59 protein-coding genes and 1 tRNA gene (1 of these 60 running past the window's edge) are annotated in these 54,455 nt (G+C 56.8%); 20 read left to right on the top strand and 40 right to left on the bottom strand.

The window, feature by feature from the left end; genetic code table 11:
- The 7 genes in view from ACAM27_RS11630 to ACAM27_RS11600 are tightly spaced (at most 23 nt apart) and all read right to left on the bottom strand, a layout consistent with a single transcriptional unit that may run on beyond the window.
- Positions 1-215, bottom strand: partial view of a biotin-dependent carboxyltransferase family protein gene (locus tag ACAM27_RS11630; RefSeq protein WP_369611986.1) — the 5' end (the start) only. The gene continues 739 nt to the left of window position 1, outside the view; the window shows 215 of its 954 coding nt (coding positions 1-215); its start codon is at positions 213-215; its stop codon lies beyond the left edge, outside the window.
- The gene (gene pxpB, locus ACAM27_RS11625) at positions 212-895 is read right to left on the bottom strand and encodes a 5-oxoprolinase subunit PxpB (protein ID WP_022991211.1); all 684 of its coding nucleotides are present in this window, start codon (positions 893-895) and stop codon (positions 212-214) included. Before pxpB ends, ACAM27_RS11630 begins: the two co-directional genes overlap by 4 nt.
- The gene (locus ACAM27_RS11620; protein ID WP_022991212.1) at positions 892-1,632 is read right to left on the bottom strand and encodes a 5-oxoprolinase subunit PxpA; all 741 of its coding nucleotides are present in this window, start codon (positions 1,630-1,632) and stop codon (positions 892-894) included. The genes pxpB and ACAM27_RS11620 overlap by 4 nt, the downstream gene beginning before the upstream one ends.
- Before the next feature lie 19 nt (positions 1,633-1,651).
- Positions 1,652-2,764 carry a ferrochelatase gene (gene hemH, locus ACAM27_RS11615; RefSeq protein WP_121206541.1) on the bottom strand — a complete coding sequence of 371 codons (1,113 nt, stop codon included), beginning with the start codon at positions 2,762-2,764 and terminating at the stop codon, positions 1,652-1,654.
- Positions 2,765-2,787: 23 nt separating this feature from the next.
- A complete protein-coding gene (locus ACAM27_RS11610; RefSeq protein WP_022991214.1) occupies positions 2,788-3,216 on the bottom strand; it encodes a TIGR01244 family sulfur transferase in 429 nt (142 codons plus the stop codon).
- Positions 3,197-3,652, bottom strand: a complete 456-nt coding sequence (locus ACAM27_RS11605) for a YeeE/YedE family protein (protein WP_031210549.1) — start codon at positions 3,650-3,652, stop codon at positions 3,197-3,199. The genes ACAM27_RS11610 and ACAM27_RS11605 overlap by 20 nt, the downstream gene beginning before the upstream one ends.
- A 3-nt stretch (positions 3,653-3,655) precedes the next feature.
- Positions 3,656-4,093: a YeeE/YedE family protein gene (locus tag ACAM27_RS11600; protein ID WP_023010302.1), complete on the bottom strand. Its 438-nt coding sequence runs from the start codon at positions 4,091-4,093 to the stop codon at positions 3,656-3,658.
- A 343-nt stretch (positions 4,094-4,436) separates the two neighbouring features.
- Between ACAM27_RS11600 and ACAM27_RS11595 the strand changes: the two genes are divergently transcribed.
- Positions 4,437-4,856 carry a phasin family protein gene (locus tag ACAM27_RS11595; protein WP_011784979.1) on the top strand — a complete coding sequence of 140 codons (420 nt, stop codon included), beginning with the start codon at positions 4,437-4,439 and terminating at the stop codon, positions 4,854-4,856.
- A gap of 3 nt (positions 4,857-4,859) precedes the next feature.
- Here the strand turns inward: ACAM27_RS11595 and ACAM27_RS11590 are convergent, their stop codons facing one another.
- The 10 genes from ACAM27_RS11590 to ACAM27_RS11545 all read right to left on the bottom strand — a co-directional run bounded on the left by ACAM27_RS11590 (position 4,860) and on the right by ACAM27_RS11545 (position 13,317).
- The gene (locus tag ACAM27_RS11590) at positions 4,860-5,489 is read right to left on the bottom strand and encodes a TetR/AcrR family transcriptional regulator (RefSeq protein WP_023010301.1); all 630 of its coding nucleotides are present in this window, start codon (positions 5,487-5,489) and stop codon (positions 4,860-4,862) included.
- An 18-nt stretch (positions 5,490-5,507) separates the two neighbouring features.
- A complete protein-coding gene (xthA, locus tag ACAM27_RS11585) occupies positions 5,508-6,320 on the bottom strand; it encodes an exodeoxyribonuclease III (protein WP_023010300.1) in 813 nt (270 codons plus the stop codon).
- A 78-nt stretch (positions 6,321-6,398) separates the two neighbouring features.
- Positions 6,399-7,139, bottom strand: coding sequence for a hypothetical protein (locus ACAM27_RS11580; RefSeq protein WP_023010299.1), 741 nt, complete (start codon positions 7,137-7,139; stop codon positions 6,399-6,401).
- A complete protein-coding gene (locus ACAM27_RS11575; protein ID WP_023010298.1) occupies positions 7,136-7,660 on the bottom strand; it encodes a DUF2878 domain-containing protein in 525 nt (174 codons plus the stop codon). The genes ACAM27_RS11580 and ACAM27_RS11575 overlap by 4 nt, the downstream gene beginning before the upstream one ends.
- Positions 7,657-8,931 carry a cyclopropane-fatty-acyl-phospholipid synthase family protein gene (locus tag ACAM27_RS11570; RefSeq protein ID WP_222533727.1) on the bottom strand — a complete coding sequence of 425 codons (1,275 nt, stop codon included), beginning with the start codon at positions 8,929-8,931 and terminating at the stop codon, positions 7,657-7,659. The genes ACAM27_RS11575 and ACAM27_RS11570 overlap by 4 nt, the downstream gene beginning before the upstream one ends.
- Complete coding sequence (locus ACAM27_RS11565) at positions 8,919-9,821, bottom strand: DUF1365 domain-containing protein (protein ID WP_222533726.1); 903 nt, start codon at positions 9,819-9,821, stop codon at positions 8,919-8,921. Before ACAM27_RS11565 ends, ACAM27_RS11570 begins: the two co-directional genes overlap by 13 nt.
- A gap of 2 nt (positions 9,822-9,823) precedes the next feature.
- Positions 9,824-11,089 carry an NAD(P)/FAD-dependent oxidoreductase gene (locus ACAM27_RS11560; RefSeq protein WP_222533725.1) on the bottom strand — a complete coding sequence of 422 codons (1,266 nt, stop codon included), beginning with the start codon at positions 11,087-11,089 and terminating at the stop codon, positions 9,824-9,826.
- A 25-nt stretch (positions 11,090-11,114) separates the two neighbouring features.
- Positions 11,115-11,897, bottom strand: coding sequence for an SDR family NAD(P)-dependent oxidoreductase (locus tag ACAM27_RS11555; protein WP_369611985.1), 783 nt, complete (start codon positions 11,895-11,897; stop codon positions 11,115-11,117).
- Positions 11,894-12,364: a nuclear transport factor 2 family protein gene (locus ACAM27_RS11550; protein ID WP_023010293.1), complete on the bottom strand. Its 471-nt coding sequence runs from the start codon at positions 12,362-12,364 to the stop codon at positions 11,894-11,896. The genes ACAM27_RS11555 and ACAM27_RS11550 overlap by 4 nt, the downstream gene beginning before the upstream one ends.
- The gene (locus ACAM27_RS11545) at positions 12,361-13,317 is read right to left on the bottom strand and encodes an acyl-CoA desaturase (protein WP_222448070.1); all 957 of its coding nucleotides are present in this window, start codon (positions 13,315-13,317) and stop codon (positions 12,361-12,363) included. The genes ACAM27_RS11550 and ACAM27_RS11545 overlap by 4 nt, the downstream gene beginning before the upstream one ends.
- A gap of 8 nt (positions 13,318-13,325) precedes the next feature.
- On the opposite strand from ACAM27_RS11545, the gene ACAM27_RS11540 reads away from it, so the two are divergent.
- Positions 13,326-14,351 (top strand): NAD(P)/FAD-dependent oxidoreductase, encoded by a 1,026-nt coding sequence (locus tag ACAM27_RS11540; protein WP_369611984.1) that lies wholly within the window; start codon positions 13,326-13,328, stop codon positions 14,349-14,351.
- 6 nt (positions 14,352-14,357) lie between these two features.
- Here ACAM27_RS11540 and ACAM27_RS11535 read toward each other — a convergent pair whose 3' ends face one another.
- Complete coding sequence (locus ACAM27_RS11535; RefSeq protein WP_222448072.1) at positions 14,358-15,842, bottom strand: HD domain-containing protein; 1,485 nt, start codon at positions 15,840-15,842, stop codon at positions 14,358-14,360.
- A 112-nt stretch (positions 15,843-15,954) separates the two neighbouring features.
- Here ACAM27_RS11535 and ACAM27_RS11530 point away from each other — a divergent pair, with 112 nt between their 5' ends.
- The 7 genes from ACAM27_RS11530 (at position 15,955) to ACAM27_RS11500 (ending at position 21,445) form a co-directional block, all read left to right on the top strand.
- A complete protein-coding gene (locus tag ACAM27_RS11530) occupies positions 15,955-17,163 on the top strand; it encodes a PP2C family protein-serine/threonine phosphatase (RefSeq protein WP_113880090.1) in 1,209 nt (402 codons plus the stop codon).
- A 14-nt stretch (positions 17,164-17,177) separates the two neighbouring features.
- On the top strand, positions 17,178-17,669 hold the full coding sequence (locus tag ACAM27_RS11525; RefSeq protein ID WP_011784965.1) for an STAS domain-containing protein: 492 nt from the start codon (positions 17,178-17,180) through the stop codon (positions 17,667-17,669).
- Positions 17,670-17,721: 52 nt separating this feature from the next.
- Entirely contained in the window at positions 17,722-18,783 is a 1,062-nt protein-coding gene (locus tag ACAM27_RS11520; protein ID WP_222448074.1) for an NAD(P)H-dependent glycerol-3-phosphate dehydrogenase, read from the top strand.
- 30 nt (positions 18,784-18,813) lie between these two features.
- Positions 18,814-19,263 (top strand): histidine phosphatase family protein, encoded by a 450-nt coding sequence (locus ACAM27_RS11515; RefSeq protein ID WP_022991229.1) that lies wholly within the window; start codon positions 18,814-18,816, stop codon positions 19,261-19,263.
- 41 nt (positions 19,264-19,304) lie between these two features.
- Positions 19,305-20,201 (top strand): radical SAM protein, encoded by an 897-nt coding sequence (locus ACAM27_RS11510; protein WP_113880087.1) that lies wholly within the window; start codon positions 19,305-19,307, stop codon positions 20,199-20,201.
- Between the two features lie 14 nt (positions 20,202-20,215).
- Positions 20,216-20,782 (top strand): DUF1285 domain-containing protein, encoded by a 567-nt coding sequence (locus ACAM27_RS11505; RefSeq protein ID WP_113880218.1) that lies wholly within the window; start codon positions 20,216-20,218, stop codon positions 20,780-20,782.
- A gap of 201 nt (positions 20,783-20,983) precedes the next feature.
- Positions 20,984-21,445, top strand: a complete 462-nt coding sequence (locus tag ACAM27_RS11500; RefSeq protein ID WP_011784960.1) for a peptidylprolyl isomerase — start codon at positions 20,984-20,986, stop codon at positions 21,443-21,445.
- A 121-nt stretch (positions 21,446-21,566) separates the two neighbouring features.
- On the opposite strand, the gene ACAM27_RS11495 is transcribed toward ACAM27_RS11500, so the two are convergent.
- Complete coding sequence (locus ACAM27_RS11495) at positions 21,567-23,219, bottom strand: electron transfer flavoprotein-ubiquinone oxidoreductase (RefSeq protein ID WP_023010284.1); 1,653 nt, start codon at positions 23,217-23,219, stop codon at positions 21,567-21,569.
- Positions 23,220-23,537: 318 nt separating this feature from the next.
- Between ACAM27_RS11495 and ACAM27_RS11490 the strand changes: the two genes are divergently transcribed.
- On the top strand, positions 23,538-24,287 hold the full coding sequence (locus tag ACAM27_RS11490; RefSeq protein WP_011784958.1) for an electron transfer flavoprotein subunit beta/FixA family protein: 750 nt from the start codon (positions 23,538-23,540) through the stop codon (positions 24,285-24,287).
- A complete protein-coding gene (locus ACAM27_RS11485; protein WP_014421441.1) occupies positions 24,288-25,229 on the top strand; it encodes an electron transfer flavoprotein subunit alpha/FixB family protein in 942 nt (313 codons plus the stop codon).
- Between the two features lie 30 nt (positions 25,230-25,259).
- Here ACAM27_RS11485 and ACAM27_RS11480 read toward each other — a convergent pair whose 3' ends face one another.
- Positions 25,260-25,715, bottom strand: coding sequence for a hypothetical protein (locus ACAM27_RS11480; protein ID WP_022991234.1), 456 nt, complete (start codon positions 25,713-25,715; stop codon positions 25,260-25,262).
- Positions 25,716-25,739: 24 nt separating this feature from the next.
- On the bottom strand, positions 25,740-26,069 hold the full coding sequence (locus ACAM27_RS11475) for a hypothetical protein (RefSeq protein WP_369611983.1): 330 nt from the start codon (positions 26,067-26,069) through the stop codon (positions 25,740-25,742).
- 158 nt (positions 26,070-26,227) lie between these two features.
- On the opposite strand from ACAM27_RS11475, the gene ACAM27_RS11470 reads away from it, so the two are divergent.
- Entirely contained in the window at positions 26,228-27,469 is a 1,242-nt protein-coding gene (locus ACAM27_RS11470) for a trans-acting enoyl reductase family protein (RefSeq protein WP_369611982.1), read from the top strand.
- Here ACAM27_RS11470 and cydC read toward each other — a convergent pair whose 3' ends face one another.
- From cydC to ACAM27_RS11450, 4 genes are read right to left on the bottom strand one after another with little or no spacing between them, the layout of a single operon-like run.
- Complete coding sequence (gene cydC, locus ACAM27_RS11465) at positions 27,470-29,089, bottom strand: thiol reductant ABC exporter subunit CydC (RefSeq protein ID WP_369611981.1); 1,620 nt, start codon at positions 29,087-29,089, stop codon at positions 27,470-27,472.
- A complete protein-coding gene (gene cydD, locus ACAM27_RS11460; RefSeq protein ID WP_369611980.1) occupies positions 29,082-30,755 on the bottom strand; it encodes a thiol reductant ABC exporter subunit CydD in 1,674 nt (557 codons plus the stop codon). Before cydD ends, cydC begins: the two co-directional genes overlap by 8 nt.
- Positions 30,756-31,757, bottom strand: coding sequence for a cytochrome d ubiquinol oxidase subunit II (gene cydB, locus ACAM27_RS11455; RefSeq protein WP_222197554.1), 1,002 nt, complete (start codon positions 31,755-31,757; stop codon positions 30,756-30,758). It abuts the gene before it with no gap.
- Positions 31,758-31,759: 2 nt separating this feature from the next.
- Positions 31,760-33,199 carry a cytochrome ubiquinol oxidase subunit I gene (locus ACAM27_RS11450; protein ID WP_222197555.1) on the bottom strand — a complete coding sequence of 480 codons (1,440 nt, stop codon included), beginning with the start codon at positions 33,197-33,199 and terminating at the stop codon, positions 31,760-31,762.
- Positions 33,200-33,383: 184 nt separating this feature from the next.
- On the opposite strand from ACAM27_RS11450, the gene ACAM27_RS11445 reads away from it, so the two are divergent.
- Positions 33,384-34,013 (top strand): class I SAM-dependent methyltransferase, encoded by a 630-nt coding sequence (locus tag ACAM27_RS11445; RefSeq protein ID WP_369611979.1) that lies wholly within the window; start codon positions 33,384-33,386, stop codon positions 34,011-34,013.
- A gap of 89 nt (positions 34,014-34,102) precedes the next feature.
- Positions 34,103-34,189: transfer RNA gene (locus ACAM27_RS11440), tRNA-Leu, on the top strand.
- Between the two features lies 1 nt (position 34,190).
- Here the strand turns inward: ACAM27_RS11440 and ACAM27_RS11435 are convergent.
- The 3 genes from ACAM27_RS11435 to ACAM27_RS11425 all read right to left on the bottom strand — a co-directional run bounded on the left by ACAM27_RS11435 (position 34,191) and on the right by ACAM27_RS11425 (position 37,035).
- Entirely contained in the window at positions 34,191-35,783 is a 1,593-nt protein-coding gene (locus ACAM27_RS11435; protein WP_222197557.1) for a diguanylate cyclase domain-containing protein, read from the bottom strand.
- Between the two features lie 180 nt (positions 35,784-35,963).
- Entirely contained in the window at positions 35,964-36,689 is a 726-nt protein-coding gene (locus ACAM27_RS11430; RefSeq protein ID WP_014421451.1) for a THxN family PEP-CTERM protein, read from the bottom strand.
- Between the two features lie 196 nt (positions 36,690-36,885).
- On the bottom strand, positions 36,886-37,035 hold the full coding sequence (locus ACAM27_RS11425) for a hypothetical protein (protein ID WP_014421453.1): 150 nt from the start codon (positions 37,033-37,035) through the stop codon (positions 36,886-36,888).
- A 148-nt stretch (positions 37,036-37,183) separates the two neighbouring features.
- Between ACAM27_RS11425 and ACAM27_RS11420 the strand changes: the two genes are divergently transcribed.
- Positions 37,184-37,975, top strand: a complete 792-nt coding sequence (locus ACAM27_RS11420; RefSeq protein ID WP_369611978.1) for an enoyl-CoA hydratase — start codon at positions 37,184-37,186, stop codon at positions 37,973-37,975.
- Here the strand turns inward: ACAM27_RS11420 and ACAM27_RS11415 are convergent, their stop codons facing one another.
- From ACAM27_RS11415 to ACAM27_RS11405, 3 genes are read right to left on the bottom strand one after another with little or no spacing between them, the layout of a single operon-like run.
- Positions 37,976-38,470, bottom strand: coding sequence for a DUF192 domain-containing protein (locus ACAM27_RS11415; protein ID WP_286894327.1), 495 nt, complete (start codon positions 38,468-38,470; stop codon positions 37,976-37,978).
- Complete coding sequence (locus ACAM27_RS11410; protein WP_011784940.1) at positions 38,467-39,228, bottom strand: ABC transporter permease; 762 nt, start codon at positions 39,226-39,228, stop codon at positions 38,467-38,469. Before ACAM27_RS11410 ends, ACAM27_RS11415 begins: the two co-directional genes overlap by 4 nt.
- Before the next feature lie 33 nt (positions 39,229-39,261).
- Complete coding sequence (locus tag ACAM27_RS11405) at positions 39,262-40,182, bottom strand: ABC transporter ATP-binding protein (RefSeq protein ID WP_011784939.1); 921 nt, start codon at positions 40,180-40,182, stop codon at positions 39,262-39,264.
- A 100-nt stretch (positions 40,183-40,282) separates the two neighbouring features.
- On the opposite strand from ACAM27_RS11405, the gene ACAM27_RS11400 reads away from it, so the two are divergent.
- Both ACAM27_RS11400 and ACAM27_RS11395 read left to right on the top strand, forming a co-directional pair.
- Complete coding sequence (locus ACAM27_RS11400) at positions 40,283-40,765, top strand: hypothetical protein (protein WP_023010273.1); 483 nt, start codon at positions 40,283-40,285, stop codon at positions 40,763-40,765.
- A gap of 40 nt (positions 40,766-40,805) precedes the next feature.
- On the top strand, positions 40,806-41,102 hold the full coding sequence (locus ACAM27_RS11395; protein WP_022991245.1) for a hypothetical protein: 297 nt from the start codon (positions 40,806-40,808) through the stop codon (positions 41,100-41,102).
- Here the strand turns inward: ACAM27_RS11395 and ACAM27_RS11390 are convergent.
- The 4 genes from ACAM27_RS11390 to ACAM27_RS11375 all read right to left on the bottom strand — a co-directional run bounded on the left by ACAM27_RS11390 (position 41,095) and on the right by ACAM27_RS11375 (position 44,855).
- A complete protein-coding gene (locus tag ACAM27_RS11390) occupies positions 41,095-41,673 on the bottom strand; it encodes a hypothetical protein (RefSeq protein WP_369611977.1) in 579 nt (192 codons plus the stop codon). The genes ACAM27_RS11395 and ACAM27_RS11390 overlap by 8 nt on opposite strands.
- A 165-nt stretch (positions 41,674-41,838) precedes the next feature.
- A complete protein-coding gene (locus ACAM27_RS11385; protein ID WP_222197562.1) occupies positions 41,839-43,305 on the bottom strand; it encodes an ABC transporter permease in 1,467 nt (488 codons plus the stop codon).
- An 18-nt stretch (positions 43,306-43,323) separates the two neighbouring features.
- Positions 43,324-43,974, bottom strand: coding sequence for an ATP-binding cassette domain-containing protein (locus ACAM27_RS11380; RefSeq protein ID WP_014421459.1), 651 nt, complete (start codon positions 43,972-43,974; stop codon positions 43,324-43,326).
- A complete protein-coding gene (locus ACAM27_RS11375; protein ID WP_222197563.1) occupies positions 43,974-44,855 on the bottom strand; it encodes a putative selenate ABC transporter substrate-binding protein in 882 nt (293 codons plus the stop codon). Before ACAM27_RS11375 ends, ACAM27_RS11380 begins: the two co-directional genes overlap by 1 nt.
- Positions 44,856-45,022: 167 nt before the next feature.
- Between ACAM27_RS11375 and senB the strand changes: the two genes are divergently transcribed.
- On the top strand, positions 45,023-45,988 hold the full coding sequence (gene senB, locus ACAM27_RS11370) for a selenoneine biosynthesis selenosugar synthase SenB (RefSeq protein WP_222197564.1): 966 nt from the start codon (positions 45,023-45,025) through the stop codon (positions 45,986-45,988).
- 49 nt (positions 45,989-46,037) lie between these two features.
- Here the strand turns inward: senB and ACAM27_RS11365 are convergent, their stop codons facing one another.
- The 3 genes from ACAM27_RS11365 to ACAM27_RS11355 form a co-directional block, all read right to left on the bottom strand.
- The gene (locus ACAM27_RS11365; RefSeq protein WP_023010270.1) at positions 46,038-46,670 is read right to left on the bottom strand and encodes a helix-hairpin-helix domain-containing protein; all 633 of its coding nucleotides are present in this window, start codon (positions 46,668-46,670) and stop codon (positions 46,038-46,040) included.
- Positions 46,671-46,716: 46 nt separating this feature from the next.
- A complete protein-coding gene (locus tag ACAM27_RS11360) occupies positions 46,717-47,115 on the bottom strand; it encodes a hypothetical protein (RefSeq protein ID WP_014421463.1) in 399 nt (132 codons plus the stop codon).
- Between the two features lie 160 nt (positions 47,116-47,275).
- On the bottom strand, positions 47,276-48,796 hold the full coding sequence (locus ACAM27_RS11355) for a bifunctional GNAT family N-acetyltransferase/carbon-nitrogen hydrolase family protein (protein WP_011784929.1): 1,521 nt from the start codon (positions 48,794-48,796) through the stop codon (positions 47,276-47,278).
- A gap of 156 nt (positions 48,797-48,952) precedes the next feature.
- Between ACAM27_RS11355 and ACAM27_RS11350 the strand changes: the two genes are divergently transcribed.
- Positions 48,953-50,839 (top strand): methyl-accepting chemotaxis protein, encoded by a 1,887-nt coding sequence (locus tag ACAM27_RS11350; RefSeq protein WP_031210916.1) that lies wholly within the window; start codon positions 48,953-48,955, stop codon positions 50,837-50,839.
- Between the two features lie 24 nt (positions 50,840-50,863).
- Here the strand turns inward: ACAM27_RS11350 and ACAM27_RS11345 are convergent, their stop codons facing one another.
- A complete protein-coding gene (locus tag ACAM27_RS11345) occupies positions 50,864-51,772 on the bottom strand; it encodes a transporter substrate-binding domain-containing protein (RefSeq protein WP_222197566.1) in 909 nt (302 codons plus the stop codon).
- Between the two features lie 198 nt (positions 51,773-51,970).
- Here ACAM27_RS11345 and ACAM27_RS11340 point away from each other — a divergent pair, with 198 nt between their 5' ends.
- On the top strand, positions 51,971-52,525 hold the full coding sequence (locus ACAM27_RS11340) for a YiiD C-terminal domain-containing protein (RefSeq protein ID WP_023010197.1): 555 nt from the start codon (positions 51,971-51,973) through the stop codon (positions 52,523-52,525).
- On the opposite strand, the gene recQ is transcribed toward ACAM27_RS11340, so the two are convergent.
- On the bottom strand, positions 52,509-54,380 hold the full coding sequence (recQ, locus tag ACAM27_RS11335) for a DNA helicase RecQ (protein WP_023010269.1): 1,872 nt from the start codon (positions 54,378-54,380) through the stop codon (positions 52,509-52,511). The two genes, ACAM27_RS11340 and recQ, sit on opposite strands and share 17 nt — an antisense overlap.
- Positions 54,381-54,455 lie beyond the last annotated feature (75 nt).

The raw sequence follows: 54,455 nt of genomic DNA, 5'->3' as shown, positions 1-54,455 counted from the left end.
ATCTGACGCGAGCCGTGGGCAATGGCGCGGAATCCCCCTAGCATGATTTCCAGGCAGGCAGCATGGCGAGGGTTGTCCAGCAGTTTGTTGGCCCAGGTAAAGCTGATCAGATCAAGGGCGCCGCCTGCGGCCAGCCCGTGGTGGCGATAACCTCGGCGACCACTGTCCTGCACAGAACTTTGCACGCCGGGATGAATGACCTCCAGCCAGCTCATGAAATGAGCTCCCCACCGGCGGCCAGAAACGCCTCCCGGCTGATGGGGGTAAAGCGCACCCGATCGCCCACCTTGAGGAGCGACAGGTTCGTTGGATCAAAAAGGCGTGTCGGGCAGCGCCCAATCAGCTGCCAGCCGCCCGGAGAAACCTGCGGGTAAACTGCTGTCTGCCGATTGGCAATGCCAACGCTTCCGGCGGGTACCTGTTTGCGAGGAGTGGTTTTCCGGGGTGCGGCGATGCTGGGGTCAACCTGCCCCATAAAGGCGAAGCCGGGGGCAAATCCAAGCGCATGCACCCGGTATTCAACCGAGCTGTGTCGACGAATCACTTCCTCGCAATCCAGGCCGCTTTCCGAGGCCAGCCACTGCAGGTCAGGCCCGGTCTCGGCACTGTAATACACCGGCAGTTCCACCAGGCGGCTTTTCAATTCCGCCGTGTGCGCCTGTGTGCTTAGCCTGTGAATGATGAGCCTGAGTTCGGCGGTTACCTGCCGGAAATCGATGAGCATGGGGTCGTACACCACCATCAATGTGGTGTATGAGGGCACCATATCCACCAGCCAGTGAAAACCGGCACGACGGATGCTGTCGACGAGGCTGGCAATGCGAGCGGGCAGGGTATCGTCAATGGCCGGGGCCAGGGTAATCAGGATGGTGTCTTCGGAAACCGGTTCAATCATTGGCCGGATTTGCCGAGCGCCTTGCGGATGGCTTTGATCGCCTCCAGTGCGGCATCATTGTCGCCATGCACGCACAGGCTGTTGGCCGGAAGCTCAAGCCAGTGGCCGGTGGTACTGAACACACCACCTTTGTCAGCAAACGACTTTGCCTGGCGAACGATGATGTCCGGATCCTCGTGTACGGCGCCGGCCTGGCGCCGGGAAACCAGCTGGCCTTCGTCATCGTAGGCGCGGTCTGCAAAGGCTTCCAGCAGTAGGGGCAGGCCAACATCGGCCGCCATCTGCTGATGTTTGCGGTAATTGCAGGTGACCGGAATCATCAGTGGCAGATCGGTCCGGAAGGTGCGTACGGCCTCCATCACGGCACGAAGCAGTCTATTGTCCCGCATCATGTCGTTATTCAGGGCGCCATGGGGTTTGACGTAGCTTAGCGTCAGGCCTTCACTCCGGCACATGCCTTCGAGCGCCCCGAGCTGATACAGCATCAGGGCTTCGATCTCTTCCGGCGTGTGGTGAATCGAGCGCCGGCCGAAGCCGGGCAGGTCGTGATAGGACGGGTGAGCGCCAATAGCCACGTGGTGAACGGCTGCCAGTGCCAGTGTTTTGCGAATTACCATAGGGTCTGCGGCATGAAAGCCACAGGCCACGTTGGCCATGTCGATCAGGGGCATAACCAGGTCATCCTGGCCCATTTGCCAGGCGCCGTAGCTTTCCCCCAGATCGCAATTCAGTTTCATGGCACTGTCCTGTCTTTCCTTAGATGTCGCTGCGGCCCGGGAAGGTGGCCTGTTTGCGCTCTTCCGCCAGTCTGGCCCGCTGTTCCAGGGATTCCGGCGAATTCTCGGGAATACCCCATCCCTGCAGATTTTCCTCAACCAGTGTCACCAGGGCATCGATGTGCCCCGGAGTGGCGTTCAGGCAGGGAATATAGCTAAAGCCTTCGCCGCCGGACTCCATAAAGTATTCGCGGTTTTCCTCGTTAATCTCCTCGATCGTTTCCAGACAATCGGCGGAGAAACCAGGGCAAAATACATCAATGGATTTTACCCCTTTTTCGGGCAAGGCTTTAAGGGTTTCATCGGTATAGGGTTGCAGCCATTCCTCCCGCCCGAACCGGGACTGGAAAGTGGTCATGTACTGGTCTTTACCGAGGCCAAGGCGCTCCGCCAGCAGCCGCGATGTCTTGTGGCATTCGCAGTGGTAGGGGTCGCCCTTCAGCAGGTATTTCAGCGGTACGCCGTGGTAGGAGAGAATCAGTTTTTCCTTGCGGCCATGTTCAGCCCAGTGCGATTCAATATGGCGCGCCATGGCTTCGATGTACGGCGGGAAATCGTGGTAATGGGAAACAAACCGGAAATCGGGCAGCCAACGCCGCCGGGTAAAGTCTTTTGCAATGGCATCGAAGGTTGAGGCTGTGGTTGAGGCCGAATACTGGGGATACAGCGGAAGTACCAGCAGCTTGCGCACGCCCTGTTGTTGCATCTCTTCCAGTACCCGGGGGATGGAAGGGTTGCCATAACGCATAGCGAACCCAACCACCACATTGGTACCGAAACGCCGTTTCATGGCCTCACGGATACCCTCAGCCTGTTTCGCCGTGTGAATCAGCAGGGGAGAACCCTCCTTTTCCCACACACTGGCATAGGCTTCCGCACTTTTCCGGGGGCGGATGCGGAGAATGACGCCGTGCAGAATCAGCCACCACAGGGGGCGCGGTACCTCGACAACCCGCGGATCCCAGAGGAATTCCGCGAGGTATTTCCTCAGGGCGGGAGTAGTAGGTGCGTCGGGGGTTCCAAGGTTGGTGATCAGCACACCGAGCCGGTCCGGCTCATTGTGGCGGTAGTTATCGATCCCGTTGTAAGGCATTGAGACGTTCCGTGAGGTGAAAATTAACGCTTGCCGGCCTGCTGCATCAGGCGGGGAATAAGCCCGGTAATGTCGTAACCTGCATTCCGTGCCCGGGACAGGATTTCCTCTGGCTGGTGGTCGCGGGCACTGCTCAGGGCCCATAGTACCGTACAGCGGGTGCCGGAACGACAGAAGGCTAGTACGGGTTTCTCGGCATCACGGATCATGGGCGCGAAACGTTCTACGTCCTGGTCGGTAATATTGCCAGACTCAACCGGCATGTAGACCCATTCAAGGCCCTCTGCTTTCGCTGCGGCCTCAATGTCGGCCATGGCCGGTTGGCCGTATTCTTCATGGTCGGGCCGATTGGCGACCAGGGTCCGAAACCCCAGCCGCGCAATTTCGGCAACGTCATCAATAGCGATTTGTGGCGCTACGGAAATACTGTCATCAATTTTTCTGATATCCACGCGTGTCTCCCAACGACGGTCGTTTAATCCGCTCGATCACTTCGAATGCCATCATACCGGCCACCATGGACGCAACAAAGACCACGGCCTTGATTTCTCCGGCACCAAGAGCCACCAGGGCGGGCCCTGGACAAAAACCGGCAATGCCCCAGCCAATACCGAACATCATGCTGCCAATAACAAGTCTGGGCTCAATACGGTTGTTCGCCGGCATTTTCATGGTGAATCCGAGGAACGACAGGGTACGCCTGCGCGCCACGGCGAAAGCGACCAGTCCGACGATGATTGCGCCTCCCATCACGAAAGCCAGTGAAGGGTCCCAAAGCCCGGCGATATCGAGAAAACCAAGCACTTTTTCCGGATTGGCCATACCCGATACCATGAGCCCCAACCCGAAAATCAGTCCTGCCAGAAGTGAGGTGACAGAGTACTTCATCATTCAGACTCCCATCAGGTGGCGAATTACGAACACCGTTAAAAATCCTGTTGCCATAAAACTCAGGGTTGCGACCAGTGAGCGAGGCGACAGACGAGACAATCCACAGACACCATGCCCGCTGGTGCAGCCTGAGCCGTAGCGAGTGCCTATACCCACCAGCAATCCGGCAACGATCAGGGCTGGATAACCTGCGTCAACCTGAATGGGTGGAAGTTCAGAAAACAGCAGCCACAGGCTTGGGGTGCCTACAAGCCCGGCGAGAAAAGCCACCCGCCAGAGTATATCGCGGCGAGCAGGCACCAACAGGCCACCCAGTATTCCACTTATTCCTGCAATGCGGCCGTTCAAAAGCAGGAAGCTTGCAGCGGCGAGGCCGATCAGCAGGCCGCCGGTCAGTGCAGCGCCAGGGGTAAACTGGCTCCAGGCAATATCAATCATTCATAGACTCCCGCGAGATATCGGTTTTGGAATAAACATATAATGGGGAGAAATAATAACAAAAAAAGCCCGGCAGGGAATGCCGGGCAGAGGCGTGCGAGTAGTATCCATGAAAGACTTCCAGACAAACCGACATCAACAGGGATGCCGGTATTGGGAAGTATTGACCATAATTTGAACAGTTCAAGTGAGAGGCGCTTTCGTTTGAAAACATTTTTTCATATTGCATCAGTGGTTATACTGCGGCCTTTCGTTATGCGGTTCTCAGGGCCACCACTGCAATCCGGCCCCGGCTGTAATACAATGACACCTACCGCTAATGCCCGACTCCCATGAGGTATGCATGTCTGAGCACGACGACAAAAATCCTGAAAATGATCCGCAGCTGGCGGGCAAGATCAAGGATTCCGCCCGGCAAATCTGGCTGGCTGGGCTTGGCGCCTACACCAAAGCGGAAGAGGACGCCGGCAAGTTCTTTGATCGTCTGGTTCAGGAAGGCGAACAGCTGGAGAGCAAAACCCGGGGTGTGGTCGAGAAACAGATCCGGACCGTGGAAGATCGGGTAGGCGAGGTTCGTGAGCGGGCCACCGGGACCTGGGACAAACTCGAGCATATGTTCGACCAGCGGGTTTCGGGCGCGCTCCGTCGCCTCGGCATCCATCGTCGGGAAGAAATCGAAGCTATGGAGCGCCGTATCGAGGCATTGGAAAGTGAGCTGTCCAGGCTGCGCGGTCAGAACACTGCGCGCGACGAGGAAGAATAAGCTCTAGAGATAGGTCCGGCTGGTGAGCCGGATCTGTTCCTGTTCTTCTTCGTTCAGGTAGGGAAGCAACAGGTGCAACATCTGATAGACACCGCGGCCCGGGTCCACTGACTCCCGGTCATCCAGATGCGAAAGCGTGTCGAAGCTACTCCAGTAACACACCGTCAGGGTAAGCTGCTCACACACCGAAGCCAGTTCATCCGAACCGATGTTCATGATGCCTTGCCGGCGAAAACTCTCACACAGCGTGTTGAACGCCAATTCCTTCTTTTTGAGAATCCTGCGAAATCGAACCTGAAGCTGATCGTAACGGGACAGGACATTGACCAGATCCTGGTACAGGAAACGGTAGCGGGCCACGGCTTCAAACAGCAGATGCAGGAAGAAGCTGAACTGGTCCATGGACACGTCTGCTTCCTCGGGCACCGCCAGAAGATCCAGCATCTCTGCCTCATAGGCCCGGAACAATTCCTCAACGATATCGCCTTTGCTTTTGAAGTGGTAATACAGGTTGCCAGGGCTGATCTCCAGCTCATCAGAGATCAGCAGAGTGGTGACGTTGGGCTCCCCAAGGCTGTTGAACAGCAGCAGGCTGGTGTCGAGGATCCGATCCCTGGTTTTGACTTTCTTCATCCGTAATGGCCTGGTCAATCAGAGGTCGAATGAGGCCCACACCGGGCAGTGATCGGATGGTCGCTCCATGGCCCGGATATCGTAGGACACTCCTGCTGCTTTTGCCTTGGGCAGGAGGCTGTCACTGGCCATGATCAGGTCAATGCGCAGGCCTCGCCTCGGGTCACGCTCAAAGCCTTTGCTGCGATAGTCAAACCAGCTGAAGGTGTTGGCTTCGTCCGGGTGCAGATGGCGGAATACATCGGTAAAGCCCCGTTGTTCAACCTGCCCAAGCCATTCCCGCTCTTCCGGCAGGAAACTGCATTTTCCCGAACGCAACCAGCGTTTTGCATTGTCGGCGCCAATGCCGATGTCGCGGTCTGTGGGCGATATGTTCATGTCGCCCATTACCATAATATGGCCGGGTTTCTTGGCCAATTCGTCCAGGTAGGCCATCAGGTCGGCGTAGAACTTTTCCTTGGCAGGAAACTTTACAGGGTGGTCCCGGCTTTCCCCCTGGGGGAAATAACCGTTGATGACGGTCAGGGGCTCGCCGTTAACGGTGAAATGGCCGGTAATCAGGCGCCGCTGGGAGTCTTCACCATCGGAGGGGTAGCCTTTGAGAACCTCTTCCGGCTCCGCGCGGGATAACAGGGCAACACCGTAGTGGGTTTTCTGGCCATGAAAGTGAACGTGATAACCGAGCTCGCGAATGGCCCCGACCGGGAATTCCTCATCAGTGACCTTGGTTTCCTGAAGACCGATGACATCCGGATTAAGCTGCTGAATCACGGCTTTGAGCTGATGCAGGCGGGTGCGGATACTGTTCACATTGAACGACACAAACATCATGGGCGCAGAATCTCCGGAAAAATTTTTTCGGAGTTTAACACACCCCAGGGCGGGTGCCGTCTGGCAGCTGCGACCAGATTACCGTGTCAGTTCACAATCCGGTAAGCGGGCAACCTGATAGCGAATGTGGGCGATGTGGTTGGATTCGGCATCTTGCCGGATGTTGGTTAACCCCAGATAGTCGGTCAATGCACCGTCTGAGTTGTACCCCAGCACGATAGGGTCAACGAGAACCCGTAACAACAGGCTGGTGGGGCGGATCTGCACGGTCAGGTCTGCGTCCACCTTGACGGAGGTGGCTGGCTCGAGAACAAAACCGTAGTGCTCCCCCCGGGTGGGCGCCAGAAACCGGAACTCCACTGATTCGCCTTGCCGGATACGTTCCCAGTTGGCCCGGACAAAGTAGTCAAACCCTGAATCCACCACCAGCTGCTGGTCGAACGGCACCGTGAATTCTCGAGTCTCGCCCGTTGGCTCCTGCCAGGCAATACTGAGAGCCTGCTCCTGCGGGTAGGTGATGGTTAACGCTTCACCGAATGCTGGCTGGCGGAACTCTACCCGGGGCCGAAACGCGGAGTTATTGTAAGACAGCGATTTACTGGCGAATGCGTCTCCGCTTTCCGGATTCCGGTAGGAAACCTGGTGGTCAACCGGGTCAAAGACGCCTTCGGAACACGTGCCTTCGATTCGATGATCCTCCTGGTAAAGCACCTTCCCATCCTGTTTGGCCGTACCTGAAAATTCAAATACCTGGCCAGACACGGGGGATGCGGCTGCTGTCAGGAGTAGGGTAAGGAACGTCGAACCAGCGAGTTTCATGTTTCCAGCTCCGCGTACAGGGCCTTGCGAATGAACAGCAGCAAAGGAAACAGGACGAACCAGCCGACGGCCATGGCGACCAGGGAAAGTGTCAGGTCCGGCAGCGCCACTATACCGAGCTGGCTGGCGGACCAATAGGCAAAGGGGCCGGCAATGGGGGCCAGAGCCCACGGCAGCCACTGGCGCTGGCTGATCCAGCCCAGGGAATGGCACAGGGTGGTCATGAAGATGGTCCAGATCGCGATGAGCCAGGGCGGGGCAGCCAGCACCTCTTTTCCGGAATCCAGGGCCAGCACCCCGGTTCGGAACCAGAGTGTATCCATCAATCCGCCGAGCACCACGCCAAAGCCAATAAACTGCAGTTCGGAAAACCGCCGTTGACTGACCAGAGCAAGATGCAGGCCCAGGAACACCAGGATCAGCCCCACCGTAGCTAGCCCGGGGTACAGCACGCAGGCCAGCCAGCCTGCCTGGAACAGTATAAAGTTCAGCAGGTTACGGGCTGTTTTTGAAGTGATCATACACTCAGAATGTTCGCGCGTTTGTTGGCCGGCTTGGCCATGACCAGATGGGCAACGCCAATTGCCCGCTCGCTGAAGCCAGCTTCGCAGTACGCGAAATAGAAATGCCACAGGCGCTGGAAGGCCTGGTCGTAACCCAACTGTTCCAGTTCCTGACGGCGCGCCATAAACCGTTCACACCAATCCCTCAGGGTTCGGGCGTAGTGAAAGCCGAAGTCTTCGGCATGGGTCAGTACCAGGTCCGAGCCCCGGTTCATAGAGCCCAGAATAGCGCCGAATGATGGGATAAAGCTGCCGGGGAAAATGTAACGCTGGATAAAATCCACATTCTTCAATGCCCGGTGGTAACGCTGTTCCGGCATGTTAATGGCCTGAATCAGCGCCAGGCCATCCGGCTTCAGCAGGTGGCTGATCTGGGACAGGTAGCTGTCCAGGAACTGGGGGCCAACGGCTTCGATCATCTCGATGGACACCAGTTTGTCGAACTGTCCCTGCAGATCGCGGTAGTCGTCGAACAGCAGCGTAATCTTGTCTTCCAGGCCTTCCGCTTTCACTCGCGCCTTGGCCAGCTCCAGCTGCTCCCTGGAAATGGTAGTGGTGGTGACATGGCAGCCATAGTGTTTGGCGGCGTGAATGGCGAAGCCACCCCAGCCAGTACCGATTTCCACCACCCGGTCCTCCGGACCTAAATCCAGTTTGCGGCAGATGGTATCCAGCTTGTGAACGGCCGCTTCGTCCAGGGTTGAATCCTCGCGGGGGTAAATGGCGGAGGAATACATCATGGTTGGGTCCAGGAACAGGCGGAACAGGTCATTGCCCAGATCGTAGTGGGCGCTGATATTCTTGCGGGAGCCTTCCGGGGTGTTTCGGTTCAGCCAGTGCAGTGCCTTGAGTGCGGGCTTGCTGATCCAGGCAAACCGGTCTTCAAACCGGTTCATGGTGTCGATATTGCGGGTAAAGAACCGAAGCAGGGCGGTCAGATCTGGCGAACTCCAGTCACCTGCCACAAACGATTCGGCAGCACCGATGCTGCCACCGGTCACCAGATCCCGCCAGGTGCTGTGGTTGTGGATCACCAACTCGGCCTGCGGATAGCGGTCATCGCCATCACCGAATACGAGGTCCTCAGCTCCTGCCTCTCTGATCAACAGCCTGCCATGACCAAGCTGCGCCAGTTGCTGGCAAGCCAGCTGCTTTGCGACACGGCTGATCAACGAAAGCCCCGTGTTTCCAGTGCGCTGGTGTTCAACCGAGGTGTTCAGGTTCTCCATGAGCTTACCCTTCCTGCCGAATCAAATGCGTTGTCTTGTTGTGCCGATGGTTTTTCCGTTACATCCAGCCCCAGATCCTCGGTACCGCGCTGGTAGGCGCTGTCGGTTGCATCGAGCTTGTTCGGGTGGGTGTAAAAGGGGGCCCCTTTGAATTTCAGCTTCAGGGCATTCCAGTAAATACCGGCAATGCCTTTGATGGTTTCCAGGGGAAACCGTCTCAGGCTCCTGTGCAGGGTTTTACGATCAAGAGGGGTGCGTTGGACTACCAGCGTGGCATCAAAATGCTTGCGGCCTTCCTCTTCCAAATTCATGTGAACGCGCATGTCCTTGCCGCGAAAACTGAACAGCCACTGGTAGTGCTGATTCATGCCATTAAACGGTGAAACGTGGAAGCGTTTGCTGAAAGCAAAACGCTCGGTGTGCCAGGCGTTATCGGAGCCTGGCCCCGGCTGGGTGCATTCCATGCAGTACACATGGCGCTGTTTCCAGGGGGTGTTGGTAATCTGGGCGACAATCACACGGGGGGTGGCGCCGGCTTCTGGCCTGCAGCCCCTTTCATAGCACAGGTAAAAACTGACCGGATTGAAAATGTAGCCCAGGTAGCGCGGGTGGGTAACCAGCTCTATTGGCCCATCCGGAGCCCAGCCGGTGGCGCTTTTAACCCGGTTGAATACCGCCTGGCGCAGACTGGGCACTTCCGGGTCCAGGTAATCCCGCCGGTAGAGCCCCAGCCAGTTAAAACGTTCGAGGGAAAAAAACGGGCTGGTTCTGGTTACCGTGGACCAGTCGTCAAGGTCGAGGGCGAGCATTCCGATGCTGTAGCTGAATTCATGCTGGACCGGTAGCTTGCGCCGATGCCTTATGGTGCCTTCCAGCCATTCACTGGCCATAATCAGAGCTCCACCCCGAATGCCCGGGTAACCCTCAGTGCGCTGCGCACACCGTCTTCGTGGAAGCCATTGAACCAGTAGGCACCGCAAAAGTGGGTGCGGTTCCGGTTACCGATGTCATCGTAGCGCTCCTGCGCGGCAACGGCGTCCAGAGTGAAGACCGGGTGATCGTATTCAAACCGTTTGATCACCTTTTCCGGATTAATATCCCGGCTGCGGTTCAGGGTGACGCAGAAGGTTTCCGGCGCATCGTCGAAGTTCTGAAGAACATTCATGTTGTAGGTTACAGATACCGGTTGGGTACTGTGTTCCGGGATCATGTAATTCCAGGCGGCCCAGGCTAACCGGTTGGATGGCAGCACGCTGGCGTCGGTGTGTAATACCACATCGTTCTTCTGGTACGCGATGGCTCCGAGAATGCTTCTCTCGTCGTCGGTGGCGTCGTCCAGCATGGCCAGGGCCTGGTCACTGTGGCAGCCGAAAATGACCTGGTCAAAACGATGTTCCTGTCCGTTGGCCACCAGGGTAACGCCCTCGTCATCCCGTTTTACGGAAGTTACCGGGCTGTTCAGATGGGTGCGTTCGCCCAGCTTGTCCATCATCCGGTTTACGTAGGTAGCCGAACCTCCGGAAATCACTCGCCAGGTGGGCCGGTCATCCACAGATAACATGCCGTGGTTGTTAAAAAATTGCAGGAAAAACCGGATTGGGAACTGTTCCAGCACAATCTCCGGCGCAGACCAGATAGCCGCGCCCATGGGGACAATGTAGTAGTTTCGGAAGTACCGGCTGTAGCCGTTGCGGTTCAGGTATTCCCCGAGTGTTTCGCCGTCCGGAATCGTGCCGGCGGCCAGGTCGGCACGGGTTTCCTTGTTGAACCGGAGAATCTCCCGGATCATTTTCAGGAAATTCAGATTAAACAGATTCCGGCGCTGGGCGAACAGGGTGTTCAGACTGGTGCCGTTGTACTGCAGTCCACTGGCATGGCAGTCCACGCTGAAACTCATGTTGCTCACTTCAGAAGCCACCCCGAGCCGATCCATCAACTTGATGAAGTTGGGGTAGGTCCAGTCGTTGAACACAATAAAACCGGTATTCACCGGCCAGGTACGGCCACCAACTTCCACTTGTTCCGTGTTGGTGTGGCCTCCGGCATAGTCTCCGGCTTCAAACATATGCACATCGTGCTTGTCGGCCAGCAGCCAGGCGGCTGTTAAACCTGATACTCCAGCGCCAATCACGGCAATTCGCTGACGTTCCTGATTCATGCAAGGTATTTCCTGTGGTCGAACTTCACTGATCGGTTTTACGGGCCATGGAGGCGGCCATGCGGTCGATGACTCCCTGGGGCAGGGCGGCTAGCAGCTTCAGGGACCAGGTAAAGCGTTTCGGGAACGCGATTTCGTTCCGGCCTTTCTCAAGCCCAGTGCGGATTCGTCGAGCCGCATCCCCGGCTGAGATGATGAACGGCATGGGAAAATCGTTTCGGTCCGTCAGTGGCGTTTTGACAAACCCCGGGGATACCACCACAACCCGAATCCCCTCGGCCGCCAGATCGGCTCTCAGAGACTGGGCGAAGTAGGTAAGCGCTGCCTTGGAGGCGCCATAGCCCTCGGCCCGCCCGAACGGAAACCACCAGGCCGAAGAACTCACAATCACCAGAGTAGCCGGCTTGCCTTTGGCGCGGGTCGCACGCAGAGCCGGCAGGGCAATATCCAGGCAGCGCGCCGTGCCGATCACGTTGGTGGTCACGTTGTTGGCAATGACATCGCTGTTGTATTCCGCCACTTCCAGATACTCACAGGTACCGGCGTTCAGAATGACCATGTCCAGGTCGCCAAAGTGGTCAAGCTGCGACTTGACCCCCTGCAAGTCATTCTTGCTGGTGGTGTCCGCAGCGGCGGCGGCTATCTGGTTCGGGAAGGTTTGCAACAGCTCATCCAATGGCTCCTGCCGGCGGCCGGTCACAATCAGTTTGTGACCGGCACCGGCGAGTTCGTGAACCAGCGCTTCGCCAATACCGGATGAGGCGCCGGTTAACCAGATGTTGCTGGGTGATGACAGCAATTGGCTCATCCCGCCTGCTCCTTTACCCAACGAATCATCCGGCCCAATACGGGCAGGTTTTCATACAATAGCTGGCCGGCGTCGAAATAGTCCCGGTGATACCGCACTTTCCCGTCCCGGATTTCCAGGTGGCTGATGCCTTCTACAAACACCGGCTTGCCGCCGCGAACACGCTTGTGTTGAAGTTCCATCACCCAGGGCAGGCTGCACCAGCATTCCTGAATGACGGGTTCATGGAAACGGAACTGGCAGCGGATAACGTTGCCGTAGGCGCTCGCCATGTATTCGGTCAGCTGATCAAGGCCATGTACCCGACCAAAAGGATCCTGAAACTCGATATCCTCGCCGTATACCTGCTGGAGCTTGTTGAGATTGCCTTTGTCGAGCGCGTTATACAGCGAACAGAAACGGTCCAGTACCACGGGCAATCCTGAATCCGGTGCCCCGACTTCAATGGCAGAGGCAGACGTCGTCATGAGCGGTTCCTCCTCTTGTTGTCCAGTTCCCGGGTTTCTTTCTGGATATGAGCCGGAATCGGATTAAGATCCCAGATAATGCCCAGCTTGGAAAGCAACCACAGGCCGTACCAGGTCACATCAATTTCGTACCAGCGGAAACCCTGGCGTACCGATTGCGGCCACCGGTGGTGGTTATTGTGCCAGCCTTCACCCAGGGTGATCAGGGCCAGCCAGAAATTGTTGCGGCTGTCGTCGTCGGTCTCAAATCGCCTTTTACCCCAGACATGTGACAGGGAGTTGATCGAAACCGTGCCGTGAAAAAGCACCACGGTTGATATGAAGAAACCCCATACCAGGAGCTGAAGCCCGTTGGTGCCGAGCTCGGGCGCCCACAGGGCCAGTGCCTCGCCAAACAGGTAAATAGCGACCGCGAACGCAGCGGGTATCAGAGAGTCAAAACGGTTGATGAACCTGAGTTCCGGGAATTTCAGCCAGTCGCGCACCCTGCGTTCATCCATCGCAAAGCCCGCATCACAGGTGAACCATCCCATATGGGACCACCAGAACCCACCTTGGTGTGGTGAGTGCAGATCCTGCTCATTGTCCGAGTGCTGATGATGGTGCCGGTGGTGTGCCGCCCACCACAAGGGGCCTCTCTGGGCCGCACTGGCCCCCAGAACCGCAAACACGAACTGTGCCGGCCGGCTGGTCTTGAAGGTCTTGTGGGAGAAATAGCGGTGGTAGAAGCCGGTGATCGCGAACATCCTTACCAGGAAGAACGCAATGGCAAAAACCACTGCGAAGGTACTGACACCGGTGTAAAGTGCCAGCAAACAGGCAAGGTGGAGGGCGATAAAGGGCAGCACCCGTACCCAGTTAAAGGCCCGGGAATCCGTATCCAGGTGATCTGATCCAGCTTCGGAATCGAACCATCTCAGAATGTTTGTTAACCAACTATTTACTCGGGTCATATACAACCATGCGTGAAGTAACATCAGACACCACATCAATACGCAGCATCGCGGTTATTGGTTCAGGGCTGGCGGGGCTGACGACCGCAATTCTTCTTGGCGATTCGGGCCATAATGTCCGGGTATTCGAGAAGAGTCGCGGCCCCGGTGGTCGTCTGGCGTCCAAGCGCGTAGCGAACGGCTCCGCCGATATCGGCGCGCAATACTTCACTTCCCGCAATCCCGGCTTCACCCGGTTTCTCGATCGCTGGGCCGGGCCCCAAAGTTACCAGATCTGGAATGCCCGATTCGGTTATCAGACGGCCCGGGGCAGCTGGCAGGCGTTTCCGGAGGAGCACCGGTTTGTCGGTACTCCGCGAATGACGGCCATCTCCCGGGCTCTGTCTGAGCACATTACGCTGGAGTCTGGGGTTCGGATAGCCCGATTGGCGCAGACCAATGCCAAATGGCAGCTTACCGATACAGAAGGTTGCCAATATGACGGCTTTGATCAAGTGGTGATCACGGCCCCGCCGGCCCAGGCCCAGGAACTGCTCCGGGACAGTGGCCTGGAGCCTTTGGCGGAAGGATTAGCGGAGCACGTGGGTAATATCCTGCCGTGCTGGGCGGTAGCTGCCCACTTCAATCGCGCCGTTGATTTCCCGTTTGATGCGGTGCGCCCCAACTCCGACGTGTTGTTCTGGGTGGCCAACAACTCCTCCAAACCCGGCCGCGAAGACGAGGGCCAGTGGTGGGTGCTGCACGCCAACCCCGAGTGGACACAGCGGCACGTGGATGACGCTCCGGAAAGCATTGCTGAAGCTCTGGTGGCGGAATTCCGCGCGCTGACCGGGCATGAAGACGCTGCGGACGATTGGGTGCCGCACCGGTGGTTGTATGCACGCTCGGAGGCGGGCGATAACCCCGGCTATCTTTTCGACCCGAAAACCGGCATTGGCCTCGCCGGCGACTGGCTGGCGGGCGGCCGGGTTGAAGGCGCCTGGGAAAGTGCCTCGCAACTAGTGCAGATGATGGCCGACAGCCCTGAACAGTAATCTGCGTTACTCGGTCAGGTCGGAGGGAGCTTTTTCTGCCACTTCCGGCCGCCGGTAGAAATGGGTGATGGTGCCGTCGCCGAATTTTGAGAAGAAGGCACTCACTTCGGTGATTTTCCTCAGGCTGCGCTCCCGGGTGATCGGGTTCTTCACCAGCACCTTGATGCCGTTGAAGTTGTCCTGAATGTTCGAGAAGCGAGCCTTCATGGAGCAGGTAACCACGTTGTCCGGGTTAATGCCCAGCTCCGATGCCAGCCAGCGGCTGTGATTCAGGATTTCGGTCTTGTCCAGATTCTCCCGGGTGTCGACGTGGTCCAGCTTTACCCGGTTCACAATGCAGAACGAGTAGCTCCTGGGCTCCCGGCGGGCCACCTTGCGGAAGGCTTCCCAGAAGAAGTTATCGGTCAGCTCCGCAAACCATTTCATATTGCTCAGACAGGTATCTACCCAGTCGAAACTTTCCGGGTCTTCCAGCACTTCGTTGATGGCCTCCCGCAGCAGCCAGTCAAAACCCAGTGCGGTCTTGTGAGCGTACACCTTGCGATACATCTGGTGGCGGCTGTACACGAAGTCTTCCAGGGCACCGAGGCCTTTCTGGGTAATCGCCAGCCCCATCCAGGGCTCGGAAACGTCCCAACCGAACCGCAGGTTGCTCAGCAAGTGGTCCAGATTGAAGCCGCCGATGGTGACCGAGCTGTGGAAGCCGTCCCGCAACATATAATCGGCCCGGTCCGCATCAATTTCCCCCGATACGATGGACGACAGCAGGCCCATCACCAGCTGCGGTACATCCCGGGGCGGGATAGTGCCGGCAATGGCATCATCACCAGCAATAAATTCCCAGAAGGTCTGGGCGTGGCGGCAGAAGGTTTCGCTGGGCGTAACATCGGTGGTTTCCATAATGCCGATGACATCGATAGCAGCCAGCCCGGCGCTCTCCAGATCCACAGACGAGAGTACGTCATGGGCGACTCGAACAGAGTAGTGTTCATGCTCCAGCTCTTCCGGTTCAATGGCGTGGTAGGCCGAATAGTCAACGCCTTCCCACAAATCCCGGAACCGTTCAGGGCGAGACATCAGGTCGCGAATCTTCCGGGCCTGGGTGAACTGATGGGAGAAACTGGAGTGACCGCTGTCGTGCAGCAAGCAGCCAAGCCGGATGGTCTTGGCCAGGTAATCAATGGCATCGAGCTGGCTCAGGCTGAGATCGGTCTGCTCACTCAGCTGCCGTTCCCGAAGGTATGCATCGATCATGGCCCGGAACATCCGTGTGCCCACATGCATCACCCCGATGCTGTGCAGGAAACGGGAATGGGTGGCGCCGGGGAAAACCAGACTCAGAATGTCGTTCTGGCAGATGTTTCGCAAGCGCTGAAACAGAGCATGGTCAATCACCTGGATTTCGTGCCGGTAGAGCGGGATACCGCCATGCACCGGGTCCATGATCAGTTTGTCATAGGCTCCGAGCAGATCGTTAACGGCACGTCTCATGGTTACAATTCTCCCAAAATGATGATTGCGGCCTTGTTATATCACAGGGGCATGCCAGAATAGGCCATATAAAGCCTTTTTTCTTTACCGCTGGTAGTTTAGGGCAGCCAACATGACCTCGCGCACCGAGCGCATTCTGATAATTGACGCCGATGAACAGGCCCGAGCCGATCTGTCCCGTTACCTGGAGGCGCGGGGGTTTTACGTAACTGGTGCAGCGGGGGTAAGCGCTGCCCGAGGATTGTTCGACGACAATATCCCGGATGTGATCTTTGCAGATCTCCCTCCAGAGGCCATCAGAGACCTGTCCCGGCGCCTTGATGAGACAGAAAGTTTCACGCCGATAGTGGCCTGCACCAGCAGCCAGTCCAGCGCCGATGTGGTCCAGGCCATGCGTGCCGGAGCCGCTGATGTGGTGCTCAAACCCTGCAATGACGACCGCAATGCACTGGACGACGTTATCGGAAAGTTGTTTGACCGGGTCAGGGTAAACCGCCTGAACCAGTTGTACCGGCAGGAACTGGAAGAAGCCAACCGCGACTTGCGCAACGGTATTGCCGAGCTAAGGGCCGATCAGAATGCCGGCCGCAAGGTGCAGCTTAAAATGCTGCCAGACCATCAGCTCACGCTTTCCGGGCTCAGTGTTGATTACCTCATCAAGCCGTCCCTGTATCTCAGTGGCGATTTTCTCGACTATTTTCGCATCAGTGAAGACAAGGTCCTCGTTTATATCGCCGACGTTTCAGGTCATGGCGCCAGTTCCGCATTCGTTACCGTGTTACTGCGAAACCTTACAAATCGTTTGCAGCGGAATCTCCGGCGCCAGTCCAGTGACGACATCCTGCACCCGGAACGTTTCCTGGAGCGCATTAATTCGGAGCTGTTGGATACCGGGCTTGGCAAGCATGTCACCGTGTTTGTAGGCATTATTTCAACAACGGAACGTACATTGAGTTATGCGGTCGGGGCGCATTTCCCCATGCCCATCCTGTCGTTTGAGGATGGTGAAACCCGTTTTCTGGAAGGCAGCGGGCTGCCGGTAGGGCTGTTCGAAACGCCGGAATGGGAACTTTACCAGGTGAAGCTGGACCGACCATTCCGGCTTTTGTTGTTCTCTGATGGCCTGTTGGAAGTGATCCCGGCCAAATCTCTGGATGAAAAGGAGAACAGACTACTTGAACTCGTTTCAGGAGGTAGTCACACTATCGCATCGCTGAGCGACGCTCTGGGGCTGGATAAGATCTCGGAGCTGCCTGACGATATCGCGATAGTATCGGTAACTGATACCATAAACGGGTCAGATAACACGTCGTCGACTTAGTGGCAGTGTGAAAAATGGCTGGTTATAAAATCCTGCAAGCAGAACAGCAGGGAATATACGTCCTGAAGTTTATTGGGGAAATCCGGCTGAACCTGTGTTCGACGCTGGACAATCTGGTTGAGTCCATAACCCGTGATCCGGCATTCAAAACCGTGGTTATCGATCTCACCGAGACGGAAATCATCGACAGCACAACGCTTGGCCTGCTGGCCAAGATTGCGCTGGCGGCGCAGAAACAAAGTCATTTTCTGCCAACGCTGATTTCCACCAACCCCGATATCACCCGCATTATTACGTCCATGGGCTTCGACAAGATTTTCATTATTGTCCGTGAGCCAGCTTCCCGAATTGAAGAACTCGAAGAAATCCCCGTGCTCAAGGCGAGCGAGCAGCAGGTTCGCGATAAAGTTCTTGATGCCCATAAAGTACTGATGGGCATGAATAGCCGGAACAGGGAAGAATTCAAGAATCTGGTACGGGCCCTGGAATGCGAGGAAACTGGCTGAAAAGCCAGTCCTGCACCGGGCCCGGCCCTGACAGAAACAGAACGGAACGTTTATGCCTGATAACCCGACGCCCGGTAATCACGGGGCGAATTCCTACGATGTGGCAGTACTTGGTGGCGGCAGTTTCGGTACTGCCATGGCAAAAGTACTGGGCGAGAACGGCCACGTTGTGCATTTCTGGATGCGCGATGAAGCACAGGCAGAGGAAATACGCAGCACCCGCATTAATCGCCGGTATATGCCCGCCGTTACCCTTCAGGGTGATATTCAGCCAACAACCGACCTGGCCGAGGCGGTGCGCAAGGCGGAGATTGTGCTGGTTGCGATCCCATCGAAAGCGTTTCGGTCGGTCATTCGCGAACACAGCAGCGAATTCCGCGATTGCCAGATCGTCGTCAGCCTGACCAAAGGCATCGAAGAGCACGGTTTTAAATTGATGAGCGAAATCCTGCTGGAGGAGCTTCCCAGGTGTCGCTCCGGTGTTCTGAGCGGGCCGAACCTGGCTGGCGAGATCGTCAACCGGGAACTGACCGCCACCGTGATCGCAGCAAAAGACCCGGATGTGCGCCGCACAGTGCAGGAACTGCTGGGCTGCGAATACTTTCGGGTTTACGCCAATGTTGATGTCTACGGTGTGGAACTGGCCGGCGCACTTAAGAATATCTACGCCATTGTTGCCGGCCTGGCATCGGCCCTGAACATGGGCGAGAATGCGAAAGCCATGCTGATTACCCGTGGCCTGGCCGAAATGAGCCGTTTCGCGGTTAGCCTTGGCGCCAACCCGATGACCTTTATGGGCCTTGCAGGTGTTGGCGACCTGATTGCCACCTGTACCTCCAGCAAAAGCCGGAATTTCCGGGTTGGTTACGCCATTGGCAAGGGCCAGAAGCTGGAAGAAGCCGTGCAGGAGCTGGGGCAGGTGGCCGAAGGTATCTATACCCTGAAACTGGTACGGGAAAAATCTGAGGCTATTGGCATCTACATGCCTCTGGTACGGGGGCTTTACGAGATTCTCTATGAAAGCGCTTCCATCAATGCAGTGATCAACAGCCTGATGATGGCCGTGCAGAACTCTGATGTGGAGTTCATTCTGCCGCGCACCATTACCCAGTGACCCGGGATTGTCATCCGGAAGGAGAGGCACGTGCATCTGATTGTTATGCGCCATGGTGAGGCCGGCTGGCATTCGCTGGATCAGGAGCGTGAGCTGACCGAGGCGGGTCGCCGCGGCGTGGCAGCCGTGGCGGCGCAAATTGCCTCTTCCCCGTGGCGTCCCGCCCAGATCTGGTCCAGCCCCTATGTTCGGGCCCGGCAAACCGCCGCGATTGTGGCGGAAGTGCTGAATTGCCCGGTCCAGGAAAAAGCCTTTATCACACCCGATGATGACCCTGGCCGTTGTCTGGATGAGCTTCTGGACAACCAGGTTTCACCATTGATGCTGGTTTCCCACATGCCATTTGTGGGTAGCTTCTCCACTCTGTTGGTGGATGGCCATCGGCAGGGCATTCCCTTTATGACTTCTCAGGCTGTACTGCTGGATATGCCTGTAGTGGGGCCAGGCTGCGCCGACTTGAAAGCCCAGTTTCTGCCCTGATTTAATCAGTACATCACTCATTTCTGATACTGAACGAACCTATGTACAGTTTTCCCATTGATTACATTGAGCCGGTCTTCCGGCCGCCCAGCGAGGCCAAATCGCTGATTCTGCCGGTGACTAATGGCTGTTCCTGGAACCAGTGCACCTTCTGTGAGATGTATACTCAGCCCCAGAAGAAATTCCGGGCTCGAAAGCCCGAAGACATCAGGGCAGACATCGAGAAAGCAGCAGCGGCATTTGGCGACGTGCGCCGGGTTTTCCTGGCCGATGGAGACGCCATGGTGCTGCCCACCCGGCGCTTGCTGGAAATAATCGCTGACTTGAAGCGAGCTTTTCCCGGCCTGGAACGCGTTTCCAGCTACTGCCTGCCACGAAACCTGGCGAAAAAATCGGTTGAAGAGTTGGCGCAGCTCCGGGAAGCCGGCCTGCAAATCCTCTATGTGGGCATGGAATCCGGCGACGACGAGATTCTTCGGCGCGTTAATAAAGGTGAAACCTGGGAATCCACCCGGTCTGCCCTGGTGAAGATCCGGGAAGCGGGCCTGGTGAGCTCGGTGATGGTGCTCAATGGTCTGGGCGGTGAAGCTCTTTCACGGCAGCATGCCATTAACACTGCCACACTGTGCAATGAAACCCAGCCCGATTATCTGTCTACCCTGGTGGTCAGCTTCCCGCAGGGTGAAGAGCGATTCCGCGAGGGTTTCGGGGCGGATTTCGTGCCCCTGGGCCAGCAGGCCCTGTTCGAGGAAATCCGTGTGTTCCTGGAGCACCTGGAATTGGACAACACCATTTTCCGCAGCGATCACGCCTCCAATTACCTTGTGCTCAAAGGTACGCTGGGCCGCGATAAAGACCGCCTGCTGCAGCAGGTAAACATGGCCATTACCCAGCCTGGCGCTGTGCCTCTGCGGGCAGAATGGATGCGTGGGCTCTGATCAGGGAGAAAAACATGAACCGGACACCCGATGACATTGCCAAATCCCTCGAAGACGCCGGCAAGAGCAGGGATCTGCCACCGCTGGATAAATGGCACCCCGAACTTTCCGGCGATATGGATCTGGTGATCACCCGCGACGGCCAGTGGGTCTTCAAAGGTGAGCCCATCGTCCGGGAGGCCACGGTAAAGCTGTTCTCTACCATTCTCAGGCGGGAAAGCGATGGAGAGTACTACCTGGTTACGCCGGTCGAGAAATGGCGTATCCAGGTTGAGGACGCACCACTGCTGGCCCATGGTCTGGAGGTGAAAGGCGAGGGCGCGGAGCAGGTTATCACCCTGGCCACCAACATGGGCGAAACCCTGGAGATTGGCGAGCAGCACCCGTTACATGTGGGTTCCTACTCCGAGACTGGCGAACCTCGGCCAGTTATTCAGGTGCGCCACGGCGTTGAAGCCCGGCTGGTTACCTCGGCGTTCTATGACCTCGCCGAGCTGGCCGAGGAAACCGAAGCGGCGGGAAAAACCGTGTACGGGGTGCTTAGTCACGGAAAATTCTGGGAAATCGGGCAGGGCGGTTGAAAAGCGCCTGACTACCCCAATGAATAAGGTAGAAAACGCAGTCTGTCACTTGTTAAACTGTGGTTTCTTACTTGTTATCGAGCCTGGCTCTCTAACGAGGCCCGGTGGTCGTTAGTCCCTCTGTGCAGTCTGGCTGTTCACGATCACTTTCGATTGCCTACAATCTAAATACACAGTCATTGCGACACGCAAGGAGATCACATGGCCCAACCTCGTGTTGTCACCATCCATTACACGCTCACTAACGACCAGGGAGAGCAACTCGATTCCTCCCGCGTAGAAGGCCGTGAGCCCCTGGCATACCTGGAAGGTGCACAGAACATCATCGGCGGACTGGAAAGTGCGCTGACCGAGAAGAACGCTGGCGACCAGGTTAAAGTTTCCGTAGAGCCAGCTGAAGGCTACGGTGAAGTAAACGAAGAGCTCATCCAGCCGGTTCCGCGCTCTGCTTTCGAGGGCGTAGACACCATCGAGCCAGGCATGCAGTTCCAGGCACAAACTCCGGGCGGCCCCCAGGTCGTTCGTGTAGTAGAAGTTGGCGACGAAACCGTTACCATCGATGCCAACCACCCGCTGGCGGGCCAGACTCTGCACTTCGACGTTGAAGTGGTAGAAACCCGCGAAGCAACCGACGAAGAGCAAGAGCACGGCCACGTGCACTGATATGCCCTCTGATGGTTGATCAGAAAACGGCACCTTCGGGGGCCGTTTTTTTATGCCCGGAATAATCTGCGAGCATAAAAAACCGGGGCAAGCCCCGGTTTTCTGAAACAGTGATCGTGGATCACATGTTCGGGTAGTTCGGACCACCGCCGCCTTCCGGCGTTACCCAGGTGATGTTCTGGGCAGGATCCTTGATGTCACAGGTCTTGCAGTGAACACAGTTCTGGGCGTTGATCTGGAACTTCTTGCCGCTGCCATCGTCTTTTTCAACCACTTCGTATACGCCGGCCGGGCAGTAACGCTGCGCTGGCTCGTCGTACTTCGGCAGGTTTTCTTTCAGCGGAATTTCCGGGTCGGTCAGCTTCAGGTGAACCGGCTGATCTTCCTCATGGTTGGTGTTGGAAATGAACACCGAGGACAGGCGGTCAAACGTCAGCTTGTTATCCGGCTTCGGATAGTCGATCTTCTTGCACTCAGACGCCGGCTTCAGGGTGGCGTAGTCCGGAGTGGTGTCGTGGAAGGTGATTGGCAGGCTGCCGCGCAGAATGTTCTGCTCGAAGAAGGCAATGGCACCGCCGACAATGTTGCCGAACTTGTGCATGGCTGGGCCAAAGTTACGCTCGGCGTAAAGTTCCTTGTACAGCCAGCTGTCTTCGAAACGCTTCTGGAAGCTGGTGATTTCCTCACCGGTTTTACCTTCCTTCAGGGCCTCGAATACGGCTTCAGCGCCCAACAGGCCGGACTTCATGGCGGTGTGGGAACCTTTAATTTTGGAGCTGTTCAGGGTGCCGGCATCACAACCCAGCAACAGACCGCCCGGGAAGCTCATCTTCGGCAGGGCGTTGTAGCCACCCTTGGCGATTGCACGGGCGCCGTAGGCAACACGCTTGCCGCCTTCCAGATATTTCTTGATCTCCGGATGGTACTTGAGACGCTGGAACTCCTCGAACGGGCTGAGGTGCGGGTTGCTGTAGGAAAGATCGGTGATCAGACCAACATAAACCTGGCCATTTTCCAGGTGATACAGGAAAGAGCCGCCGGTGGAGCCGGATTCGTTCAGCGGCCAGCCGGTGGTGTGAACAACCAGGCCTGGCTCGTGTTTGGCCGGGTCGATGTCCCACAGTTCTTTGATGCCGATGCCGTAGTGCTGCGGATCCTTGCCTTCGTCCAGCTTGAAGTCGTTGATCAGGCGCTTGCCCAGATGACCGCGACAGCCTTCAGTAAACAGGGTGTACTTGGCGCGCAGTTCCATGCCCGGCATATAGCCGTCTTTCTCGGAACCGTCACGGGCAACGCCCATATCACCGGTGATAATGCCTTTTACCTGGCCATCTTCAACGATGGTTTCAGAGGCGGCAAAGCCCGGATACACTTCAACACCCAGCTGTTCGGCCTGCTCAGCCAGCCAGCGGCAAAGGTTGCCCAGGCTGATGATGTAGTTGCCGTGGTTGTGCATGTTCTTGGGCACAAAGGCATTGGGTACTTTGGTGGCCTTTTCCTGATTCTTCAGCAGGAAAATGTCATCCCGGGTAACCGGGGTGTTCAGGGGGGCGCCTTTCTCTTTCCAGTCCGGGAAGAGTTCGTTCAGGGCCGTGGGCTCGAATACGGTGCCGGCGAGGATGTGCGCGCCGATCTCAGAACCTTTTTCAACCACACAAACGGTTAGTTCTTCGCCGGCTTCCTGCGCCAGTTGCATGACGCGGCAGGCTGCCGACAGGCCCGCAGGGCCGCCGCCGACGATCAGAACATCAAATTCCATCGATTCGCGTTCCACGTTGGTCTCCTCAAACAGCTTTTAATGGATATTGTTTGCCCGCAGGCCTCATCAGGGGCGCCATCATACCGGTAAAAATGCGTATAGACGACAGCCCAAAACCGCTCAAAACGGCTATTTGTCCCGAAAGGATAACGCATTTGAAGAATCAAACAAACGTTTGTTTGAAATCTGCACTAACCTTTGGCATTGTACGTGTACACCGAAATATCGTGTGTTTTGAGTCGATTTTTAGTATCGTCTCATTGTCAGGTCGGGTCAACCCGGTCCTTTGACTGTGAAGACTCATTAAACCCATCGTAGAAGAACGAGGAATCTATGAAGGTTCTGGTCGCTGTAAAACGAGTTATCGACTACAACGTGAAGGTGCGCGTCAAGCCGGACAACACCGGCGTTGATCTCGCCAACGTCAAGATGGCAATGAACCCGTTCTGCGAAATCGCAGTTGAAGAAGCGGTTCGTCTGAAAGAGAAGGGCGTTGCCAGTGAAATCGTTGTTGTATCCATTGGCCCGAAGGCTTCTCAGGAGCAGATCCGTACTGCCCTGGCTCTGGGTGCTGACCGCGGTATCCACATCGAGACTGACGAAGAAGTTCAGTCCCTCGAAGCGGCCAAGCTGCTGAAGGCTGTTGTTGAGAAAGAAGAGCCCAAGCTGGTTATTCTTGGCAAGCAGTCCATCGATTCCGACAACAACCAGACTGGCCAGATGCTGGCTGCTCTGACTGGCATGGGCCAGGGCACCTTCGCCTCTGAAGTGGTTGTTGACGGTGACAAGGTTAACGTAACCCGCGAAGTAGACGGCGGTCTGATGACAGTTGCTCTGAACCTGCCGGCGGTTGTTACCACAGACCTGCGTCTGAACGAGCCGCGCTACGCTTCTCTGCCGAACATCATGAAAGCCAAGAAGAAGCCGCTGGACTCCATGTCTCCGGCTGACCTGGGCGTTGACGTTGCCGCTCGCCTGTCCACCCTGAAAGTCGAAGCCCCGGCTGCACGCCAGGCTGGTATCAAGGTGGCTGACGTAGCTGAGCTGGTGGATAAACTGAAGAACGAAGCGAAGGTGATCTAAATGAGCATCCTGGTAATTGCTGAACACGACAACAGCAGCCTGAAACAGGCTACTCTGAACGTTGTAGCGGCTGCCAAGGCCATCGGTGGCGACATCGACGTGCTGGTTGCCGGTGAGAACGTAGGCGCCGTCGCTGAAGCCGCTGCCAAGGCAGAAGGCGTGAACAAGGTGCTGGTTGCCGACAACGCCGCTTACGGTCACTTCCTGGCAGAAAACCTGTCTGAGCTGGTTGCTGAAGTAGGCAAGGGTTACAGCCACATCCTGACCTCTGCCGGCACCACCGGTAAAGACTTCATGCCGCGTGTTGCTGCGCTGCTGGACGTTGCCCAGGTTTCTGACATTATCCGCGTTGAATCCGAAGACACCTTCGTGCGTCCGATCTACGCTGGTAACGCCATTGCGACCGTCAAGGCAAGCGACAGCATCAAGGTTGTGACGGTTCGTCCGACCGCCTTCGACCCGGTAGCCGCTGAAGGTGGTTCTGCCTCTGTGGAGCAGCTGGACGTAGTAAAAGACGCTGGCCTGTCTTCCTTTGTTGGTGAAGAGAAAGCCCAGTCTGATCGTCCGGACCTGGCTTCTGCCGGTATCGTTATCTCTGGTGGCCGTGGCATGCAGAACGGCGACAACTTCAAGATGCTGGAGCAGGTTGCTGATCTGCTGGGCGCTGCGGTTGGTGCTTCTCGTGCCGCTGTTGATGCCGGCTTCGTGCCGAACGACATGCAGGTTGGTCAGACCGGCAAGATCGTTGCTCCGCAGCTGTACGTTGCGGTTGGTATCTCCGGTGCCATCCAGCACCTGGCGGGTATGTCTGATTCCAAGGTGATCGTTGCGATCAACAAGGACGAAGAAGCCCCGATCTTCCAGGTGGCCGACTACGGCCTGGTTGCAGACCTGTTTGAAGCAGTTCCGCAGCTGGAAGAGGAACTGAAGAAAGTCCTGTAACTTTCTGAAGTTGTACTAAAAGAAGGCGCCTCAGGGCGCCTTCTTTGTTTTTGAAACAATGCGTTTTTCCGCTTTGCCGATGATCAGTGTATCCGCGAGGATATGCAGTGCCCGGTTAGAGGTTCTCACCGCTTTGTACACCTGCTCGCTCTTCTGGTGGTGGGATTGCTTTATCCGGCGGGCGCTGTCCCGGAACTCATCGTCCCGGGAAAAAAGGTCAATCAGGCCAAACGTGGTGTTGGCGATGGCTTTGTGGACTTTCTCGACTGCCGTCGCGCCGCCGGACACCGTTTCTTCCAACAACCGGGCGCGGTTGCGAACCTCCATCAGGTCCATCCGGCTTTTCTGAATAGCGCTCAGGGCACCTATACGATGGGCATTCAGGATTCTCAGGTCGCGCCGGTTACCATTGGACAGCCGGAATGCAGCAAACAACAGTATTGAGCTGCCGGCCAGACACATCAGGCTAACGATCAGTAACAGCATGGCAGGGCTCCTGTTGCTCTTGTACTAGCGATACTCAACGTGCATATCGACATCAATGTCCCGCTCGTCCAGCTCCCGCTCCAGCTCTTTCATCACTTCCTGATAGACCATTTTCCGGGTCATTACTGGCAGGCGGTCGGCCAGCACCCGTCCGGTGCGAGATTCGCGTTTGGCCAAGGCAATCGGATCCCGTACCCGTAACGTAAGCACCAGCTCAGGATCCTGATGTGTGTCGCTGATATCCTCGCTTTCCAGCATTTGCTTGATCATCTTTCGCTGCTCAAGCACTTGCCAGACCAGCAGGGCGCTGAAAGCCAGAAGAAACAGGCTGATAATAATCAGAAAGACGCTCAAAGGGGCTCTCCTCTTTCAATGACTGGGCAGAGTGTGCCGCAGTCCACAGGACAAACGATTGGCCGGCCCGACGCCGGTTCACGAGTTCACGGGAAAGTAGCACCACAGAATAAACCTGTTACCATCCATTCATACATTCGTTTGAACAAGGACAGACCATGACAGACACCAAAGCTGCGAACTATGACCTTGTCGTGTTCGGTGCCACCAGTTTCGTCGGCCAGATTCTGGCTCGCTACCTTCTGGAAAACTATGGTGCAGACAAGGAGGTCAAATGGGCCATTGCCGGCCGCTCCGAAGGAAAGCTGAACCAGCTCAAGTCGGATCTGGGGGCAGGCGCCGCATCACTACCGGTAATTCTGGCGGATGCAGCAGACGAGCCTGCGCTGCGCGATCTGTGCGGCCAGACGCGAGTGGTTATCTCAACCGTGGGCCCTTACGCTCTTTTCGGCGAAACTCTGGTAAAAGTCTGCGCCGAGACAGGCACGGACTACTGCGACCTCACTGGTGAAGTACAATGGATCCGCCGGATGATCGAGCGGTACGAGGCCAAGGCTAAAGAAAGCGGTGCACGGATTGTGCATTGCTGCGGCTTTGACTCGATTCCTTCCGATATGGGCGTTTGGTTCCTGCAACAGCAATCGGAAGCAACCTTTGGCAAACCCTGCCAGGACGTGCGCATGAGGGTGAAAGTCGCCAAGGGCGGCCTTTCTGGCGGCACGGTGGCTTCCATGATCAACGTGGCCAAGGAAGCCGGAGCCGACCCCAAGTTGCGCAAGGAACTGGCCAATCCGTTCTCCATCTGCCCGCCGGAGCATCGCTCCGAGAAACGCCAGCCCAGCCTGAAATCTGCTGAGTTTGACAAGAACTTCAACGCCTGGCTGGCCCCGTTTGTGATGGGTGCCATCAACACCCGTGTGGTGCACCGCTCCAATGCGTTGCAGGGTGCCCGCTACGGCAAAGAGTTCACCTACGACGAAGCCATCATGACGGGCAAGGGCACCAAAGGCCGCCTGACCGCTTACGGTATGGTGGGTGCGCTGGGTGCGTTCTTCACCGCGTCCGCCATCAAGCCAACACGTTGGGTGGTGGAAAAGCTGGTACCTAAGCCCGGGGAGGGCCCAAGCCCGGACGATCAGGAGAAAGGTTTCTACGACCTGCGTTTCGTGGGCAAAACCACCGATGGCAAGACCATGATCACCAAGGTGACGGGCGATCGCGACCCGGGTTACGGCTCGACATCAAAAATGCTTGGTGAAGCCGGTCTGTGTCTGGCCTTTGATGTGAAAGAGGACGTCAAAGGTGGCTTCTGGACACCGGCCTCGGCGCTCGATGGCAAATTGCTCGAGCGCCTGCAGGCTAATGCCGGTCTGACGTTTGAAGTGGTCGAAACCCGCTGATCAACCCAGGTGCAGAATACGGTCGGAGGCCAGCAGGGCGTCCGGCCCGTGCCCGAGACACACCACGGTGCGCTCCTGCAGCCAACGGCTGACCTGGGGCGAAATCCGTTTACGGGTTGCCTCGTCCACACCAGTGAAAGGCTCATCCAGAATCACCACGGGTGCTTGACTCAGTAAAACCCTGGCCAGCACCAGGCGCCGGGCCTCCCCGCCAGATAAACGGTTGCCGGCGCTGCCCAGCCAGGTACCCAATCCTTCAGCGTCCTGGGCGAACCGTTCCGCCAGTTCGACTATCTCCAGTACCCGCCACATATCACCGTCCCCGGCGTTGGGGTTCGCCAACTGAAGGTTCGCTTTCACGGTGTCTTCGAACACCACGGTCGCTTGCGTGAGGTAGGCGCAGGGCAGGGAATGACGTTCTCCCCGGCGCGGCTCTGCCAGTCCGGCCAGGGTATCCGCCAGGGTGGACTTGCCACTGCCGGATACGCCAACGATACCCACGGTGTCACCGTGTGCGAGTTCCAGCGTGAAGTGACTGAGTAAGGGCGAATAACCCGCGTGCCCCACGGTGATATCGCAGGCCTGAAGAGAGAAGCCCTCCGGCAGTTCGCCAGCAGAACCAGCGGGTGATGCCGCGGCCCTTTCCAGACCGTGGTCGGAGTTCAGGCGGCGCGCAGCAGCTCGAGTCGCTCCCAGTTTGCCAAAGGCATCCGGGAGCATGGCGTAGACTTCGGCCAGGCCCAGCAGGGCAATGGGCAGGAGAACCAGTACCGGGCCGCTCAGAGTGCCTTGCTCGAACAGGCGGAAGCCCAGCCACAAGGCTGCCACCGCCGCGACATTGATCAGCAGATGAGAGCCAGCCTGATGCCAGCCGGTTCGGCTGTCGATCCGGGCCTGATCCCTGGAAAGTTCTACGCTTCGACGCATCAGCCGGGCCGTGTGCTTACCCGTGCGGCCAGCGGCGGTAAGTTCCGCAAAGCCTTCAAGATGCTCAACCAGTTCGCCTCGCAGGCTCTCCTGCTGATCGCTCAACTGTCCGGAGGCAGCGTAAGTTCGTAGATACACCAGCCAGGTGGACAGGAGGAACGAAAGCGACAGAATCACCACCAGAATCAGCGCCACAACACCATCAAACAGTAACCACGCCATTGCGGCAAGCAGTAGGGTAACCACGGCTGCCAGGGCGGCGGGGGCAATCAGCCTGAGATAAAGCGTGTCCAGCGCATCGACATCGGCTGTGAGCCGGGAAAGCCACTGCGCGCCGGAACGGGAACTGCGCTCTGTTCGTGGCCGGGCCGCCAATCGGTCAAACAGGGCCACCCGAATATCGGTGAGTAGCTGCAGTACCGTGTTGTGGTTGTACACGCGTTCCAGATACCGGAACACCGTTCGGGACACCGCAAAAAAACGGATACCACCGCCCGGCACATAAAGATTGATGTAGGCCTGTATCCCTGCCGCCAGCAACAGGCCAACCAGCGCGGTTTCGGTCAGAAACCAGCCAGACAACGCTAGCAGACCGATACCGGAAAGCAGGGTGCCCAGTAGCAAGCCGGCACCAACCGTAAGGCGACTTTTGCGACGGAAAATCAGCGCCAGCCAGGGCTTCAGTTCAGGCATCGCGCACCTCGCCGTCATTTACGATCAATACGCGGTCTGCCAATGTCAGCAGCGCCTGATGATGGGTGGAGAACACCAGTGTTTTGCCGGATTCGCTGAGTTTGTGCAGGGCCTCCAGAATGAACACCTCGCTGGTGGCATCCAGCCCGGCCGTCGGTTCATCCAGCAGAATCAGGGGATAGTCCGCCAGGAAGATACGGGCCAGGCTTAAACGGCGGGCCTGACCACCGGACAGCCCCAGACCATCCTCGGCAATGCGGCTGTGAATGCCGTCAGCCCGGCTGTCCACCAGCTCACCCAGGCCCACCTGTCGTAATGCATAGTCGATGGCAATATCCGTCGCATCGGGGGTGGTTAGCCGAAGGTTTTCGGCCCAGGTGCCCTGAATCCAGAAGCCCCGCTGGCCAAGCCATCCGAACGGCTGATTGCCGGGAGCCTCGCCGAATACTGACACAGCACCTGCCTCTGGCTGAATAAAGCCAGCCAGCAGATGCAAAAGGGTCGATTTGCCTCCACCAGAGGGGCCGGTAAGGGCGATCACCTGACCGGCCTCGATGCGGATATCCAGGTTATCGAAGATGACCGGGCCCTCGCCGTAACGGAGCGTGACCCCGGAGATCTGAATGCCTTGATTGCTAATGCTGTTGTCTGGCCGGATCGGCTCTGCGTTGTCGACAGACTGTTCCAGCCGGGCCAGAATCTCGGCACCGGCCCCCAGGGCGGCTGCCCGGTCGTGATAGTGCTGGGATAGCGTGCGCAAGGGCTGAAAGAACTCCGGGGCCAGCAGCAGGATAAGCAATCCGCTGAACAGCGTGAGTTCGTCGCTTGGGCCAAATTCGATATAACCCAGCAATCCGAAGCCGATATAGATGGCCAATACCGCAATCGCGACAGAGGCAAAGAATTCCAGTACCGCTGACGACAAAAATGCCACTTTCAGCGTTTTCATGGTGATCTTGCGGTACTGGTCGGAACGGGCTTCCAGCGTGCGGCTGGCCGCCTCGGTTTGCCCGAACAGTTGAAGCGTCGTCAGCCCTCGAACCTTATCCAGAAACTGGCCGGATAACCGGCTGACCGTTTCGAAATGCTGCTGGTTCAGCTTTTCTGCGCCCATGCCCACCAGGGCCATAAACAGCGGAATCAGCGGCGCAGAAAGCACCAGGAAAATACCCGCCAGCCAGTCCAGCCAGAACACCAGAACGAGGATGGCCAGGGGAATCACCACAGAGAGGGTCATCTGCGGCAGAAAACGGGCGAAATAGCCGTGCAGCGCCTCCACGTGGTCCATCCACTCGCGGGCCAGGGACGCAGCGGACGTGTCCGCCAGATTCACCGGGCCGGTGGCTTTCCAGTGATGATGCAGCTGCCGGCGGGCATCGCGCCGCACCTGCTCGCTGCAGCGGGCTGCAAAGCGGGTTTGCAGCCCCTGGCCTGCGGACCGAATCACCAGAACCGCAAGCAGGGCCAGAAATACGGGCGTGAGTTCGGAAACCGGCGTTTTTTCAATCACACCGTGGTGAATCAGCCAGGCCAGCAACACCATTTGTACAATGGTGGCCAGCCCGGCAAGAACACCGGCCAGAACGGTTGCGGTGATCCAGCGCTGGCTATTGCGGGCCAGACCCGATAGCCAGGCGCGGACCTTTGACCGGGCCGGATCTGCCACTCAGTGGTACCCTTCGCCCGCACGCACCTTGCCGCGGAATACCCAGTAGGTCCAGGCGGTATAGGCCAGAACAATGGGAATGACGAACAGCAGGCCGAGCAGCAGGAACAGCTGGGACTCATAGGCGGAAGCCGCATCCCACAGGGTGTAGTTGGGCGGAACCACATACGGCCACTTGCTCACCACAAGTCCCAGGTAGGTGGTGATGAACAGGCCCATGGTGGCCACGAACGGCATACCTTCAAACCGGTTGCGTACCGAACGCCAGATCTGGAAGGCACACAGCAGGGTCAGGGCCGGCAGAATCCAGATCACACTCAGATTGGAGAACCAGCGCTCCCGCACCATGTCGTCAACAAAGGGCGTCCATACGCTGATAATGCCGAACACCACCAACACGGCAATCAGCAGTGGTGCACTTACCCGGTAGGCCCACTCTTGCAGGTGCCCTTCAGTTTTCATGATCAGCCAGGTAGAACCCAGCAGGGCATAACCGGCCAGCATCCCCAGGCCTGTCAGCACGGTGAACGGTGTCAGCCAGTCCAGTGCGCCGCCTACGTAGGCGCCATTCACGGTATTGAAACCCTGAATGTAAGCCCCGACCACAGCACCCTGAGCGAATGCGGCAATGGTAGAGCCACCGGCAAACGACCAGTTCCACAGGTACCTTGAGGTACGAGCCTTGAATCGGAATTCAAACGCCACACCCCGGAAGATGAGCCCTGCCAGCAGCAGGAACACACCAATGTAGAGTGCCGGCAGGAAGATGGAATACACCATCGGGAAGGCGGCTAACAGGCCGGCACCGCCCAGCACCAGCCAGGTTTCGTTGCCGTCCCAGACCGGAGCCACCGAATTCATCATGGTGTCCCGGTCCTCTTCCGACGGAGCGAACGGGAACAGGATACCCACGCCCAGGTCAAAGCCGTCCATCAGCACATACATGATGATGCCGAAGCCGATAATGAATGCCCAGATGAGGGCGAGATCAAACAGTTCCATGGTCAGTGCCCTCCTTCGTTAGCCGGTTTTGCCTGATGAACGCCGTGTGAGCCGGATTCAATCTCGAACGGCACATGGGCCGCAGAGAGCGGACGGGCAGGGCGATCAGAGGCGTGCTCTTCGTCGTCAGCATCTTCAAGACCAACGTAAAGCACCCGCATGAGGTAATACACGCCGGCACTGAACACCAGGGCATAGACAACGATATAGCCGATCAACGTGAACAGCGCCATGCCACCGGTAAGCGAAGGTGTTACCGATTCGGCCTGGGTCATCATGCCGTACACCAGCCAGGGTGCCCGGCCCACCTCAGTCACAAACCAGCCGGTGAGCACGGCAAAGAAGGGCGCAATACTCATAAAGCGCATTCCCTGCAGATACCAGCGGGTTTTGTAGAGGCGGCCACCGGCGCGCAGAACCAGGCCTGCGACCGCAAACAGAATCATCAGCACACCAATGCCGACCATAATCCGGAAGGACCAGAACACAATCGCCACCGGTGGTTGCTCTTCGACCGCCACTTCATTCAGACCCGGCACTTCGCCATCCCACTCGTGGGTAAGAATCAGGCTCGCCAGACTGGGAATGCCAATCTCGAAATGGTTGGTCTGGTTTTCCTGGTCGGGAATGGCAAACAGCAACAGCGGCACATTGCGGGAAGTTTCCCAGTTGCCTTCCATGGCTGCGACTTTGGTGGGCTGATGTTCCAGTGTATTCAGGCCATGGAAGTCACCTACAACCGCCTGGGCGGGGGCAATGAACAGCAGCAACCACAGGCACATGGAGAGTGCCTTGCGATTGGCTTCCACCTCACGCCCCCGCAACAGATACCAGGCACTGACACCCGCCACCACAAACCCACCGGTAAGGAATGACGCCAGGGCCATGTGCATAAAGCGATACGGGAAGGACGGGTTGAAGATAGCCTCACTCCAGGAGACCACATGGAACACGCCCTCACGGAATTCGACACCGGCCGGTGTCTGCATCCAGCTGTTGGCAGCGAGAATCCAGAAGGACGAGATAAAGGTGCCGGTAGCGACCATGATCGCGGCGAACAGATGAACCCCGGCGGGTACCTTGTCGCGGCCAAACAGCAGCACCCCCAGGAACGCCGCCTCCAGGAAGAATGCGGTGATTACCTCATAACTCAGAATGGGGCCCAGGAAGTTGGCCGAGGCCTGAGAGAACGCGCTCCAGTTGGTACCGAACTGGAATGACATCACGATGCCCGAGACCACGCCCATGCCAAAGACCACAGCGAAGACCTTGGTCCAGAAGCTCGACAGTTTGGTCCACACCGGATTACGGGTTTTGAAGGCGAGGCCCTCAAGTACCGCGATGTAGGAGGCTAGCCCGATGGTAAACACCGGAAAAATGGCGTGAAATGACACCACAAACGCGAACTGGATTCGCGATAGGATGAGAGGATCTAGTTCCATAGGAACCTCCGGTAACTCGCACAAGTCATAACAAACGGGTCAGCGAACCCGTTCAGCCGCTGCCATAGTTGATTTTGTTATGTTGTTATTACCGGCAGATGATTACGATGCTACGCAAATCGTAGCAGATTTCGATAGGGCAGTTTGTCGCACCCCTTGATATAAAACAATTATGGTGAGCCAGATGAGCTTTTACGAGGAACGAATTCTCCCCCACATCATAGACAAGGCCTGTTCCATGGGCCAGGTGATGAAGCTGCGCAGCCAGGTGGTTCCGCAGGCCAGGGGCTGTGTACTGGAAGTGGGCATGGGCTCTGGCATCAATCTGGAGTTCTACAACCAGGACCAGGTTGAACTGGTGTACGGACTGGAACCCTCCGAGGGCATGCGCAGAAAAGCGCTACCCAACCTGCAACGTTCGCCGATAAAAGTGGAATGGCTGGACCTGCCGGGGGAGAAAATACCGCTGGAAGACAACAGTGTGGACACCGTGCTGCTGACCTTCACCCTCTGCACCATCCCGGACTGGCACGCCGCGCTGCAGCAAATGAAGCGGGTGCTTCGGCCCGGCGGTAACCTGTTGTTCCTGGAGCACGGCGAATCCCCCCACGATGCCACCCGCAAATGGCAACATCGAATCACACCCGGCTGGCGCAAGCTGGCCGGTGGCTGCCACCTGAACCGCCATATAGCGGACCTGATCAGGGAAGCGGGTTTCGAAATCCTGGAACTGGAAAACCTCTACATCCCCAAAGCGCCCAAAATCGCGGGTTACATCTACAAGGGCAGGGCGATCAAGCCGGTGGCGGCATAGAAAGCGTATTGAAGAGCGGCCGGGAAACAGAATTGCGTTACGTCACCGGCCCTTATACAATTCCGCCCTTCAAGATTCTCCCCTCCGATGCCCGGATGGTGAAATTGGTAGACACAAGAGACTTAAAATCTCTCGGCCGCAAGGCCGTGCCGGTTCGATTCCGGCTCCGGGCACCATTCAGTCTGAACTCTGAATCACCGTGGCAGCGTAGCGTTTTATTCGATCCCGGCCTTCTGCTTTGGCCTGATAGAGAGCTTCATCGGCTCTGCGCATTAGCATTTCCGGGCCGAGGCCCCTGACATTAGCGGTTGATGCCACGCCAACACTCACCGTGACCACCGATGCTACTGGCGAATTGGGGTGCGGAATCCGTAGCTGTTTGATGAGTTTTCTGAGGCGCTCTGCATCCTGTACTGCGTCTTCGACGGATTGCCCGGGTAAAAGAATACTGAATTCTTCTCCGCCGGTCCGCGCCACCACATTGCCCGGTTGTTCGAAGCATTCCTTCATCTGATTGGCCAGGGATACCAGGCAATCGTCACCCATCTGGTGCCCGAAATGGTCGTTATAGAGCTTGAAATGGTCGATATCGAGCATTAGCACTGACACTAACTGGCTCTGCGAAAGGGCTTGTGCCAGTTTTTCATCGTACAGACGGCGATTGGCAAGTCCGGTCAGAGGATCCTGATGAGACAGCTTTACCAGGTTGCTGGTCCGGGTTTTCTGTGCCGCCAACAATCGCTGGAAGTTACGAGCGAGACTCCCAATTTCATCACGACGGGTTTTAAGGGCGCGTGGAACCGCCTGAAACTGAGCGGGCTGTTCCCAGAACGTGTCTCTTCGGGTTTTACGGGTGAAACCTGTCAACTGCTTTAGTGGGCGGATAACCTGGATCCACAATAAGCTGACAACCACCAGAAGGACGCTCAATAACAGGAGGACGGTCCAGGTCATGGTGTACCTGAACGCGCTTCGATAGTGATTGGTTTGCTCGCGGGGCAGGTCAGTGGTAATCAGCAGAGCTTCAGTCCCTCGTTGGGGGTCGATACGTTTCTGTGCTGTGAGGACAGTTTCCTGACGACTGGTGACAGGTTCATTCTGTCGCTGGGCCTCTGTCGCCACGGTATTGATGTCGATGGCCAATCCAGTTTGTCGTTCAAGTGTTTCAACGAGCCGCTCGTCGATCAGACGGACCATGACAATCAGTCCCATGGAAGGTCCGGTCCGGTCGGTTCTGAGAATGGGCTCGGCACTTAACAATGAGGGGGTGTTACCTGTGTCCGTGTCTATCAGGCGATATCCTTGTTGCGGATTAAAGGCCTCGAAGCCCCGGATAAAGCGTCCGGCCCACTCGCAATTGTCGGAAAGAGAAGAGCAGGTCCTGTATTCACCTGTTGCAGGATCCAGCCCTGCGACCCATTTGATGCTCGCCTGAATATCAATGAAGACCATTAACTGCACGTTAATGTCTTCGAACATCTCGGCGCTGAAATGAGAGGACGTATAGTTGGCCTGTTGTCCCTGAATGAACGCGTAGCTGTCATCCCAGTTAGCCCAGTCTCTGGTTATTGCAGCCAGCCCGTCATGATTGTCTTCCAGCGCCAGGACGATCCTGTCGAGCTCCTTCTCCGCCAGTCGCGATTCTGCGGTGAGCAATGATGGGATAACAAAGGCACGCTCCCAGATAACCAAGGCAAACAAAGACACCAGCAACAGGGCGGATAGTGAGAGTAGAAAGCGCCCAATCAGCGAGCGTGCGAACCTGATCATTGGCGATTGGGGCTCCGGGTAGTTCAGTATTGCAATAAATGTACTTTAGACCATGTTGTGGCAATCAGCGTTGTCTGAACAGTATGTAATGTCCGCATAACACAGGATTTTACATCCGGGGAGACACCAGCCCCGCCGCACGTTTCGTGCGGGAGGGGCTGGTGGAATGGCACTTTAGGCTCAGACGGACTGCTTTGCGCGACGGCGCGCAACGAGGCCAACCAGGCCCAGGCCAAGCAGGGCAAGTGTAGAGGGTTCTGGCACGGAAACCGGCCGGGAGGTAATCACACCTTTTAGTGTGGCATCGTTATCGTTCTGTTCCTTGGTCCAGAATTCACTAGCCAATGCACCGTTGTAGAAAAAGCCCGAGATATCTACAAAGTAGTTAACGCCATCGATCAGGAAGGAGTCAGAGGCGCCGACGTTAAGCGCGAATGTGACCCGGTCTCCACAGCCGTTGGCATTCAACCCGGGAATCGAGTTGTTTGGGCAAGGTCCTGCATTCGGGGTTTCCCAATGCTCGAACTCAAACACGGAGTAAATGGTTTCTGCCATTCCGTCAATGGTCAGGTTGGTTTCGACGGTCAGTTGGGCAGTATTCAGTGACGGTTCGAAGATGGGCCAGTTGTAGTGGGTGAAGGTACCCAGGTTGAAGTCAACGTTCTCATTGACGTTGACGGCTGGGGGCGCTGAGCCGTCGAAACGGTAACCACTCTGCTGTCCTCCGAAAATGGCCGGTGTTCCCCAACGGATTTCATTGGTTCCACCACCCGATACGGCCGGGCTTACGGGATTGGTGGCGGTCCAGATTCCGCTAACACCGGTTAGCTGAATCACCGCGGCCTGGGCGGAGCCTGCGGCAAACAGGGCCACGGCGGCGCTGGCGATCAATAGTTTCTTATTCATTGGTGACACTCCCTGTGGGCTTCGTCATTTGTTTACCGTCGCTCGAAGGTGTAATCCCTGAGCTCCGGGAGACAATCAGCAACGGGAGTGCCTGATCTTAAAAACTGTCCGTTTAACAATATGAAAGGAGTGCCACCTTTGTGACTGGGCGATATTTGATCAGCTGCATTGTAAAAAAAACGGACATACCCAGAGGCTAACGATCCGGGCTGTCCTGTTCTGGCAGGGGCTCAATGCTGTTGATGTCGCCGGTGGGGGCGGCCGGTTCATCCTTGATAATCACGACGATACCGCCAACGATAATGGCAAGACCAACAACGGCTTTGAGCAATGTTGAGCGAGACATGCATCACCTCCTGTGTCGGGTACATGTTATTACCCTGAGGGCAATTCCTGGCATTGCAACCATACGCCGAAGGTCGGTTCGACATAGGCGGCGGCCTTGGGAATACTGACACCAAGAAATATCCGATAAAAACCAAGGGGAGTGTTGTATGACGGCGGCATCTGATGAACTGGTGCGACTGCACGCTGAAAACGGCGTGGCCACAGTAACCCTGAACCAACCGGAGCGGCGTAACAGTCTTTCAATGGCCTTGCTGGAAGCGCTTTCAGAGGTACTTGAGCAGATTGCCGGGGACGGTAATGTGCGCGTGGTAGTACTTGCTGCTGCCGGCAAGGTGTTCTGTGCCGGACACGATCTTCGTGAAATGCGCGAGCAGTTCGACAGCCACGATTTCCAGTTGCGGCTTTTCCGGCAATGCAGCAAGGTGATGCAGCAGATTGTGAACCTGCCCAAACCGGTGATTGCCCGCGTCGCTGGCGTAGCGACGGCCGCTGGTTGTCAGCTGGTGGCAAGTTGCGATCTGGCCGTGGCCGAGAAGGGGGCCCGTTTTGCTACGCCAGGTGTGAACATTGGCCTGTTCTGCTCAACGCCCATGGTGGCTCTGTCCCGCAATGTCAGCCGCAAGCATGCCATGGAGATGCTCTTGACCGGTGAGCTGATTGATGCGGCCGGGGCAGAACAGATCGGGCTGATTAATCGAGCGGTCGAGCCGGAAGCTCTGGATGAGACCGTGTACGGCATGGCAGCCACCATCGCCGCAAAGTCCGGGCATACCCTGAAAATTGGTAAAGAGGCGTTCTACAAGCAGCTGGAAATGCCGCTGGCCCATGCCTATGACTACACCGCCAATGTGATGGCGGAGAACATGCAAGCGAATGATGCCCGGGAGGGAATTTCTGCGTTTCTGGATAAGCGGGACCCAGACTGGCAACACAAGTAATCAGCGATTGCAGGAGGCTGGCTGGTCCCGGACCAATCGGTCTCCTGCTTCGATTTGCCGGCTACTGAAGTAACCGGCGTTCATTTCCACGGCGTGCCAGTAGGAGGCGCCTGCGGGGTAGCTGGGGCAATCGTTGCTGCGCGACGATGCACAGGGGTGCATCTGGCGGATGCTGACGATCACGCCCTCGTTGTCCAGAAAGGCAATATCCAGCGGTAGAAGGGTCTGGTACATCCAGAAGCCTTGCTCCGGGCTGCGCTCATAATCGTAGATGAACAGCATGCCGGCGTTTTCTGCCAGAGCTTCCCGACCCATCAGGCCTTTCTGTCGGTCTTTGCTGTCACTCGCCACTTCCAGCACCACTGGATGTCGCGCTGTCTCTGTGACGAAACAGGCCTGGGTCACCGGCAGGTGCCCGGAATCTTTGGCCCCTGCCGAGCCACAGCTTGCAAGCAGGGTACTTACAACCAGCAGGAAGAGAAAGCGAGTCATCATGAACGCAGACGGTAGCCGGTTTTGAAGATCCACCAGACGGCAGTCATGCACATGGTCAGGAATACCATGGTCATGCCCACACTGATGCCCACATGCACATCCGAAACCCCATAGAAGGCCCAACGGAAGCCACTGATCAGGTACACCACGGGATTAAAAAGGCTGATGGTTTGCCAGATCTCGGGCAGCATCTCGATGGAATAGAAGGTGCCGCCCAGGAACACCAGTGGCGTCACAATCATCATTGGCACAATCTGCAGCTTCTCGAAGCCATCCGCCCAGATACCGATGATGAAGCCGAACAGGCTGAAGGTCATGGCTGTGAGCACCAGGAACGAAAACATCCAGAACGGATGCAGTATTGAGTAGTCCACGAACAGCTTCGCGGTGGCCAGAATGATCAGGCCCAGTATCACGGCCTTGGTGGTTGCGGCACCCACGTAACCCAGCACGATTTCCACGTAGGATACTGGCGCAGACAGCACCTCATAGATGGTACCGGAGAATTTCGGCATGTAGATGCCGAAGGAGGCGTTGGAGATGCTCTGCATCAGCAGTGACAGCATCACCAGGCCGGGAATGATGTAGGCCCCGTAGCTGATGTTGTCGATATCGCCCATGCGGGATCCGATGGCTGAGCCGAATACCACAAAGTACAGGCAGGTGGAGATAACGGGCGATAGCACGCTCTGCATGACCGTACGTTTCATGCGTGCCATCTCGAACTTGTAGATTGCTTTAACACCGTAAAGATTCATTGTTCTCTCCGTGAGGACCGTTCGGGCGGGTGGCTACTCGTGCACCAGGCCCACGAATATCTCTTCCAGGGAACTCTCCCGGGTTTGCAGATCACGGTACTCAATGTCCAGATCACCCAGGGTACGAAGCAGTCGGGCCACGCCGGCCTGTTGTTGCTGAGAGTCGAAGGTGTAGATTAGCTCGTAGCCGTCTTCTGAAAGCTCGATTGGCTCCAGGGTGAGTTCCCCGGGCAGCTTATCCAGTTTTTGCTGAAGCTGCAGGCGAAGTTCTTTCTTGCCCAGCTTGGACATCAGGCGGTTCTTGTCTTCCACCAAGATGATCTCGCCCTGGCGGATAACGCCAATGCGGTCAGCCATTTCTTCCGCTTCTTCAATATAGTGGGTGGTCAGAATGATGGTGGTGCCGTTCTCGCGGAGTTTGCGCACCATCTCCCACATGTCACGCCGTAGCTCCACATCCACTCCGGCGGTAGGTTCATCCAGGAACAGAATGCGCGGTTCGTGGGACAGCGCCTTGGCGATCATCACCCGGCGTTTCATACCGCCAGACAGTGACATGATGCGGTTGTTGCGCTTGTCCCAGAGGGACAGGTCTTTCAGAACCTTTTCGATATGGGCAGGCTTGGGTGCCTTGCCGAACAGGCCGCGACTGAAAGATACCGCATCCCAAACGGTTTCAAAGGAATCGGTATTGAGCTCCTGCGGTACCAGGCCGATGGCCTCCCGGGCTTTGCGGTATTGCTTGACGATGTCGTGGCCGGCGGCCTTTACCTCGCCATCGCTCTTGTTGACGATGCCGCAGATGATAGAGATCAGGGTGGTTTTACCAGCACCGTTGGGGCCGAGCAGCGCGAAGATCTCGCCGGGGTAGATTTCCAGGTTGACGTCTTTGAGGGCCTGGAAGCCATCTTCGTAGATCTTGTTCAGGTGCTTAACGGATATGTCCGGTTGCACGGGCGTGTCCTGTTCTGTTGGTGGTAGACCAGAAAGCCGCACATTTTCTCATGCTGGCAGCAGTTTAGAAACCTTTGCTATGTCGGGAATTATCCCCATAATGCCGGTTTCAGATCTGGTTGTGAGGCAGGGTATGGTACGAACCATCGTGGTTCCGGGTTTAGTGTTGGCTGCAATTGGGGCTCTGGCGTTTGGCCCACAGTGGCTGGAAACCGCCGGCACCGCCGAGGAACGGCCAGAATGCGACCTGCTTTCCCGTGCCTGCACCTGGGAGACCGACGAAGGCGCCTGGCGAGTGGAACTCAGCACGCTCGAAGAAGGCGATCAGGGCATGGAATACCGGCTGGCGATTACCGTACCGGAAGCGCCGGACCGCTTTCTGGCGGTACTGAGAGGGCAGTCCATGTATATGGGCGAATATCCGGTACCCATGGAGCGCCAGGAGCCCCTGAGCTATCAGGCAACCTTTACGGCTCCGTTTTGCACGACGGGCGCGGAGATGATCTGGCGCATTGACCTGCAGGATGGCCAGAAAGTATTGGAAAATGTGCCCTGGGCACTGGTGTTCCGGGCTGAGAAATAGTTAAATCCCGTCAAATTTCGATGACTTCCAGGGAACAGTGATGGATTACGGGGAAAGCGTTCAGAAGGTGCTATTGCGGAAAATTCGCAAGGCCGAGCAGGATCTCGTTCAGCTCAAGCTGGATTACTGTCGCTTCGTGTTCGGGCTGACCCACCGGGCTACAGTGTCAGCCAATGGCCAGTCCTGGGTAGTGCGGGCGGTGGATGTGGAATCCATGACTTACACCGATGATGGCGAATTCACCAAACCAGCAATTACCGGGTCACCTGCCAACGATGATTCCTGCCGGGAGGCCGTTAACCTGGGCAGCGACTGGACTCTCGAAACCGCTAAATAAACGCGTTACTGGTCACCGCCTCGTAGAGGCTCGAGTTGGCAGGCACATAATGGTTGGCTTGCCAGAATTCCGCACCTTCCAGCCCGGCACGGTAACACGCCATCAGCACGCTGCTACCGGTAAGCGTCGAAATAGCCTGCAGCGCCTCTGGCTGCCGAATACCCGTCTTTCGGCTGACAATGCCCGCAACCATACCTGCCAGCGCCTCAGAGTGGCGAACGGGTTTCGGGCTCAGGGCGCAGCTGGCACCGTAGAGCCAGGCAGCGGCATAAGTGCGCACCGCCTCTGGCGATTCTGACAGTACCAGGCCTTTCACCCGACAATCCCGCTCCTGCAGGCCAGCCAGTATGTGCAGCTGGGTGAACAGTTCTGTGCGATCCGGCGTGCTCATGCCTTTGTAGCGACCGGCATCTTTGCCTGAACTGTCGATCCGGCGCGCCGGACTCCCGGAACTATCCGCTTGCGGCTGAGCGCCTGCAGCGCCGGCCGGAACGAAGGATTCTGTCCGGGACAGGGTAATCATTCGTGCGGCTAACAGCGCCAGCAGGGCAATCAGCCCCAGTTCTGTCATTGTGACCAATCCATTGACCATCGTGGTATTCCTCTGAAAACGGAGCGACAAGCTGAATCATCGAGTGATTGTAACGTTGTGTAACCGGTAGGGCAGTGGGCAAACCCCGAAAATGGCACTGAAGACCGGTTTAGCTTTGAAAAATGTGATGCCAGTCCCAGGGGATCAGCAGGTGGGCATGGTCTGCAGGGCCAGTTTGCGGCGGATAAACCGGCCCAGAGCGTCAACACCAATGTTCAGCAGGGCGGTAATCAGGATCAGGACCATCGCACGATCAAACTGGATGTTCTGGATGGCGCTGTCGACGTAAAAGCCGAGAGTGTAGATGCCAAGGATGCCCAGTATCGCTGTTTCGCGCATGATGATTTCCCAGCGATAGAACAGGAATGCCAGGAATGAGCGGTAGATGCGAGGCACCAGTTCCCAGCTGTAGCGGGAAAAGCCCACCGGGGCGTCCGGGCGCAGGTGGATGGTGTTGGTCTGCCGGCCTATCAGGTGGCCGATAATGCCACCGTTGTGCAGGGCCAGAGCCACCACGGCCGGCAGCATGGAAGGCCCCCACAGCTGCAGCAGAATATAGGCAAGAATGTATTCCGGTGTGGATCGGGCGATCACCAGAAACACATGGCCGGAGGTACGCCGCACCGGGCCACCGAAATGATTGGAGATCAGGGGGAAGGCCAGCAGGGACAGAATGCCGGTGGCTACCAGCGCTATCTGGGTTAAGACCACGGTGTTCCAGATGCCTGGCAGCGCTTCCGTTATCATTACATCGGATAACCACGCCCAGATAGCCGCAAGCCCTTCGCCATCCCGGATCGGTGAAGGAATGATATCCTCCGTAAAGAAGCGCTCCACGTTGCCCCAGACAATGGGCAGACCCTCCCCAAGAAAAAAGGGCGCTGCAAGAATATAGATCGGCAGTAGTTTGGGGCGAACCCATAAGGGCATGGTGGCGATCAGTACATAGAACAGAATCAGCATGGCGCCGGCATCTGAGTACAGACCCTGGGAGAACGAGGATTCCAGGTAGAAACCCAGAGTCGGTAGCCCCACAAAGCCCAGGATGGCAGAGGAACGCAGGCCACACTCGAGTCGGTAGGCCGTATAGGTGCGCATCTGAACCCAGCAATCAGGGATACGGGCATACAGAAAGGCGGCAATGGATGAGGTTCCCGGTGGCAGCAGACGGCCCGGTTCCTGGTCTGCCTCTTCCAGGATTTCCGAATAGACCTTGGCGAAGATGCCGGAATAGGGAATGGCAATGGCCAGCACACCCGTGAGCGGGTGGAAACCGAAAAACTGGAGAAAGATCAGCGCCCAGAACAGCTCATGGATGGCGCGGATAAAAGCGCAGAAGATTCGTACTGGCAGAAAGCGGTACACCAGCGCCAGCAGGAAGCCGCAGATACTCCCGAGGGTTACACCCACAAAGGCAAAAGCTACGGTCCGCAGCAGGGCAGTGAGCAAGCCTTCGGTACTGAAAAAATTGGGTGTGGCTACGCCCAGGAAGAACCGGCCAAGGTCCTGCCAGGGGTTGGCAGTGGTGATGGCAATGTCCGCAACCAACAGCCCGAGCAACGCAACGGCAAGAAAGATAAGGCTGGCTCGTACGGTCGGATAGGCGAACATGCTGAGAGTCGGTGCCTGTCAGTAGAGAACGGAAATGTCAGCGGCGGTCAGCTCACTGGCCGGCTGGTCCAGGGCAATCTGGCCGTCCTGAATACCGATGATGCGGGTACAGTGTGCCAGAGCCATCTCCACATCGTGCAGGGCAACAATACTGGTGGTGAATTGATTGGTAAGCATGGTCATCACCTGCTGGGCCATTGGCCCGTCCAGGGCGGAAATGGGCTCATCGGCCAACAGAGTTGGCGCCTGCCGATAGAGTGCCCGCGCAATGGCCACCCGTTGCCGTTGGCCGCCAGACAGTGCTGCCGCGGGAATCCAGAGTTTTTCTGGTATACCCAGTTTGGTCAGTAACGCCCGGATGGCGTCTTTGTCCCGCCGGAACGGACGGATCAGCGTAAGCGTGTTGTACCAGGTGGCATGCTGGTCCAGTTGCCCCATAAACACATTGTGGAAGACAGGAAGGGCATTGACCAATCCCAGGCCCTGGGGAACGAGTGAAGCCTTGCCTTCGAGCCGGTCATAAAGCAAGCGGATAAGCGTGGATTTGCCGGCACCACTTTTGCCAACCAGACCAACGTGTTCCCCTTCATTGATGCGGAAGGAGAGCGGGCCGATAACCCGCTCTCCATCGAAACTGGCGGTCAGGCCATGGAAATCAAAGCCTGACATCAATCGAGAATTCCGATGTTTTCCGCTGTTGCACGAATGGGCTCGTAGTCGTCATTGGACGCCGGAATGAAGCCGGAGCGGGGGAAGCTCTCCAGCAAGGCAGGATCGTCCAGCTTCAGCAGGGCTTCGGTGACCTTCTGCTTGAAGCCATCACCAAAACGCTCGTCGACATCGCCACGGATGGTCCACTGATAATCCGGGTAGGAAGGCGTTTTCCAGATTACCTGAACGGAATCAGTATCGATGTTGCCGTTTTCCAGTTCTTTTTCCCAAACCTGGAAGTTCAGGGCGCCCACTTCATAGGTTCCGGCCTCGACCAGGCGAAGGGTACGGGTATGGTTGCCACTGAAACCAACCCGGGAGAACAGGGAATCCGGCGCTTCATTGAAGACATCCCGAATGTAGAACTCGGGCATGAGGCGGCCCGAGGTCGAACCTTTTGAACCGAAGGTAAAGGTTTTTCCGCGCAGCTCGTCTTCCAGCTCATCCAGGCTGTCGGCCGGCTGAATTCCAGTGCTGGTGTTGGCGATAAAGTAGGTCTCGAAGGCTTCGTCTTCAACGCCTTGAGCAATGGCTTCGGAACCCGGAACCAATCGACGGGCCTGAACACCAGACAAGCCCCCAAACCACGCCAGTTGTACCTGGTTGTTGCGGAAAGCCGATACCGCAGCGGCGTAGGATTTCACCGGGATGTACCGCACCTCAACATCCAGTTGCTCCTGAAGATAGTCAGCCACGCCACGAAAGCGCTCGACCAGTTTGGTTTCATCTTCATCCGGAATGGCGGTGAATACGAAAGTGTCTGCCTGAACGGTGGTTGCCGCTGCCAGCGAAAGCAGGCTCGTCGCCAGCCATTTTCTGAGGTTGCTGATTGCCATCATGAATCATTCCTTTGCGAGGTGGGGTTTGGTGAAAAACGTTGCCATGTACCTGAAAACCCAGTCAGGATAACGTGATTTCCATCAAGTCTGAACCGGTATACGAGGGAAGGCTTTACCTGGCGCAGTGCCACAGGCAGAATTTTTCAAAATCAGAACAAGTGACCGCCATGCGATTGACCATAGTAACTCCAGCCGGCCCGGATTCAAAAGCAGGTAATCGGGCCACCGCACTGCGCTGGCAGGGTCTGCTGGAAGCAGTCAGTCATCAGGTGGAAGTGGTGACAGAATATCAGGGCCAGGAAACGGACTGCCTGATTGCCCTGCACGCCTGGCGAAGTGCTGAGGCGGTTAAGCGGTACCGGGAAACATGGCCCGATAAACCTTTGATCGTGGTACTTACCGGCACAGACATATACCGCTTTCAGTGCGAGTTTCCGGACATCACATGGGCCTCCATGGACGCCGCTGATCTGTTGATCGGGCTGCATGATCTGGTGGCCGAGGATATTCCCGAACGCTACCACGACAAATTGCTGTGCCTGCGGCAATCCGCGTCCAAGCCGTCAGTGGCGGGCAGCGCCCGGGCAGAAAAGGACCAGTTCCACGTTTGCGTTATTGGCCATCTGCGTGACGAAAAGGATTCTCTGCGTGCTGCCTGGGCCTGCTACCACCTTCCTGAGCAATCCCGCATTGTGGTTTCCTGCGCCGGCAAGGCCCACAACGAGGCGTGGCGGGAAAAGGCGCTGGAAGAAAGCCGGTCCAATCCCCGGTTTCATTATCTGGGTGAGTTGGACAAGCCAAAGCTGGAGCACCTGATGGCCGTGAGTAATCTTATGGTGATCAGTTCCATCATGGAGGGTGGGGCGAATGTGGTGTCGGAAGCCTGTCGGGCGGGCTTGCCGATTCTTGCCTCTGATATTCCCGGCAACCGTGGTTTGCTGGGCGATGACTATCCCGGCTATTTTCCGGTTAAAGACGATAAAGCACTGGCGAGCCTGATGTTACGTGCGGAAACCGACGCGGAATTCCTGGCGGAACTGCGAGCGAAGGTAAATGCCCTTGCGTCTGGATTTACCCCGGAGAGCGAACTGGAAAGCCTGGAACTCGCCCTGGTCAGATGCAAAAAAGGGTAGGCCGACGGGCCTACCCCTTATTTCAAGCCATGGGGTTGCGAGATAGGTTTCAGAGTACCTTTTTCGCTTCGGCAGACAACTCGCTGAACCCTTTCAGGCTCTTGAATGCTTCCAGCTTCTGCTTGTCCGCATCGCTGGGGTTGGCAATCTGGTCGATGGAGGTAATGCCAGCCTCTTTCATTTTCTTTGCGGTTGCCGGGCCAATGCCCTTCACGCGGGTAAGGTCAGACTTGTCTGCCGGCTTGGCCGATTTCTTCGGAGCTGCGGCCTTGGGCTTGGCAGTGCTCGTTTTCTTGGCGGCCGGCTTGGCAGCGGCGGTTTTCTTGGCCGGAGCCGCTTTCTTGGTACCACTGGCCTTCGAGGTTGATTCGCCGGACTTGGACACTGACTTGCCAGTTTCCTTTGAAGCGATACCCAGGCGCTCCAGCAATGCCGACTGCAGTTCGTGGAATTCATTCATGCGGCGCTCAAATTCGTCGTTAAAGCGCTTCATTTCACGATCACGCAGCTCATCCATGTCTTTCAGGAGCTTGCGTACCGGCTCCTGAACCTGGTTCTGCAGGTTGTCGAACTGCTTCAGTGCGTCGTTAATCAGCCCTTCGATCTGGGCGGATGTTTTCTCGAACTCTTTGTTTACTTTCTTGACGATCTTATCAACGCTTGGCTTGGCTTTCTTTGCCATGGAGTGTCTCCTTACGGAAGGGAAGTGCGGGTGAAGTGAACGGGCATCAGGCCATTTGTCGCATACCGGAAGCGGGACTCGACCCACGCCGGGATTTCAGGCTCTGTTTCTTGAGAACAACTTCTCTTATGCGCCGCAGTTTGTCAGAGAGCGGCGATTCGTCTCGAGCATTTAGCTCAACAAAATCAAGTGAGTAGAAGAAGTTGCTACAGTGTTTTCTCTTTTCGGTAACCAGGCCGGTCAGGCCTTCGGCACGGATTTCTTCAAACGGCATATCCATAACAAGGTCGAGAACCACGGTATCCCCGGGTTCAAACAGTTTGTCCGTTTTCATCACGCAGCCGTAACTGTCGAGTTCATAAAGTCGCGCTTCCACGGTTTCCTTGCGAAAAATGCCGTGTCGGATTCGGAAACGCGCGACCAGGTCCGGTAGTTCTTCGTTCATGGAACGCTTGCTCTGCTATTGAGGTCGGCCAGATATATACTGAACATTAATTAAACAATAGACGGGCCAGAAACTTTTGGCAATGCCGTCAGCTATCTACCGCAGCCCGTTCATGGAAATAATCAGGATTTGGCCCCCTGTGCGGGGCCAAATCTGCCCATTACCGGGTTTTCAGCTCGTAAAGGTCAACACGTCGATCTTTCAGATTGGTGACAGAACCTTCGTTTCTGACCAGTTTGAGCTTTTCCAGATCCATATCTGAAAACATGATCATTTCGGTGTTCGGTGTGGTTTCTGCCATCACTGCATCATGAGGGAATGCGAAATCCGACGGCGAGAATACCGAAGACTGGGCGTACTGAACATCCAGGTTTTCCACTTTCGGCAGGTTGCCCACGCTGCCGGTAATCACCACGTAGCACTCGTTTTCTATGGCCCGGGCCTGGGCACAATGGCGCACGCGCAAATAGCCGTTCTTGGTATCGGTCCAGAAGGGGACACAGATAATGTCCACATCCTGACTGGCGGCGATACGGCCCAGTTCCGGAAACTCAATGTCGTAGCAGATCATGATGGCGACACGGCCGGCATCGGTATCGAATACCTGGAATTTATCACCACCCTCAATAACCCAGTCGCGACGTTCGTGAGGGGTGATGTGGACCTTGCGCTGCTCGTCTACACGACCGTCACGGTGGCACAGGTATGAGACGTTGTAGACCCGGTCATCTTCAATCAGCGGCATGGAGCCGGTGATAATGTTGATGTTGTAACTGACGGCCATTTCCGACATTTCGTTGCGGAACTGTTCGGTAAAGCCGGCGAGGAACCGAATGGCACGGGTCTGATCCATCTGGTCGGTCAGCCCCATCAGCGGCGCGTTGAAAAATTCCGGGAACAGGGCAAAGTCGCTTTTATAATCCGACAGTGCGTCCACGAAGTACTCAACCTGCTTGAGCACCTCCTCCACCGAGGTGAATTCCCGCATCTGCCACTGCACCGCCCCCATGCGCACCTGGGTTTTTTTGACGTTGAGTACCGATGAGGGAGGCGTATAGAGAATGTTTCTCCACTCCAGCAACGTTGCATATCCGAGGGATTTCTGGTCTTCCGGCAGGTATTTGTGCATCAGCCGGGTAACCTGGAAATCGTTGGAAAGCTGGAACGTCAGGATCGGGTCGTAGATTTCCTTGCGATCAACGCGCTGAATGTATTCTTCCGGAGTGTATTGCTCGGCGTACTTGAAGTAGCTGGGAATCCGCCCTCCGGCGAGGATGGCCCGCAGGTTCATGGAACGACAGAGCTCTTTTCGTGCTTCATACAGGCGACGCCCCAGTCGATAGCCCCGGTATTCGGGGTCTATAAACACATCCAGGCCGTAAAGCGAATCGCCGTTGGGGTTGTGCCAGATTTTCTCGTTACGCAGAATCAGGTCGTCGTAGGCGTGAGGGTTGCTGAATCTTTCGTATTTCACGCATACCGTGAGCGCCACCGCCACCAACTGGCCGTTGTCTTCGATACAGATCTGGCCATCCGGAAACTGTTCTACCAGAGCCTTGATGGTTTCTTTTGGCCACGCGCCACCAATGTCGTCGTAAACCCGATCCATCAACTCTTGCAACTGGCCGTAGTCATCAAGGGTCAGGTTACGCAGATTCAGGTGGAGCTCTTCATGGGCCATAGGGTTCTCCCTGTCGTGTCTGGCGAATGTGCTGTGATCTCAGCATTCTAGCAAAGAGTGTTCAAGACTTCGCAGGATCTGCCGTTAGTAAGTATGTTTCGACTACACTAAATGATAAATGCAATTTGTTTTTGACCCTGATTGGAGACCGTCAGCTTGAACCTATCATTCGCCCAGAAATTGCTGATCGCAATTGGCTCCCTGATCGTGTTGATTATGGGCGCCCTGACAATTTCCAACGATATTCGGCTCCGCTCAACGACCGATCGCTACGTTAGCGCGCTGATGAGCGATGCAGTGGCCCAGAGTACGTCGAGTATTGCCGATTGGCTCAATACGCGCCTGGATATGGCGGAAGCGACGGCGAAGGCGCTGGAACGGACTCGCAACGACGATAACGCCCGCGTTCTCATGGAAGCCATGACCGAAGGTGGCAACATCAAGGACGTGTACGCCGGCACCGAAGATGGCCGCATGCTGATGCGAAGTGCCGAAGTAGAAGCCACGCTTCCACCCGATTATGACCCCCGGGTACGCCCCTGGTACCAGAAAGCCCAGCGTTTGGGGCAGGCGTCGTTTACCGATCCGTACCTGGATGCAACCTCGGACGAGACCATTATTTCCGCCATGGCGCCAATCAAGCGGGGCAATTATGTTGGCGTGGCCGGTATGGATATCAGTCTCAACACAATCGATCAGATGCTATCGACCATTACCCTGGCAGAGACGGGCTATGCGGCGTTAATCAACAATTCCGGCACGGTCCTGTTTCACCCCAACAGCGAGATTGTTGGCAAGAACATCAGCGGCATGATCGGTCAGCAGCCGGTTCTGGACGGTTCTCTGCAGGGATTTGAGAGCGAGGGTGCCGAGTGGAGTGTCAGCTTTCACCCCATCAGCGAAGCCCGGGCCGTGGACTGGTACCTGGTTACGTTCGTGAATGAAAACCTGATCAGTGCTCCCATCGTCGAGGCTCGGACTATGGGCCTGATCATCGCCGGGGTAGGGCTGATTGTTGCGCTTGTCTTGCTCTACTTTGCGATAAGCTTCCTTCTTGCGCCGGTTCGCAGGCTTAATGGCGCCATGTCTCGCATCGCTTCCGGAGATGCGGATCTTACCAAGCGTCTTGATGACTCTGCGTCTGATGAGTTTGGGCAGTTGGCGCGCAGCTTTAATAGCTTTGTTGAGAACATCCAGCAGGTTGTAAAAGAAGTAAAAGAGGGCAGCGACGAACTGGAGGAGAACGTAAAGTCGCTCCGACAGACGTCCAGCGACAGTCGCTCCAGTGTTGAAAACCAGCAGCATGAGATCGACATGATCGCGACGGCAATTAACGAAATGTCCGCGGCGGCGGGTGAGATTGCCCAGAATGCCCAGCAAACTGCGGAAGCTGCAGAGAATGCAGACCAGGAAAGCCGGGGTTCCCTGGAGACCGTCACCGCCTCGCGGGATGCGGTGCAGAAGCTGGTGGGTGAAATAAACGCCGCCGCCGAGGTTATCGACACCCTTGGTAAGGATGTTTCGTCGATTACGACTGTACTTGAAGTCATTCAGGGCATTGCGGAACAAACCAATCTGCTGGCACTGAACGCGGCCATTGAAGCGGCGCGGGCAGGGGATGCGGGACGCGGATTTGCGGTGGTGGCTGATGAGGTTCGGAATCTCGCTCAGCGTACCCAGTCTTCCACCGAAGAAATCAACAACATGATCGAGCGGCTGCAGAAAGGCGCCAACGATGCGGTAGACGTTATGAAAGCCTCTACGGCGGTATCCAACGTGAGTATGGAAAAAGCGCAGGATGCGATGGAGTCTCTGAACCGGATTGTGGAGGCGATTACCGCCATCAGTCAGATGACCTCACAGATCGCCACGGCCTCCGAGGAGCAGACATCGGTGACCGAAGAGTTGAATGCGTCCATCACCCGCATTGCTGACCAGGGCCAGGAAGCGGCCAAGGCGGCCAGCGAGAACGATGTTTACAGTGGCCACATCGAGACTATCGGCAGTGTGCTGAATGACAAGGTAACCCGTTTCCGGGTGTAATTCGTGGCGGCCAGGGATGGCCCGCTAGTCTCCGACACTCAGTAGCTCAACGCGGCGCTCCAGGTTTTCCAGGGTTCGACGCCCGACATATCTGGATTCTTCACTAAGATACGGATTCTCCAACGTGATTACTGTGCGCCGATCAAGGCCCAGTGATGATACCGCTCTGCCAAACCAGTTTTTCAGATACACCGCGAAGCTGCCGTCCAGGATCGCTCGCTCCAGACCCAGTTGCAGGCGTTGCGCGGTTTCGTGATCGTCCGGGGCCACAAAAAGGTAGGATGGCATGGCGTAGGCCAGCAGGATGTTTGGCTCGATTACCAGGTCGTCGGCTTTGTTATGTTCGAGGTCGAACAGCACTTCGCTCACACCGCGGGCGTAACAGTCGAAGCGTTTATTGCGAAGCATACCAAAGAGTATTTCATAGCGGGTGTGGGTGATCACGGTAATGCCGTTAGCTTCGAGAATCGGGGTGTCTGGCCAGTGTGCGCCCTGGCCAATACGGATATCTCGCTGGCGCAGGTCGTCCAGGCTGGATACCCCCTCAAACAGATTGAGCTGTTCCGGCAACACTAGGCATACCCTGAATCCGAGCAGTCCGCCGTCCACAGGTACCGGAATGGCGTTCAGAAATGTTTCCCGCTCTTCTGACGTCGCCACGTTCGCAATATCCAGAATCCGGCTCCGAGGGTTAGCCAATTCCCGAAGGGCGCGCCCCTGGCTTATTTCTTCGCTGCGGATAATCTGGAACTCACCGTACTCCGAGGTTTTGCGCAATGCGAGTTCAACCAGATTGCGAATGGCCGGGTTATCGTAGTTGCGGTACCAGAGTATGTAGTCTCGTGTGGGAGCCGATTTGGATTCGGACGCAGCCGTTGGCTGAACGTGAATGCACGCCGCAAGCGCCAGAACTGGCCAGAGGCGCGTTATCATTTTATTGAATGTGTACAACTGCGTGCCCTTTCCCTGTTATCCGGCTGCAAGCAACGGTAACGTTACAGACATTGGCTACAGCTTAGATCAGAAAGCGTTATTCGAAACGTACAGGTTTCAAAAAAACTGTAAAAGATTCTTGAAGTAGCCGTATCTGACTGTAAAGATCGCCTTTTCTGTACTTCAGGATATGGCTTTATGGCTCTTATTGATTCTCTGATTGGCACCGCCGGCCAATGGGTAAGCTCCAGTGACCCCAAGGCGACGCTGCTGCAACCGCTGGAATGGCTCAAGAAGACCGGCAGTTATGCTGCGGTTAACCGCATTATTGGTATGGCGATACCGTTCGCGCCACGTAATCACTTCAGCGTTGAGGAGCTTCGCCCGGGCTACGTCAAAGCCCGCGTGCGCCTCAAGGGCAATAAAAACCACTTTGGTAGCCTGTATGCTGGCGCCTATTTCCTGGTGGCGGAGATTCCCGGTGGGGTGTTGACCCTCTTCGACCTTGGCCCTGCCTATACGCCAATTCTGAAGGAAATGACTCTGGAGTTTCTGCAGCCGGCCAATTCAGATGTGACCGTGGAATTTGAACTACCACCAGAGGCGGTGGCTGCCATCCTTGCCGATGCAGACGCCACCGGTAGGGCTAAATTTACTCTGGAAGGCATTCTGAGAGATGAAGAAGGCAACCACGTTGCCACCTCCATCGCCCATTACCGGGTGCGCAAGAAGGGGTTCAAGCCTCAGGATTGATAGAGCGTAGCGCCTGCAGGAAAACATCGCCATACTTTTCCAGCTTGGCGGCGCCCACGCCGCTGACCTCGGCCAGCTCCTCCAGGGTGGAAGGGCGGCGTTCAAGCATGTCGAACAGGGTTGTGTCGTGGAAGATCACGTAGGGCGGCACGCCCTGCTTGTCCGCCAGCTCTTTGCGGCAGGCCCGCAACGCATCCCACCCGGCGTGGTCGGTAATCTGGTCCCGCACGTTCTGGCCGCTACGGCGGCTCGTTGATGACTTACCACCAGCGGTGTTGCGGACCACCGGGTCTTTCCGGAGTTCAATCGCCTGTGCGCCCTTGAGCAGGGGGCGGCAGCGCTCGGTTAGCTGAAGCGCGCCATAGCCCTCAGGGTCTGCCCGCAGGTATCCGTTCGCCACCAGTTGCCGGAATACCGACTTCCATTCGTTCGCTGACAGTTCCTGACCGATGCCATAGGTGGTGATCGCCTGGTGGCCGGATTGCAGGATTCGTTCATTCTCTGACCCGCGAAGTACATCAATGACGTAGTTAACGCCAAAACGCTGGCCGGTGCGGTACACGCAGGAGAGGGCCTTCTGCACCGCCACCGTGCCATCCCAGGTTTCCGGAGGGTTCAGGCAGGTATCGCAGTTTCCGCAGGGAGTCTCCAGATTGTCTCCGAAATAATGCAACAAAACTTGTCGCCGGCACTGGGTCACTTCGCACAGCCCAAGCATGGCATCCAGTTTCTGTCGCTCAACCCGCTTGAACTGATCGTTACCCTGAGAGGCCTCCAGCATCTGCCGGAGTTTGATGACATCCTGCAGGCCATACACCATCCACGCGGTGGACGGCTTGCCATCCCGGCCCGCCCGGCCCGTTTCCTGGTAATAGGCTTCCAGGCTTTTGGGAAGGTCCATATGGGCGACAAAACGCACATCAGGTTTATCGATGCCCATGCCAAAGGCAATGGTTGCCACCACAATAACGCCGTCTTCCCTGAGAAAGCGCTCCTGATTGCGGGCGCGGTCTTCGGCGCTCAGCCCGGCATGGTAGGGCAGTGCGGTATAGCCCTTGCTGCTCAGTAATCGGGCGGTGGCATCGACCTTGTTTCGGGACAAGCAATAGACAATACCGCAATCACCTTCATGCTCTGCTTTAATAAAATCCAACAACTGTTTGTTTGCGTTGGTCTTTGGTGTAATCCGATACTGAATGTTCGGGCGATCAAAGCCACTGATGAAATGCCGGGCGTTTGTCAGCGACAGCCGTTCAGCAATCTCTTTTCGCGTGCGCTCATCAGCGGTCGCTGTCAGTGCGATACGGGGGATGCCGGGAAATTCCTGGGCCAGCATGCTCAGTTGAAGGTAGTCGGACCGGAAATCGTGCCCCCACTGGGAGACGCAGTGAGCCTCGTCTATGGCAAACAACGACAGGGACGCGTTATGCAGCAGCTCAATGGTTCGCGGCTGAATCAGCCGTTCCGGCGCGCAATAGAGCAGGTCCAGCTCGCCGGTCGCCAGGGCGTATTCGGTGGCACGGGCCTGTTCGAAATCCATGGTGGAATTCAGGAACGCCGCTCTCACTCCAAGCTCGCGTAGCGCCGCCACCTGATCCTGCATAAGCGCGATCAGCGGTGAGATCACAATGGCGGTGCCGGGCCGGACCAGAGCGGGCACCTGGTAACACAGGGATTTACCGCCCCCGGTGGGCATCAACACAAGGGCATCACCGCCGTTGACCACTTCCCGGACAATATCCCCCTGCAGGGGCCGAAAACTCTCGTAACCAAAGACCTCGTGCAGAACCTGCTCCGGATTTCGGCCCGCAGCGGTGGGTGGTTCAGTGGCGAGTTGGTCGAAGTCCTGGTCCATGTACATTCAGTGGTCGGCCCGTGGCGGAGTGATTAAGCAGCGCGATTCTACCAGATCCTTCCGGATGTTTGGTCA

This window comes from Marinobacter sp. RI1, from assembly GCF_041155085.1.
Taxonomy (GTDB): domain Bacteria; phylum Pseudomonadota; class Gammaproteobacteria; order Pseudomonadales; family Oleiphilaceae; genus Marinobacter; species Marinobacter nauticus.
This window is presented reverse-complemented; position numbering and strand designations above follow the sequence as displayed.

What these genes read in the sequence shown, in the direction of transcription:
- ACAM27_RS11550 (WP_023010293.1), bottom strand. Translation starts at nt 12,364, where the DNA reads ATGACGACGTCTGCCTCTGCCATTGAAGTCGGGGCACCGGATTCAGGA.
- ACAM27_RS11600 (WP_023010302.1), bottom strand. Translation starts at nt 4,093, where the DNA reads ATGATTGATATTGCCTGGAGCCAGTTTACCCCTGGCGCTGCACTGACC.
- ACAM27_RS11435 (WP_222197557.1), bottom strand. Translation starts at nt 35,783, where the DNA reads ATGATCAGGTTCGCACGCTCGCTGATTGGGCGCTTTCTACTCTCACTA.
- ACAM27_RS11500 (WP_011784960.1), top strand. Translation starts at nt 20,984, where the DNA reads ATGGCCCAACCTCGTGTTGTCACCATCCATTACACGCTCACTAACGAC.
- ACAM27_RS11575 (WP_023010298.1), bottom strand. Translation starts at nt 7,660, where the DNA reads ATGATCACTTCAAAAACAGCCCGTAACCTGCTGAACTTTATACTGTTC.
- ACAM27_RS11400 (WP_023010273.1), top strand. Translation starts at nt 40,283, where the DNA reads ATGCCGGTTTCAGATCTGGTTGTGAGGCAGGGTATGGTACGAACCATC.
- ACAM27_RS11420 (WP_369611978.1), top strand. Translation starts at nt 37,184, where the DNA reads ATGACGGCGGCATCTGATGAACTGGTGCGACTGCACGCTGAAAACGGC.
- ACAM27_RS11450 (WP_222197555.1), bottom strand. Translation starts at nt 33,199, where the DNA reads ATGGAACTAGATCCTCTCATCCTATCGCGAATCCAGTTCGCGTTTGTG.
- pxpB (WP_022991211.1), bottom strand. Translation starts at nt 895, where the DNA reads ATGATTGAACCGGTTTCCGAAGACACCATCCTGATTACCCTGGCCCCG.
- ACAM27_RS11430 (WP_014421451.1), bottom strand. Translation starts at nt 36,689, where the DNA reads ATGAATAAGAAACTATTGATCGCCAGCGCCGCCGTGGCCCTGTTTGCC.
- cydC (WP_369611981.1), bottom strand. Translation starts at nt 29,089, where the DNA reads ATGCCTGAACTGAAGCCCTGGCTGGCGCTGATTTTCCGTCGCAAAAGT.
- ACAM27_RS11365 (WP_023010270.1), bottom strand. Translation starts at nt 46,670, where the DNA reads ATGGCAAAGAAAGCCAAGCCAAGCGTTGATAAGATCGTCAAGAAAGTA.
- ACAM27_RS11360 (WP_014421463.1), bottom strand. Translation starts at nt 47,115, where the DNA reads ATGAACGAAGAACTACCGGACCTGGTCGCGCGTTTCCGAATCCGACAC.
- ACAM27_RS11605 (WP_031210549.1), bottom strand. Translation starts at nt 3,652, where the DNA reads ATGAAGTACTCTGTCACCTCACTTCTGGCAGGACTGATTTTCGGGTTG.
- ACAM27_RS11410 (WP_011784940.1), bottom strand. Translation starts at nt 39,228, where the DNA reads ATGAATCTTTACGGTGTTAAAGCAATCTACAAGTTCGAGATGGCACGC.
- ACAM27_RS11345 (WP_222197566.1), bottom strand. Translation starts at nt 51,772, where the DNA reads ATGATAACGCGCCTCTGGCCAGTTCTGGCGCTTGCGGCGTGCATTCAC.
- ACAM27_RS11540 (WP_369611984.1), top strand. Translation starts at nt 13,326, where the DNA reads ATGCGTGAAGTAACATCAGACACCACATCAATACGCAGCATCGCGGTT.
- ACAM27_RS11565 (WP_222533726.1), bottom strand. Translation starts at nt 9,821, where the DNA reads ATGGCCAGTGAATGGCTGGAAGGCACCATAAGGCATCGGCGCAAGCTA.
- recQ (WP_023010269.1), bottom strand. Translation starts at nt 54,380, where the DNA reads ATGGACCAGGACTTCGACCAACTCGCCACTGAACCACCCACCGCTGCG.
- cydB (WP_222197554.1), bottom strand. Translation starts at nt 31,757, where the DNA reads ATGGAACTGTTTGATCTCGCCCTCATCTGGGCATTCATTATCGGCTTC.
- ACAM27_RS11380 (WP_014421459.1), bottom strand. Translation starts at nt 43,974, where the DNA reads ATGTCAGGCTTTGATTTCCATGGCCTGACCGCCAGTTTCGATGGAGAG.
- ACAM27_RS11560 (WP_222533725.1), bottom strand. Translation starts at nt 11,089, where the DNA reads ATGAATCAGGAACGTCAGCGAATTGCCGTGATTGGCGCTGGAGTATCA.
- ACAM27_RS11525 (WP_011784965.1), top strand. Translation starts at nt 17,178, where the DNA reads ATGGCTGGTTATAAAATCCTGCAAGCAGAACAGCAGGGAATATACGTC.
- xthA (WP_023010300.1), bottom strand. Translation starts at nt 6,320, where the DNA reads ATGATGTTTGTGTCGTTCAATGTGAACAGTATCCGCACCCGCCTGCAT.
- ACAM27_RS11470 (WP_369611982.1), top strand. Translation starts at nt 26,228, where the DNA reads ATGACAGACACCAAAGCTGCGAACTATGACCTTGTCGTGTTCGGTGCC.
- ACAM27_RS11570 (WP_222533727.1), bottom strand. Translation starts at nt 8,931, where the DNA reads ATGGAGAACCTGAACACCTCGGTTGAACACCAGCGCACTGGAAACACG.
- ACAM27_RS11445 (WP_369611979.1), top strand. Translation starts at nt 33,384, where the DNA reads ATGAGCTTTTACGAGGAACGAATTCTCCCCCACATCATAGACAAGGCC.
- ACAM27_RS11490 (WP_011784958.1), top strand. Translation starts at nt 23,538, where the DNA reads ATGAAGGTTCTGGTCGCTGTAAAACGAGTTATCGACTACAACGTGAAG.
- ACAM27_RS11485 (WP_014421441.1), top strand. Translation starts at nt 24,288, where the DNA reads ATGAGCATCCTGGTAATTGCTGAACACGACAACAGCAGCCTGAAACAG.
- ACAM27_RS11415 (WP_286894327.1), bottom strand. Translation starts at nt 38,470, where the DNA reads ATGATGACTCGCTTTCTCTTCCTGCTGGTTGTAAGTACCCTGCTTGCA.
- ACAM27_RS11555 (WP_369611985.1), bottom strand. Translation starts at nt 11,897, where the DNA reads ATGAGCCAATTGCTGTCATCACCCAGCAACATCTGGTTAACCGGCGCC.
- ACAM27_RS11390 (WP_369611977.1), bottom strand. Translation starts at nt 41,673, where the DNA reads ATGACAGAACTGGGGCTGATTGCCCTGCTGGCGCTGTTAGCCGCACGA.
- senB (WP_222197564.1), top strand. Translation starts at nt 45,023, where the DNA reads ATGCGATTGACCATAGTAACTCCAGCCGGCCCGGATTCAAAAGCAGGT.
- ACAM27_RS11620 (WP_022991212.1), bottom strand. Translation starts at nt 1,632, where the DNA reads ATGAAACTGAATTGCGATCTGGGGGAAAGCTACGGCGCCTGGCAAATG.
- ACAM27_RS11355 (WP_011784929.1), bottom strand. Translation starts at nt 48,796, where the DNA reads ATGGCCCATGAAGAGCTCCACCTGAATCTGCGTAACCTGACCCTTGAT.
- ACAM27_RS11480 (WP_022991234.1), bottom strand. Translation starts at nt 25,715, where the DNA reads ATGCTGTTACTGATCGTTAGCCTGATGTGTCTGGCCGGCAGCTCAATA.
- ACAM27_RS11425 (WP_014421453.1), bottom strand. Translation starts at nt 37,035, where the DNA reads ATGTCTCGCTCAACATTGCTCAAAGCCGTTGTTGGTCTTGCCATTATC.
- ACAM27_RS11395 (WP_022991245.1), top strand. Translation starts at nt 40,806, where the DNA reads ATGGATTACGGGGAAAGCGTTCAGAAGGTGCTATTGCGGAAAATTCGC.
- ACAM27_RS11530 (WP_113880090.1), top strand. Translation starts at nt 15,955, where the DNA reads ATGACCTCGCGCACCGAGCGCATTCTGATAATTGACGCCGATGAACAG.
- ACAM27_RS11385 (WP_222197562.1), bottom strand. Translation starts at nt 43,305, where the DNA reads ATGTTCGCCTATCCGACCGTACGAGCCAGCCTTATCTTTCTTGCCGTT.
- ACAM27_RS11595 (WP_011784979.1), top strand. Translation starts at nt 4,437, where the DNA reads ATGTCTGAGCACGACGACAAAAATCCTGAAAATGATCCGCAGCTGGCG.
- ACAM27_RS11340 (WP_023010197.1), top strand. Translation starts at nt 51,971, where the DNA reads ATGGCTCTTATTGATTCTCTGATTGGCACCGCCGGCCAATGGGTAAGC.
- ACAM27_RS11510 (WP_113880087.1), top strand. Translation starts at nt 19,305, where the DNA reads ATGTACAGTTTTCCCATTGATTACATTGAGCCGGTCTTCCGGCCGCCC.
- hemH (WP_121206541.1), bottom strand. Translation starts at nt 2,764, where the DNA reads ATGCCTTACAACGGGATCGATAACTACCGCCACAATGAGCCGGACCGG.
- ACAM27_RS11580 (WP_023010299.1), bottom strand. Translation starts at nt 7,139, where the DNA reads ATGAAACTCGCTGGTTCGACGTTCCTTACCCTACTCCTGACAGCAGCC.
- ACAM27_RS11590 (WP_023010301.1), bottom strand. Translation starts at nt 5,489, where the DNA reads ATGAAGAAAGTCAAAACCAGGGATCGGATCCTCGACACCAGCCTGCTG.
- ACAM27_RS11505 (WP_113880218.1), top strand. Translation starts at nt 20,216, where the DNA reads ATGAACCGGACACCCGATGACATTGCCAAATCCCTCGAAGACGCCGGC.
- ACAM27_RS11520 (WP_222448074.1), top strand. Translation starts at nt 17,722, where the DNA reads ATGCCTGATAACCCGACGCCCGGTAATCACGGGGCGAATTCCTACGAT.
- ACAM27_RS11535 (WP_222448072.1), bottom strand. Translation starts at nt 15,842, where the DNA reads ATGAGACGTGCCGTTAACGATCTGCTCGGAGCCTATGACAAACTGATC.
- ACAM27_RS11375 (WP_222197563.1), bottom strand. Translation starts at nt 44,855, where the DNA reads ATGATGGCAATCAGCAACCTCAGAAAATGGCTGGCGACGAGCCTGCTT.
- ACAM27_RS11545 (WP_222448070.1), bottom strand. Translation starts at nt 13,317, where the DNA reads ATGACCCGAGTAAATAGTTGGTTAACAAACATTCTGAGATGGTTCGAT.